The 57,671-nt window shown below is 70.4% G+C and carries 35 protein-coding genes and 8 pseudogenes (1 of these 43 running past the window's edge); 24 read left to right on the top strand and 19 right to left on the bottom strand.

The window, feature by feature from the left end; genetic code table 11:
• Window positions 1-45: 45 nt before the first annotated feature.
• The 8 genes from ACIBJB_RS07105 to ACIBJB_RS07140 all read left to right on the top strand — a co-directional run bounded on the left by ACIBJB_RS07105 (window position 46) and on the right by ACIBJB_RS07140 (window position 8,749).
• Window positions 46-249, top strand: a complete 204-nt coding sequence (locus ACIBJB_RS07105) for a ferredoxin (protein WP_398927361.1) — start codon at window positions 46-48, stop codon at window positions 247-249.
• A complete protein-coding gene (locus ACIBJB_RS07110; RefSeq protein WP_398927364.1) occupies window positions 246-1,604 on the top strand; it encodes a cytochrome P450 in 1,359 nt (452 codons plus the stop codon). Before ACIBJB_RS07105 ends, ACIBJB_RS07110 begins: the two co-directional genes overlap by 4 nt.
• Before the next feature lie 5 nt (window positions 1,605-1,609).
• A complete protein-coding gene (locus tag ACIBJB_RS07115) occupies window positions 1,610-3,292 on the top strand; it encodes a thiolase C-terminal domain-containing protein (protein ID WP_398928403.1) in 1,683 nt (560 codons plus the stop codon).
• The gene (locus ACIBJB_RS07120; protein WP_398927366.1) at window positions 3,289-4,197 is read left to right on the top strand and encodes an alpha/beta hydrolase; all 909 of its coding nucleotides are present in this window, start codon (window positions 3,289-3,291) and stop codon (window positions 4,195-4,197) included. Before ACIBJB_RS07115 ends, ACIBJB_RS07120 begins: the two co-directional genes overlap by 4 nt.
• Entirely contained in the window at window positions 4,194-4,856 is a 663-nt protein-coding gene (locus tag ACIBJB_RS07125; RefSeq protein WP_398927368.1) for a DoxX family membrane protein, read from the top strand. The genes ACIBJB_RS07120 and ACIBJB_RS07125 overlap by 4 nt, the downstream gene beginning before the upstream one ends.
• Before the next feature lie 38 nt (window positions 4,857-4,894).
• The gene (locus tag ACIBJB_RS07130) at window positions 4,895-5,707 is read left to right on the top strand and encodes an NAD(P)-dependent oxidoreductase (protein ID WP_398927370.1); all 813 of its coding nucleotides are present in this window, start codon (window positions 4,895-4,897) and stop codon (window positions 5,705-5,707) included.
• A gap of 328 nt (window positions 5,708-6,035) precedes the next feature.
• Window positions 6,036-7,538 (top strand): aldehyde dehydrogenase family protein, encoded by a 1,503-nt coding sequence (locus tag ACIBJB_RS07135; RefSeq protein WP_398927372.1) that lies wholly within the window; start codon window positions 6,036-6,038, stop codon window positions 7,536-7,538.
• The gene (locus ACIBJB_RS07140) at window positions 7,535-8,749 is read left to right on the top strand and encodes a CaiB/BaiF CoA transferase family protein (RefSeq protein WP_398927374.1); all 1,215 of its coding nucleotides are present in this window, start codon (window positions 7,535-7,537) and stop codon (window positions 8,747-8,749) included. Before ACIBJB_RS07135 ends, ACIBJB_RS07140 begins: the two co-directional genes overlap by 4 nt.
• On the opposite strand, the gene ACIBJB_RS07145 is transcribed toward ACIBJB_RS07140, so the two are convergent.
• Window positions 8,742-8,924 (bottom strand): hypothetical protein, encoded by a 183-nt coding sequence (locus ACIBJB_RS07145; protein WP_398927376.1) that lies wholly within the window; start codon window positions 8,922-8,924, stop codon window positions 8,742-8,744. The genes ACIBJB_RS07140 and ACIBJB_RS07145 overlap by 8 nt on opposite strands.
• Before the next feature lie 89 nt (window positions 8,925-9,013).
• Between ACIBJB_RS07145 and ACIBJB_RS07150 the strand changes: the two are divergent.
• Window positions 9,014-9,259, top strand: a pseudogene (locus tag ACIBJB_RS07150) (ISAzo13 family transposase); the annotation flags it as partial.
• Between the two features lie 128 nt (window positions 9,260-9,387).
• Here the strand turns inward: ACIBJB_RS07150 and ACIBJB_RS07155 are convergent.
• Window positions 9,388-9,471: pseudogene (locus ACIBJB_RS07155) on the bottom strand (IS5/IS1182 family transposase); the annotation flags it as partial.
• A gap of 140 nt (window positions 9,472-9,611) precedes the next feature.
• On the opposite strand from ACIBJB_RS07155, the gene ACIBJB_RS07160 reads away from it, so the two are divergent.
• Complete coding sequence (locus ACIBJB_RS07160; RefSeq protein WP_398928456.1) at window positions 9,612-9,794, top strand: hypothetical protein; 183 nt, start codon at window positions 9,612-9,614, stop codon at window positions 9,792-9,794.
• A 349-nt stretch (window positions 9,795-10,143) separates the two neighbouring features.
• Window positions 10,144-11,634 carry an RICIN domain-containing protein gene (locus ACIBJB_RS07165; RefSeq protein ID WP_398927378.1) on the top strand — a complete coding sequence of 497 codons (1,491 nt, stop codon included), beginning with the start codon at window positions 10,144-10,146 and terminating at the stop codon, window positions 11,632-11,634.
• A gap of 334 nt (window positions 11,635-11,968) precedes the next feature.
• Here the strand turns inward: ACIBJB_RS07165 and ACIBJB_RS07170 are convergent, their stop codons facing one another.
• Together ACIBJB_RS07170 and ACIBJB_RS07175 are read right to left on the bottom strand one after the other, a co-directional pair.
• Window positions 11,969-13,642 (bottom strand): molybdopterin-dependent oxidoreductase, encoded by a 1,674-nt coding sequence (locus ACIBJB_RS07170; RefSeq protein WP_398927380.1) that lies wholly within the window; start codon window positions 13,640-13,642, stop codon window positions 11,969-11,971.
• A 26-nt stretch (window positions 13,643-13,668) separates the two neighbouring features.
• Window positions 13,669-13,872, bottom strand: coding sequence for a hypothetical protein (locus ACIBJB_RS07175; RefSeq protein WP_398927382.1), 204 nt, complete (start codon window positions 13,870-13,872; stop codon window positions 13,669-13,671).
• Between the two features lie 213 nt (window positions 13,873-14,085).
• On the opposite strand from ACIBJB_RS07175, the gene ACIBJB_RS07180 reads away from it, so the two are divergent.
• The 7 genes and pseudogenes from ACIBJB_RS07180 (at window position 14,086) to ACIBJB_RS07210 (ending at window position 24,749) form a co-directional block, all read left to right on the top strand.
• A complete protein-coding gene (locus tag ACIBJB_RS07180; protein ID WP_398927384.1) occupies window positions 14,086-15,333 on the top strand; it encodes a sensor histidine kinase in 1,248 nt (415 codons plus the stop codon).
• 18 nt (window positions 15,334-15,351) lie between these two features.
• Window positions 15,352-15,987 carry a response regulator gene (locus ACIBJB_RS07185; RefSeq protein ID WP_398927386.1) on the top strand — a complete coding sequence of 212 codons (636 nt, stop codon included), beginning with the start codon at window positions 15,352-15,354 and terminating at the stop codon, window positions 15,985-15,987.
• Window positions 15,988-16,572: 585 nt separating this feature from the next.
• A complete protein-coding gene (locus ACIBJB_RS07190; RefSeq protein ID WP_398927388.1) occupies window positions 16,573-17,187 on the top strand; it encodes an MMPL family transporter in 615 nt (204 codons plus the stop codon).
• Between the two features lie 225 nt (window positions 17,188-17,412).
• Window positions 17,413-19,431 (top strand): FxSxx-COOH system tetratricopeptide repeat protein, encoded by a 2,019-nt coding sequence (fxsT, locus tag ACIBJB_RS07195; protein WP_398927390.1) that lies wholly within the window; start codon window positions 17,413-17,415, stop codon window positions 19,429-19,431.
• 737 nt (window positions 19,432-20,168) lie between these two features.
• Window positions 20,169-20,288 (top strand): annotated as a pseudogene (locus ACIBJB_RS07200) (IS5/IS1182 family transposase); the annotation flags it as partial.
• A gap of 204 nt (window positions 20,289-20,492) precedes the next feature.
• The gene (locus ACIBJB_RS07205; protein ID WP_398927392.1) at window positions 20,493-20,720 is read left to right on the top strand and encodes a hypothetical protein; all 228 of its coding nucleotides are present in this window, start codon (window positions 20,493-20,495) and stop codon (window positions 20,718-20,720) included.
• A gap of 420 nt (window positions 20,721-21,140) precedes the next feature.
• Window positions 21,141-24,749: a tetratricopeptide repeat protein gene (locus tag ACIBJB_RS07210; RefSeq protein WP_398927394.1), complete on the top strand. Its 3,609-nt coding sequence runs from the start codon at window positions 21,141-21,143 to the stop codon at window positions 24,747-24,749.
• Window positions 24,750-24,993: 244 nt separating this feature from the next.
• On the opposite strand, the pseudogene ACIBJB_RS07215 reads toward ACIBJB_RS07210, so the two are convergent.
• Window positions 24,994-25,122 (bottom strand): annotated as a pseudogene (locus tag ACIBJB_RS07215) (IS3 family transposase); the annotation flags it as partial.
• Between the two features lie 69 nt (window positions 25,123-25,191).
• Between ACIBJB_RS07215 and ACIBJB_RS07220 the strand changes: the two are divergent.
• A pseudogene (locus tag ACIBJB_RS07220) lies at window positions 25,192-25,570 on the top strand (helix-turn-helix domain-containing protein); the annotation flags it as partial.
• A gap of 128 nt (window positions 25,571-25,698) precedes the next feature.
• Here ACIBJB_RS07220 and ACIBJB_RS07225 read toward each other — a convergent pair.
• Window positions 25,699-26,151: pseudogene (locus ACIBJB_RS07225) on the bottom strand (AAA family ATPase); the annotation flags it as partial.
• A gap of 54 nt (window positions 26,152-26,205) precedes the next feature.
• On the opposite strand from ACIBJB_RS07225, the gene ACIBJB_RS07230 reads away from it, so the two are divergent.
• Both ACIBJB_RS07230 and ACIBJB_RS07235 read left to right on the top strand, forming a co-directional pair.
• On the top strand, window positions 26,206-27,036 hold the full coding sequence (locus ACIBJB_RS07230; RefSeq protein WP_398927396.1) for a pirin-like C-terminal cupin domain-containing protein: 831 nt from the start codon (window positions 26,206-26,208) through the stop codon (window positions 27,034-27,036).
• Window positions 27,037-27,099: 63 nt separating this feature from the next.
• Window positions 27,100-27,455, top strand: a pseudogene (locus ACIBJB_RS07235) (hypothetical protein).
• Window positions 27,456-27,468: 13 nt separating this feature from the next.
• On the opposite strand, the pseudogene ACIBJB_RS07240 reads toward ACIBJB_RS07235, so the two are convergent.
• From ACIBJB_RS07240 to ACIBJB_RS07255, 4 genes and pseudogenes are all read right to left on the bottom strand, one after another.
• A pseudogene (locus ACIBJB_RS07240) lies at window positions 27,469-27,639 on the bottom strand (IMP dehydrogenase); the annotation flags it as partial.
• 316 nt (window positions 27,640-27,955) lie between these two features.
• Window positions 27,956-28,756, bottom strand: a complete 801-nt coding sequence (locus tag ACIBJB_RS07245) for a mannose-binding protein (RefSeq protein WP_398927398.1) — start codon at window positions 28,754-28,756, stop codon at window positions 27,956-27,958.
• Window positions 28,757-28,779: 23 nt separating this feature from the next.
• The gene (locus tag ACIBJB_RS07250) at window positions 28,780-31,386 is read right to left on the bottom strand and encodes a right-handed parallel beta-helix repeat-containing protein (RefSeq protein WP_398927400.1); all 2,607 of its coding nucleotides are present in this window, start codon (window positions 31,384-31,386) and stop codon (window positions 28,780-28,782) included.
• Window positions 31,383-39,473: a hypothetical protein gene (locus ACIBJB_RS07255; RefSeq protein ID WP_398927402.1), complete on the bottom strand. Its 8,091-nt coding sequence runs from the start codon at window positions 39,471-39,473 to the stop codon at window positions 31,383-31,385. The genes ACIBJB_RS07250 and ACIBJB_RS07255 overlap by 4 nt, the downstream gene beginning before the upstream one ends.
• Window positions 39,474-39,656: 183 nt before the next feature.
• On the opposite strand from ACIBJB_RS07255, the gene ACIBJB_RS07260 reads away from it, so the two are divergent.
• The 3 genes from ACIBJB_RS07260 to ACIBJB_RS07270 are packed head-to-tail and all read left to right on the top strand — an operon-like array spanning window position 39,657 to window position 41,304.
• Entirely contained in the window at window positions 39,657-40,586 is a 930-nt protein-coding gene (locus ACIBJB_RS07260) for a serine/arginine repetitive matrix protein 2 (RefSeq protein ID WP_398927405.1), read from the top strand.
• A gap of 49 nt (window positions 40,587-40,635) precedes the next feature.
• Complete coding sequence (locus ACIBJB_RS07265) at window positions 40,636-40,944, top strand: hypothetical protein (protein WP_069766306.1); 309 nt, start codon at window positions 40,636-40,638, stop codon at window positions 40,942-40,944.
• Between the two features lie 30 nt (window positions 40,945-40,974).
• Window positions 40,975-41,304: a hypothetical protein gene (locus ACIBJB_RS07270; RefSeq protein WP_398927407.1), complete on the top strand. Its 330-nt coding sequence runs from the start codon at window positions 40,975-40,977 to the stop codon at window positions 41,302-41,304.
• Window positions 41,305-41,369: 65 nt separating this feature from the next.
• Here ACIBJB_RS07270 and ACIBJB_RS07275 read toward each other — a convergent pair whose 3' ends face one another.
• From ACIBJB_RS07275 to ACIBJB_RS07315, 9 genes are all read right to left on the bottom strand, one after another.
• A complete protein-coding gene (locus tag ACIBJB_RS07275; RefSeq protein ID WP_398927409.1) occupies window positions 41,370-45,944 on the bottom strand; it encodes an FtsK/SpoIIIE domain-containing protein in 4,575 nt (1,524 codons plus the stop codon).
• Window positions 45,941-47,083 (bottom strand): hypothetical protein, encoded by a 1,143-nt coding sequence (locus ACIBJB_RS07280; protein ID WP_398927411.1) that lies wholly within the window; start codon window positions 47,081-47,083, stop codon window positions 45,941-45,943. Before ACIBJB_RS07280 ends, ACIBJB_RS07275 begins: the two co-directional genes overlap by 4 nt.
• Before the next feature lie 62 nt (window positions 47,084-47,145).
• Window positions 47,146-47,655 carry a sigma-70 family RNA polymerase sigma factor gene (locus tag ACIBJB_RS07285; protein WP_398927413.1) on the bottom strand — a complete coding sequence of 170 codons (510 nt, stop codon included), beginning with the start codon at window positions 47,653-47,655 and terminating at the stop codon, window positions 47,146-47,148.
• A gap of 548 nt (window positions 47,656-48,203) precedes the next feature.
• Window positions 48,204-49,325: a PP2C family protein-serine/threonine phosphatase gene (locus ACIBJB_RS07290; RefSeq protein ID WP_398927414.1), complete on the bottom strand. Its 1,122-nt coding sequence runs from the start codon at window positions 49,323-49,325 to the stop codon at window positions 48,204-48,206.
• A gap of 338 nt (window positions 49,326-49,663) precedes the next feature.
• Window positions 49,664-50,428, bottom strand: a complete 765-nt coding sequence (pstB, locus tag ACIBJB_RS07295) for a phosphate ABC transporter ATP-binding protein PstB (RefSeq protein WP_398928405.1) — start codon at window positions 50,426-50,428, stop codon at window positions 49,664-49,666.
• Window positions 50,429-50,526: 98 nt separating this feature from the next.
• Window positions 50,527-51,417 carry a sortase gene (locus ACIBJB_RS07300; protein ID WP_398927416.1) on the bottom strand — a complete coding sequence of 297 codons (891 nt, stop codon included), beginning with the start codon at window positions 51,415-51,417 and terminating at the stop codon, window positions 50,527-50,529.
• Between the two features lie 124 nt (window positions 51,418-51,541).
• Window positions 51,542-53,527 carry an Ig-like domain repeat protein gene (locus ACIBJB_RS07305; RefSeq protein ID WP_398927418.1) on the bottom strand — a complete coding sequence of 662 codons (1,986 nt, stop codon included), beginning with the start codon at window positions 53,525-53,527 and terminating at the stop codon, window positions 51,542-51,544.
• Between the two features lie 133 nt (window positions 53,528-53,660).
• Complete coding sequence (locus ACIBJB_RS07310; RefSeq protein ID WP_398927420.1) at window positions 53,661-56,288, bottom strand: hypothetical protein; 2,628 nt, start codon at window positions 56,286-56,288, stop codon at window positions 53,661-53,663.
• On the bottom strand, window positions 56,285-57,671 hold the 3' portion of the coding sequence (locus ACIBJB_RS07315) for a phosphate ABC transporter substrate-binding protein PstS (RefSeq protein WP_398927422.1). The gene runs 299 nt beyond the window's last position; only the last 1,387 of its 1,686 coding nucleotides appear in the window; the start codon falls outside the window, past its right edge; the stop codon is at window positions 56,285-56,287. Before ACIBJB_RS07315 ends, ACIBJB_RS07310 begins: the two co-directional genes overlap by 4 nt.

Below are 57,671 nucleotides of genomic sequence, written 5' to 3' on the forward strand. Positions count from 1 at the left end.
CGAACCCGTACGACACCCATGTACCCGTAGGAAAGGAGAGAGGCCGTGAAGGTGCGCGTGGATCCCGAGCGCTGCCAGGGCCACACCCTGTGCGCCATGGTCGCGCCCAAGGTGTTCCGGCTCGACGAGGTGGACGGCCACTCGTCGGCCGTACACGAGGACGTACCGGCCGACCAGGAGGAGACGGCGAGCGAGGCCGCGCACTCCTGCCCCGAGCGCGCCATCACGGTATGGGGGGACCCCCGATGAGCGACGAACGCGAGGAACGGAAGAAGCCCGTCTACGCCTTCGACCGCCACGCCCCGGGCTACCGCGAGCGGTTCGAGGCGATCACCGAGGAGATGCAGAGCCGCTGTCCGGTGGCCTGGTCCGACACCCACGGCGGGCACTGGGTGGTCAGCGGCAACAACGAACTGTTCGAGATCGCACGGGCGGCCGAGCATCTCTCCAACGACCATGACGTCACGGGCGACGGCACCGGCTACCAGGGGATCAGCATTCCCGCCCCGACACGCGCCCGGGGGTTTCGCGGCGGCTTCCTGGAGATGGACCCGCCCGAGCAGCGCCACTACCGCCAGGCCCTCAACCCGTACCTCTCCCCCGCCGCCGTCCAGCGCTGGATCCCCTTCCTCGACGAGGTGGTGCGGGCCTGCCTGGACGAGCGGATCGAGCAGGGCCGAATCGACCTGATCGACGACCTGGCCAACGTCGTGCCGGCGGTGCTCACGCTCGCCATGCTGGGCATTCCGCTCACACACTGGACCATCTACAACGAGCCCGCCCACGCCGGCGTCTACACGCCGCCCGACTCCCCGGACATGCCGCGGGTCATCGAACTGCACATGGCGATGATGCGGGACATCGCGCAGCAGATCGCGTCCGTACGCGTGCAGCCGCGACCGGGCCTGATCGACGCCCTGGTGAAGGCGGAGATCAACGGCAAGAAACCCGACGAGATGGAACTCATCGGCGTGGTTGCCCTGTTGATCGGCGGCGGCTTCGACACGACGACCGCACTGACCGCCCACGCGCTGGAGTGGCTGTCACAGAACCCGAAGGAACGCGAGCGGCTCAGCGCTGAGCGCGCGAGGCTGCTCGACCCGGCGACCGAGGAATTCCTGCGCTTCTACACACCGGCGGTCGGGGACGGCCGCACCGTCTCGCAGGACTGTGCGCTCGCGGGCACCGAGTTCAAGGAGGGCGACCGGGTGTGGCTGTCCTGGTCGATGGCCAACCGCGACCCGGCCCAGTTCCCCGACCCGCACCACATCGACCTGGCCCGCAAGCACAACCGGCACAACAGCTTCGGCCTCGGCATCCACCGCTGCATCGGATCGAACGTGGCACGGACGGCGTTCAAACGGATGCTGCTCGCCGTGCTCGACCGCATGCCCGACTACGTATGCGACCCGGACGGCACCGTGCACTACGAGACGATCGGGGTCATCAACGGGATGCGGCATCTGCCCGCCACCTTCGCACCGGGCGAGCGGCTCGGTCCGGGGCTCGACGAGACACTGGAACGGCTGCAGAAGGCGTGCGACGAGCAGCGGCTCGCGGAGCCGGTCACCGTACGCAAGTCCCGTGCGGAACTGGGCGGTTGAGTCCCGTGCCCGGGGAGAACGGCGAGGGCGTGCGTCCGCTGCCCTCACTCACCGACGACTCCGCGTTCTTCTGGACGTCCGGAGCGGACGGGCAGCTGCGCTTCCAGGAGTGCGGCGCGTGCGCCGCACTCATCCATCCGCCGCAGCCCGTGTGCTCGTACTGCCGCAGTCATGACACCCGCGTCACGGCGGTCTCGGGGTACGGCACGCTGGTCGGCTTCACGGTCAACCAGCGCTTCGGCCTGCCGGGCCTGCCCGCCCCGTACGTCGTGGCGCAGGTGGCGATCGAGGAGGACCCGCGGGTACGTCTGACCACGAACGCGGTCCAGTGCGATCCGCAGGACCTGACGCTCGGGATGCGGATGGAGGTCGTCTTCGAGCAGGTCGAAGATGTGTGGCTGCCGCTGTTCCGGCCTGTTCGCGAGCAGGGCGAGCCGGCTGAACTGCCTGCCGACGAGACGGGCCCCGCCGAGATCGCCCGGCTGATCCGGCCGCCGGTCCGGACCGCGCGCAAGTTCGAGGAACAGGCGGCGCTCACCGGGGCCGGTGCCTCGCGGATCGGGCGCCGCCTCATGGTGCCGCCGCTGGCCCTGACCGTCGAGGCCTGCGAACAGGCGGTCGCGGACGCCGGGTTGACGCTCGACGACATCGACGGGCTCGCCACCTACCCTGGCGCAGGACCGTTCGGCGGCTTCGGCGAAGGCGGGATCACGGCCCTCGAATCGGCGCTGCGGATCCGCCCCACCTGGCACAACGGCGGTGGTGAGACCTTCGGCCCGGGCGGTTCGCTGATCGCGGCGATGCTGGCGGTGGCGGGCGGTCTCGCCCGGCATGTGCTGTGCTTCCGTACGGTGTGGGAGGCCACGCACGGCGCACTCGTGCGCCAGGGCCGTCTCACGGCGGCGCTTCCCGCCAGGGTGGAGGGAACGGCCGCGTGGCGGATGCCGTTCGGCGCCACCTCCGCCGCGCACCTGCTCGCGCAGAACGCCCAGCGCCATATGCACCGTTACGGCACGACCCGGGAAACGCTCGGCTGGATCGCCCTCAACCAGCGCGCGAACGCCGCGCTCAACCCTACGGCGGTCTACCGCGAACCGATGACCATGGACGACTACCTCACCGCCCGTCCCGTCACCAGCCCGTTCGGTCTCTACGACTGCGACGTGCCGTGCGACGGCGCGGTCGCCGTCGTGGTCTCCGCCCTCGACGCGGCCCGCGAGCTGCCCAAGCCGCCCGTCCTCGTCGAGGCGGTCGGTACGCAGATCGTCGAGCGCCTCGACTGGGACCAGTCCACCTCCACCCACGAGCCGCAGGTCCTGGGGCAGGCGGCCCATCTCTGGACCCGTACGGACCTGCGTCCCGAGGACGTGGACGTGGCGCTGCTCTACGACGGCTTCACCTTCAACTGCCTGTCCTGGATCGAGGCTCTCGGCTTCTGCGGCATCGGCGAGGCGAAGGACTTCCTCGACGGCGGCAAGAACATCGCCCGCGACGGGATCCTGCCGCTCAACATGCACGGCGGCCAGCTCTCGCACGGCCGCACCCACGGCATGGGCCTCGTCCACGAGGCGGTCACCCAACTGCGCGGCGACGGCGGAGCGCGGCAGGTCGCGAACGCCCGGGTGGCCGTGGTCAGTTCGGGTGGCCTCACCCCCAGCGGCGTACTTCTGTTGAGGACGGACACGTGACCCCTTGCGACACCGAGTCCCCCGCGCAGCCTCACGGGGACGTCGTCGACGCCGACGGCGTCCCCCTGTCGGCGCTGGTGTGCGAGGTGCCCCGGCCGCGGGCCGTGGTGCTCGCCCTGCACGGCGGCGGCACCACCGCGACGTACTTCGACTGCCCCGGCCGTCCCGACCTGTCCTTGCTGCGCCTGGGCGCCGCGCTCGGGTTCACGGTCATCGCGCTCGACCGGCCCGGATACGGAGCTTCGGAGGCGTACGCCGAGAAGGTCCGCGATCCGGCGCGCCGCGTGGACCTGGGCTTCGCGGCCCTCGACGCGCTCCTCGCGCACCGACCCGGCGGCGCCGGGGTCTTCCTGCTCGCGCATTCGGCCGGCTGCGAACTGGCCATGCGGATGGCGGCGGACGAGCGCGGCCGTGACCTCATCGGCCTGGAGATCGCGGGTACCGGGCTCGAACACAACCGGTCCGCCGTCGACACGCTCGACACGGCCGAGCGCGACGCCTGCGGACGGCGTCTGCGCCCGCGCGGATTGCGCGAGGTGCTGTGGGGTCCCAGCCGGCTGTACGCCCCCGAGGTGTACGACGGCGCGGCGATTGCGGGACCGTCCCCGCTGTACGAGGCGGAAGCGCGCCACTGGGTGGACGAGTTCCCTCAGCTGGCTGCCCTGGTCGGGGCGCCGGTCCAGGTGAGCCTCGGTGACCACGAGACGGTGTGGCGCTCGGGGCCCGCCGAACTCGACCGCCTCGCGGCCCTGTTCACCGGTTCGCCTCGCGCCCGCGGGCACGAACAGGCTGGCGCGGGCCACAACTTGAGCCTTGGGCACACCGCTCGCGCCTACCACCTGCGGGTGTTGTCGTTCGCGGAGGAGTGCGCGGTGCTGCGCGAGTCGGAAGAAGGACGCCGATGACCGGGGCCGAGTCGACGGCGGTGCTGCTGCTGCGTGTGGTCCTCGGCGTGACGATGATCGTCCATGGCCTCAACCACTGGCGGGGCGGCGGGAGGATCGCCGGGACGGCCCGGTGGTTCACCGGGCTCGGGCTGCGGCACGGACGGTTGCAGGCCTGGCTGAGCGTGGTCACCGAGGTGGGCGCGGGGGCCCTGCTCGTGCTCGGGTTGCTCACGCCGCTGGCCGGCGCGGCCGTGATATCGGTGATGCTCGTCGCCGGGTTGCTCGCGCACCGCCGCAACGGCTTCTTCGTGTTCAAGGACGGATACGAGTATGTACTCGTGCTCGCCGTGGCCTGCGTGGCGCTGGCGATGCTCGGCCCCGGAGACGTGTCGCTGGACGCCGCGGCCGGGATCGACATCGACGGCTGGGCGGGCGGGGGGCTCGCGGCGGGGGTCGGAGCGGCGGGGACGGCGGGGCTGCTCGCGGCCTTCTGGCGGCCGGGCGCACAGCTGCCGGAGGCGACAGTCGGCGAGGCAGCTGATGGGCCACTCGACGTGGCACCCGATGGGCCACGCGCCAAGACACCCCATGCCTCTCCCGCCGAGACACCCGATACGCCGCCCGCCGAGACACCCGATACGCCGCCCGCCAAGGCACCTGATGCGCCCCGGGCCTAGACACCGCAAGAGTCACCCGACGAAGGGCAGGAACCATCGTGACGCACGTCGGATTCATCGGTCTGGGCAGCCAGGGCGCCCCCATGGCCCGCCGCATCATCGACGCCGGTTTTCCCACGACGTTGTGGGCGCGCCGCTCGGCGACGCTCGCACCGTTCGCGGACACCCCGGCGAAACGGGCCGCATCGCCCGTCGAACTCGCCGCCGACTGCGACCTGGTGTGCGTGTGCGTCGTCGACGACGCCGACGTGGAACACGTGATCCTCGGCGAGCACGGGGTACTGGCCGGACTCCGCAAGGGCGGGGTGATCGCGGTGCACAGCACGGTCCATCCCGACACCTGCCGCCGCCTGGCGGAACAGGCGCGTACGCACGGTGTCGAGGTGATCGACGCACCGGTCAGCGGCGGCGGACCGGCCGCCGAGGCAGGCAGGCTCCTGGTCATGGTGGGCGGGGAGAATCCGACGTTCGCGTTCTGCCGCCCGGTGTTCGAGACCTTCGGCGATCCGGTGGTCCATGTCGGTCCGCTGGGTTCGGGACAAACGGCGAAACTGCTCAACAACGTACTGTTCACGGCCCACTTGGCCACGGCCGCCGACACGCTCGCGCTCGGGAACGAGCTGGGCCTGGACGCGGGCCGGCTCGCGGAGGTGCTCGGCCATGGCAGCGGCGCGAGCTTCGCGCTGGGACGGGTGGCCGCAGCGGGCGGCACCCTGACGGCGCTGGCGGGCCGCGCCGGCCCGTTGCTGCGCAAGGATGTCCGGCTCCTGGCACAGCTCGTCGGGCGAGTCGAAAGCGCCACGCTCACGGCCGCCGACGACGCCTTGGGCCGCATGGAACATCCTCGTTGACGTCGATGCACCAACCCTCGTCGGCCTCGACGAGTTGAGGTATCAACGCCACCGGCTCGGTCCGCACCCTCCGCCTGTCCGGCCGGGCGACACCCGTGCCTGCCCCATCGGGCGATCGACGCGGCGCTCGAGTCCGCCGATGCCGATCCTGAAGTGCGTGCCCTGCTGCTGACCGGAGGCGGCCCGGCGCGAGGCCTGGCGGCAGCGTGGGGCCGCTCCTGAGCCGGGCCCCGATTCACGTCGGGACTCTGGAGTTCCAACCAGGCGGGTATTAGATTTCCTATTTAGAGAATCGCATTTTCATCGAGTACACGACGCAGGAGGCGGGATGCCTGTCCACGGAAACGATCCAGGCGAACCGGGCCGCGCACGGCGACGCCTGTTGATCGACGGACGACTCGTCGACACCAAGGAGCACTTCGAGAGCCTCAACCCGGCCACCGGCGCCGTACTCGGCCATGCGCCCGACGCCACCCCCGCCGACGCCGAGGCCGCGATATCCGCCGCACACCGCGCGTTCGACACCACCGACTGGGCCACGGACCGGGACCTGCGCATCCGCTGCCTCGACCAGCTGCACCAGGCTCTGCTCGACCAGGTGGAGGAACTGCGCGAGCTGACCATCGCCGAGGCCGGTGCCACGCGCATGCTTACCCATGGCGCTCAACTCGAGGATCCCATCGGCATCGTGCGCTACTACGCGGACCTGTTGCGCACCTACTCCTTCACCGAGGACCTGGGCGAGGTCGAGAAGCACGGTCAGCGCCACCACCGCTGGCTGGAGAAGGAGGCGGTGGGCGTGGTGGCGGCGATCCTGCCGTACAACTACCCCAACCAGCTGGCCCTCGCCAAGCTCGCCCCCGCCCTCGCGGCCGGCTGCACGATCGTCCTCAAGGCCGCGCCCGACACCCCGCTGATCACCCTGGCGCTCGGCGAGTTGATCGCCGAGCACACCGACATCCCGCCCGGCGTGGTCAACGTCCTGTCCTCGTCCCGCGCGGATGTCGGCGAGGTGCTCACCACGCACCCGGACGTCGACGCGGTCAGCTTCACCGGATCCACCGCGACCGGCCGCCGCATCATGGCCGCGGCGAGCGAGACGGTGAAGAAGGTCTTCCTCGAGCTCGGCGGCAAGTCCGCGATGGTGGTCCTGGACGACGCCGACCTTGCGGTGAGCGCCCAGTTCGCCGCGTACATGATCTGCGTGAACGCGGGCCAGGGCTGCGCGCTGACCTCCCGTCTCCTTGTTCCGCGCTCCCGCCACGACGAGATCGTCGAGCTGATCGCGGGCCACTTCGCCCGTATCCGCCCCGGCGATCCGTCGCATCCGAAGACGTATCTGGGCCCGCTGATCAGTGCCAAACAGCGCGACAAGGTGGACGGCATGGTGCAGCGGGCCGTCGCCGACGGCGCGAAGCTCATCACCGGCGGGGAACGCGTCGACCCCGGCTTCTTCTACGCGCCGACGCTGCTCGCCGGGGTCGACCCGGACAGCGAGATCGCGCAGGAGGAGGTGTTCGGACCGGTGCTCGCCGTCATCCCGTACGACGATGCCGAGGGCGACGACGACGCCGTACGGATCGCGAACAACTCGGTGTACGGCCTGTCGGGCGCCGTGCACAGCCGCGATCAGGAGCGGGCGGTGCGGGTGGCGCGCCGGATCCGCAGCGGCACGTTCAGCATCAACGGCGGCAACTACTTCCACCCGGACGTGCCCTTCGGCGGCTACCGGCAGTCCGGCATCGGCCGCGAGAGCGGAGTGGCGGGCATGGAGGAGTTCCTGGAGACCAAGGCGTTCGGCGCGCCCGTGGTCGCGGCGGTGAAGGCATGAGCGCCACCGGCCCGCTGGCAGGGATCCGAGTCGTCGAGGTCGCCATGTACGGCTTCGTTCCGTCCGCAGGGGCGGTGCTCTCCGACTGGGGCGCCGATGTCGTCAAGGTCGAGCACGCGGTGACCGGCGACCCGCAGCGCGGACTGCGCCAGACCGGCGCGATGCGCGTCGAGGGCGACCCGAACCCGAACATCGAGCACGCCAACCGCGGCAAGCGCAGCATCGGCCTCGACATCGCGCGCCCCGAAGGCATGGAGGTGCTGCGCCAACTCATCGCACGCGCCGACGTGTTCCTCACGAGTCTGCTGCCCGCCGCCCGCCGCAGGCTCGGCATCGAGGTGGCCGACGTACGCGCGATCAATCCGGAGATCGTGTACGCGCGGGGCAGCGCACTGGGCCCGCGCGGCGCGGAGGCCGAGCGCGGCGGCTACGACATGACGGCCTTCTGGGCCCGCGCGTCCACGGCGGCGAGCATCACCCCGGCCGGCATGGAGGGCATCGTCTCCGCGCCGGTGCCCGCGTACGGGGACACCATCTCGGGCACGAACCTGGCCGGCGGCATCGCGGCGGCGCTGCTCAAGCGTGAGCGAACGGGCGAACCCTCGGTCGTGGACGTGTCGTTGCTCGGCAGCGGGGTGTGGGCGATGGGCCACGGCATCGCGCTGTCCCTGCACCTCAAGCAGGCATGGGAGATGGCACCGCCGGGCGTGCACAGCTCACCGGTCAACCCGCTGACCGGCCTGTACCGCACGGCCGACGACCGCTACCTGTCCCTGGTGATGCTGCAGCCCGCGAAGTACTGGGCCGATGTGTGCCGCCATATCGACCGTCCCGAGCTGGCCGACGATCCGCGCTTCGCCACGTCCCAGGCCATCGCCGAGCACACGGCCGAGGCAGTGGCACTGCTGCGGGAGGTCATCGCGACGCGCACCCTGGCCGAGTGGTCCGAACGGTTCGCCACCCTGACCGGGCCCTGGGCGCCGGTCCAGGACTCACTCCAGGTCGGCGACGACGCACAAGTGCGTGCGAACGAGTACCTCGTACAGGCCGGCGAGCTCCAACTCGCCTCGAGTCCCGTGCAGTTCGATGTCGCGGCCCCCGCACTGCGCCCGGCCCCGGAGTTCGCCGCACAGACGGAGGAGATCCTGCTCGAACTGGGCCTGGACTGGGAGCGGATCGCCGCGCTCAAGGAGGCTTCGGCGGTCACGTGAGACCGCGCAGGGCCGCGCTCCCGACCAAAAATCCGGGAGCGCGTCCAGCCTGTTCCTGCAGACCCGAACCATCCAGGGTGATCGACCGCGGCAGGCGGTCCGCGTACTGGCGCAGCCGGCCCGTCATGTCGTACGCGTCCGGGCCGAGAGCCCACTGGCGCTGCAAGCCGTCCATGACGGCGGCGAGGGTCGAGGCATCCCCGGCCTGCGACGTTCCAGGTGTTGTTGCCGCATCTGGACGGGCGTCAACGGCGGCTGGTGGCCATAGGAACGGAAGCGCGACCGCTGGGGCATGGCGGGATCAGGCTCGTCCCCGCTGCGGCTGGAGTCCGGGAGGGCACGGTCTCGCGCGGGGTGGCTGAACTGGGATCCGGTCAGGCCCTGTTGGGGCGGATCCGGCGTCCCGGTGGAGGCCGGAAGAAGGTGACCGAGCTGGATGCGGGGCTGCGGCCGGCGCTGCCGGTGTTGGTCGAGCCTGCCGAGCGGCGCGATCCGAGGTCCAGCGCCCGTCGTGCACGCGAACGCGACCCCTGTGTCCCTCTGGCGGGCCTTCGTAGTCGTCCGGGCCGGTGAGCACGGGACCGTCTGTTCCAAGGGAGTTGCCCCAGGCTCTCCGCGTCCTCCAGCAACCAGGGCTCCTGGGAGTCCAGCACGCAGGCCGACGGCTCCGGGCCTCGGCCCTCGGCTTCGCGGACCAGGCGCCGCAGCTGCTCGAACACGCCCGGCGCCGCGGGATCGGCCGGCGTGTCCAGCATGAGCTGGCACCAAGTCAGCCGAGCATTCGCTGCCAACCGAGCAGGGTGTGGTTCCCCTTGAGGGATGTCCCTGATCACGCGGTTGAGTCAGCGGTGCGAGACTTCCTGTGCTGCTCGTCCGCAGCGGATTTTTTGTGCTGACCGAAGGCGCCTGCCGCCACTTGATCGGCGACCGTCTCGACATCACCGGCAGCCGCTGGGGCCTGGGTGCGACCGAAGCCGTCCTCAAGCTCCGCGGCCAAGCCACCTCAGGGGCCGGTTTCAACAAACCCGACCAGGAAGTGACATAGCCTGGCCGCCATAGAAGTTGTCGGGCTTGCCGACTTGGAAGGCCAACAGGCGGCCAGTGCTTCCTTCGAAGGAATCCGCACGAATTGGCGGCAAGATTTGCCTCCTTCTGCGTCTGCCAACGGCGAGCCGGCCGGCCAGATCGGCCACCTCCGGCCCGGCTTGATCGGTCAAGAACAAACAAAACCGATCGCAATCCTTGACTGCCGCCCGGCCTGCCCTTCACATTGATCTTCGCCGGGCGACGGAGACTCACGGCGTCCGGACCAGCCGTGTACGGGGCGAAACGTCCATTCCCTCACATCGACGCGAACGACCCGGCGACCGGCGCCTCAAAGGAGAGGGAAGACCATGCTCAAGCAAGTACGCCACCGGCCGGTCGGCGGATGGCACAGAGTCGCCATCGCCCTTCTGACACTGCTGGGAGGCATTGCGGCGCTCCTGATCCCGGCGACCGCGGCGCAGGCGGCCACGGTGTCGTTCAGCACGGGTGCCGCCCGGACCGACCAGAACGGCAACGCGCTGCAACTGCACGGCCTCGGCATCATCAAGGTGGGAAGCACGTGGTACGGGTTCGGAGAGGACAAGACCGGCGAGACCTCGGCGGACACGTCGTTCCAGAACATCACGTGCTACACCTCGACCGACCTCGCCAACTGGACGTACCAGTCTCAGGCGTTGTCCCGGCAGAGCAGCGGCGATCTGGGCCCCGGTCGGGTCGTGGAGCGGCCCAAGGTCATCTACAACGCGTCGACCGGCACGTACGTGATGTACATGCACATCGACAGCACGAACTACTCCGAGGCCAAGGTCGGTGTGGCCACCAGCAGCACTCCCTGCGGCCCCTACACCTACCGGGGCAGCTTCCGGCCGCTGGGCAACCTCAGCCGTGACCTCGGCCTGTTCCAGGACACCGACGGAACCGGTTACCTGCTGAGCGAGGACCGCAACAACGGCCTGCGCATCGACAAGCTCTCCGCCGACTACCTGTCCGTGGACAGCGCGGTCACGGTCCTGGGCGGCAGTGGCAGCAGCAGCGTCGAGGCGCCCGCCATGGTGAAGGTCAACGGGGTGTACTACGTGTTCGGTTCCCACCTGACGGGCTGGAGCCTGAACGACAACATCTACGCCACCGCCACGTCACTGGGCGGTCCCTGGTCGTCGTTCCGGAACTTCGCGGCGCCCGGCACCCACACCTACGGCAGCCAGACGGCGAACGTCATCACCGTCCAGGGCTCCTCCGGCACTTCCTACGTCTACGCCGGTGACCGCTGGAACACCTCAGACCTCGGCTCCTCGCAGCTGATCTGGCTGCCGATGACCATCAGGGGAACGACGGTGAACGTCGGCCAGTACCCCACCTGGTCCCTCGATGCCGCCGCCGGCACCTGGACGGCCGGCAGCGGGCTGCCCACCGCGGGGATCCACACACTGACCAACCCCAACAGCTCCATGGTCATGGACGTCGCGAGCGGCTCCACGGCGAGCGGCGCCAAGATCATCCAGTGGCCGTCCAACGGCGGTGCCAATCAGCAGTGGACCCTCACCAAGATGGCGGACAACATCTACACGCTGAAGAGCGTGAAGAGCGGCCTGTGTCTGGACGTGCCGAACCAATCGGCCACCACCGGCGTGCAGTTGCAGCAGTGGACCTGCAACGGCGGGACCAACCAGCAATGGTTCCTCGACCTGGTCGGCAGCTACAGCGGCAGCACGTACATGCTCGCCGGCGTGGGCAGCGACCTCAACCTCGGCATCAACGGCGCCTCGACCACCCAGGGCGCGGCGGTGGTCCAGGAGACGGGCACCGGCGCGACGAGCCAGCAGTGGAGTCTGTCGTGACCCCAGGTGGGTGAGCCGTCACCTCAGGCCACCCGCTGCAGCGGCATCCACGCCCCGCGCGCGTCCCTCCACGCGCACGGGGCGCCGGCCCAAGCACGACCGCCTCGCTGGTCAGCCACCCGGTGCACCGGCGGGACGCGCCGACGGAAACAATTCAGCGGGTGATCTTGGCTCGTGAGTGGTCGGTTGAGGCCGCTCGCGGGCAGGAAGGCTGAGCCCGCTCCGGGACGGTCCGGAGCCTCCATCAGGCCCGGCGCGGTGCACCGCGCCAGGGCCGCAGCTTCGCCACGATTCGTGTCTCTTCAGGTGGAAACCCTCGCCTGGCGGGAAATGCTCAGGTAACCGTGACCTTGATCGTGTGCCAGCCGGTTGCCCCGTCGGGCAACGGCTTGTGCGCCTTTCCTGTCTGCACCTGGCCGGTGCTGTCGGTGGCGCGTACTTGCAGCCGATGCTTGCCGGGCGTCGCCTGCCAGGGCCAGCTCCACTGCCGCCAGGTGTCCACCGACGGCACCGCCGAGAGCTGTGCCTGCTGCCATGGGCCGTCATCCACCCGGACCTCCACGGCGGACACGCCGCGATGTTGCGCCCACGCCACCCCGGCCACCATCACCCGGCCTTGCTCCAGACGCTTGCCCGCGGCCGGCGTATCGATCCGCGACTGCGTCTTCACCGGGGCCAGCGCCGCATAGTCTCGCCGTACCCAATACGCGCTGAAGTCCGAGAAGCGACTCAGCTCCAGCTCCGTCAGCCACTTCGTCGCCGATACGTATCCGTACAGCCCGGGCACCACCATCCGGACCGGAAACCCGTGCTCGACCGGCAGTGGCTCCCCGTTCATCCCGACCGCCAGCAACGCGTCCCGCCCATCGCGCAGCGCCGCCGTCGGCGTACCGGCCGTGTAGCCGTCCACGGAACGGCTCACCACCTGATCCGCCCGGTCATCCGGCTCGACTTCATCCAGCAGATCTTTGATCGGTACCCCCAACCACCGCGCGTTACCGACCAACTCGCCACCGACCTCATTGGACACACACGACAGCGTGATGTACCGCTCCACCATCGGCCGTGCCAGCAATTGTTCGTACGTCAGCGTCAGCGGCCGTTCCACCCGGCCATGAATCCTCAAACGCCAGCCCTGCGGCTCCATCTGTGGCACCGTCAAAGCGGTGTCGATCCGGTAGAAGTCCGCAGTCCTGGTCACGAACGGCTCCACTCCGGGGACCTGGGCGGAGACCTTGGCGGGCAAGGGCGGTGCCGGGCTCGACGGCGGCGGAAGAACAACTGCGGCCCGTGCCGCGGCCACACGCTGTGCCCACAGCCGACGTCCACCCGGTACGGCCACCACGGCCGCACCGATCGCCCCGCCCGCCAGCACGAGAAACCGCCGCCGGCCCGGTGGCTGTCGCGCGCCGTCCACCACCGGGACGCCGACATCCGACGACGGCGAACGGGCGCCCGGCACCGGCGTAGGGCCTTCCTGCACCGCCATGTCCGTATCCGGGCCGGTGTCGTCCCGCGGGTCCGGCGCCGATGCCGCCGCACGGCGCGGCAGGGTGCGACGCAGCAGCACCAAAAGGCCCGCCGCGGTCAGTGCACCGGCCACCGTCGGCAGGGGGTACGCCCAGGTGGCGCTCGCCCGGGTGGCTGACGCAAGGACGCCGATCACCCCGAACACAGCGACGCCGGCCAGCCCGTAGCTGAGCCGGCGCATGGCCAGTACGCCGATGACCGCGGCGAAGAGGGCCAGCACCAGCACGATTCCCGCCTGCAACGCCAGCTTGTCGTACGTGTAGAACACCGTGACCGCGAACTCCTTGACCGGAGTCGGCGCGGCGTCCACGGCAACACCCCCCACCGCCACGAGGGGCGCTGAGGGCCCGCCCGTCGCGGCTGCCACCAGCTCACCAACGCCCAGGGCGAGCGCGGTGGCCGCGACGCCGGCAAGCTCGCCGTACCACTGCTCGGGCGGCTTCTCCGGTGCCGGCCGACCTGCCATCTGAGTCTCCACGTCGCTATCGGAAAGTGGGCAGGCGCTTATCGGCTGACCCGGCGCAGCCGGGCGAATCCGACACCCAGCAGAACCAGACCGACGATCGCCACGACCGGACCGACGACCGCCCACAACGTCACGCCGCTCATCGCCGAGCCCCGCATGACATCGAGTCCCTGCAAGGTCCAGGTCACACCGCCAAAGATCAGCAATGCGCCGAAGGCGAGGACGAGCCAGTTCTTCTTCAAGGGGTACCTCCAGGTGGGAACCAGGTTCTCGACAACGAGCGTGGCGGTTGCGTGGCGCGGCGGCGACAACGGTTGAGTGGACTCCGTCGTCCACCGATCGACGTACCCACGGCTCCACCGGTGCGTGGACGTTCCCCGGCGTCGGGCGCGGCACCCTGGACATGGGCGCCCGTACACTGGCGGCCAGATCTCGGCGGGCGAAGGTGGGCAGGCGTGGCAGTACGCAGCACCGTCGACTTCGGATACCGCTACCGCGCCGGATGGCATGTCCTCGTCGGAGCCGTCGCGATACCCCTTGCCGTTGCCATAGCGGCCGACGTCACCGTGGCGCTCGGACAACGCCTGCTTGCCCTCACTACGCTCGTCGTCATCGTCGCCTGGTACGCCTTTGTCGCACCGCAGGCCATGGAAAACCGCGACGAGCGTTGGGGGGTGGCCTACTTCGCCGCCCTGGCGTTCGCGTTCCCGCTTCTGCTCGCCATCGCCCCGATGGGTGGCGCACTGCTGTTCGCGCTCTGCCCACAGCTGTTCGTCATGGTCGCGAGGTGGCGGGTACGTATACCGCTGCTGTTGATCCTCTACGCCGAACTCGCCTGGGCCATGTTGGCGCGGGTCGGAGTGAGCCGCTACACGCTGGCGATGGTCGGCGTGAGCGTTCTGGTACCCATGACCGTGACGGTCCTGGTGGGCGCCTATCTGACCGGCATCCGCGAACAGAACCGCAAACGGGCCGCGCTGATCGAGGAACTGACCCGGACACGGGCCGCACTGGAACGCGCTGGCCACGAGGCAGGCGTCCATGCCGAACGGGAACGCCTGGCCGCCGAGATCCACGACACCCTGGCGCAGGGCTTCACCAGCATCCTCATGCTCGCCCAGGCAGCACGGACGACCCTGCCCCGTGATCCGACGACCGCCGACGGCCAGCTCGACATCCTGGAAAAGACCGCACGCGAGAACCTCGCGGAGGCACGCTCACTGATCGCCGCACTTGCGCCGGTCGACCTGACCGGCCGCAGCCTCGCGGATGCGCTGGACCGTCTCGCCGCCCGGCATACCCGCGACACGGGTACGCGCGTCGAGGTGTCCATCGTCGGCGAACGGTCCAGCGCACCCACCGGCACCGACATCGCCCTGCTGCGCACCGCGCAGGAGGCCCTGGCCAACGTCGGCAAGCACGCCGACGCCACGACAGTGCGGATCGAACTCGGCCATAAAAACGGCCTCATGACACTGAACGTGACCGATGACGGCCAGGGCTTCGACCCCGCCACCATCCGAGGTGGATACGGCCTGCTCGGCATTCGCAGCCGCGCCAACACGCTGGGAGGAACCTGCACCGTGCGATCGACTCCCGGCCAGGGCAGCACGGTACGGGTAGAACTGCCGATGGCCCCGACCGAGCAGGCGGCGCGTAGCCTACGGCCTGTGCGTGATCTCAGCTCCACACCCGACCACTGAGCAGGCGGAACCGGCTCGATGACCGTCAACATCCTGATCGTCGATGACCACCCCGTCGTACGCTTCGGCCTCCGCGGCATGCTCGAGGCCTACGACGATTTGCGGGTCGTGGGCGAGGCCGGCTCCGGCGACGAGGCGATCGTCCTCGCCTCCGCGACGCACCCGGACGTCGTCCTGATGGACCTGCGGATGCCGGGCACCGATGGCGCCACCGCCACGGCGCGCATCCGCCAGGAGCACCCCGGCATCCGCGTGCTCGTGCTGACCACCTACGAAGGTGACGCCGACATCCTGCCGGCGATCGAGGCCGGCGCCACCGGTTACCTCCTCAAGGACACCCCGATCGGTACCCTGACCGACGCGATCCGGGCGGCGGCCCGCGGCGAAACCGTCCTCGCTCCGCCGGTGGCCGCCCGGCTGGTGACTCATATGCAGGCGCCGGCCGAGGAGCAGTTGACCCCCCGCGAGGTTCAGGTACTCGGCCTCGTCGCGCGCGGCCTCTCCAACAGCGAGATCGGCCGGCAGCTCTACATCGGCGAAGCGACAGTGAAGACGCACCTACTGCGAACGTTCGTCAAGCTGGGTGTCAACGACCGCACCGCAGCCGTCACCGTCGCTCTCTCGCGCGGCATCCTCACCTCACCACACCCGTGACGCTCGGCATTCGGCCAAGCAGCGTCTGCGGTTCGCAGGCCCGGTGATCACGTCGACGGCGTTCCGACGATGGGCGGCGAAGGTGGACGCCGGTGTCGGCGTCGCGGGAGTGCGGGGCCGCCAGGAGTTCGCGGTGCTCCTCCAGGATGCGGGTCAGGTAGCCCTCGGTGCGGTAGCCAATCCGGGTCGCACGATGTTCGGGCGGACCATCTCACGCTTGTCGGCAAAGGGGCTTGGCGATCCTGCGTGACACGGTCGTCCTCTGAGGTGAGCGCTCGTCGGTCCGGGCACCTGCCGGGGTACGCAGAGTTGCATTGTTCCGGACGGGATGTCGGAGATGCCGATCCCACCGCAAGGTTTGCGACCGCACGGCGGAGGGCCGCGTTCCAGGCCGGTGATGACGCTCTCGACGGCGGGCACAGAACCGCACCGACGCCGGTCCTCGTGGCCACCCGGGACTGCGGATGACGCTCCTGTCAAAGTCCCCGCGTTCCCCGGGCCGAGCCCTTCCGAGATCGCGTCGCCGACCCGATCTCGGGATGTCAGCCCTGGAGCTGCGTGCTCACCGTGTCACGCAGGGGCGTGGTGGGACGCCTACCCACGACCTCGACGAACCGCCAGGCCAACGACATGATCGCCGACGGTTTCGGCCCCGGCTTCAACGGCCCGCTCGTCCTCGCCGTCCAGGCCCCCACCGCGGCCGACAAGGCGGCCGAGGCGAAGCTGGTGACCGCTCTCGAACAGGTCGACGGCGTCGCCAGTGCCGCTGCGGCTCCCATTAAGGAGGGACAGACGGTCGGTGTCGTCTCCGTCGTCCCGGCGACCTCTCCGCAGTCGGCGGCCACCTCAGACCTGATCCACCACCTGCGGGTCAAGGTGATACCGCCGGCCGAGCAGGGCACGTCGATGAAGGTCTACGTGGGCGGTGTCACCGCGAGCAACGACGATCTCGCGTCGGTCCTGATGGGCAAGCTCCCGCTGTTCGTCCTGGTGATCGCCGCGATCGGCTTCCTGCTGCTGACCGTCGCCTTCCGCAGCCTGCTCATCCCCGCCGTGGGGGCAGCGGCTGGGCATCGCCATCACCGCAGATCTCGCCGTCCTCTGCGTCGCTCTCTAGGCGGCTGCCTCCCTGCTGGTCCCGTCCACCACCACAGTCGACGGCCTCGACGCAGACAAGCCATCAGCCCCGGCGCCTTCTGAAGGCTCATCAGTCGATTGCTGTGACCTGCCAAGCGCTCGCAGCCCCGCTGAACCGAGCGCCGGACAACCTGCTCGTTCGAATCCGGGTGCCGAAGATCAGCAATGATCCCGGGGCACTTCACTGTCTCTTCGGCAGGCCCTTTCATCGGTTTCGTCAGCGGCTCCTGGGATAACATCACGCAGGCTGTTGATCGTCGCGGCAGCCCTGATACCGAAGAGGGAGCCATGTGGCGCACGCTGGCCGGTGTGGTGTCCGGTCTGCTCGTGCTGTTCGTCGGCAGTCTCGCCTTCAACGCGGCGTCCGGGCAAAGCCATTGGCCAGGACCGCTCGACCTCGTGCGGGTCCACCCGTGGCTGGTGCTCCTCCTCCTGATACCTGTGTCGCTGATCGGGCTGTGGCAGGCGCCGCGCCGCGACCGCGGGCAGCACTCGCCCGCGCCCATGACGTACCAACTGCCGCCGCGCAACACCGACTTCACTGCCCGCGACGCCACGCTGCGGGATCTGCGGCAGCGCCTCACCTCGGCGAACGGTGTCGCGATGCTGGTCGTGCGCGGGATGGGCGGTGTCGGCAAGACCCAACTCGCGGTCGAATACGCCTACCGACACATCGAGAAGTACCGGTTCGTCGCGTTCGTGCATGCCGGGGACGCCGATCGGGTGGCGTCGCAGTTCGTGTCCCTGGCCGGGGAGCTGGGGCTGGCGGAAGCAACCTTCGACCAGGTCATCCCGCGGGTGTACGGCAAGTTGGCGGACCGCAGGCCCTGGCTGATCATCTTCGACAACGGGGAGGAACAGAACACTCTCACGCACGCGCTGCCGTCGGGTGGCCTGGCGGCCAACGGCCATGTCATCGTCACCACCAGGGTGAGGAACTGGTCGGGCAGTGGCGGTGTGATCGGCTTGGACGTGTTCGCCAGGCAGGAGTCGGTGAGCCTGCTGACGCGTCGGGTGCCCGGCATGACCGCGGCGGTGGCGGACCGGATCGCCGAGGAACTGGGGGATCTGCCGCTGGCGTTGGAGCAGGCAGCCGGGTACATGGAGTACAACCAGACTGCGCCCGACGACTACCTGATGCTGCTGACGTCCCGGCTGGAGGAGATGATCTCGCTGGGCGCGCCGGGCGACCGGTCGGCGGTCGCGGTCGGGGCCCTGTGGCAGCTCAGTGTGCGAAGGCTGGAGGCGGAGCGGCCGCAGGCAGTGCGGATGCTGAGGCTGTGTGCCCTACTGGCGCCGGAGCCGATCCCGCTGGACCTGTTCACCCGTAGTCCCGAGATCCTGAACGTGGGCGCCGCCGATCCGCTGGAGTGGGACAGGACGGTCGGTGCCCTGGCCGGTCTGGGACTCGCGCGGCGCGGGAACGCGTCCCTGGTGGTGCACCGGCTGGTGCAGGCCGCCGTTCGGGCCGATATGCCGGAGGAGGCGCACGCCGACGCCCGGGTCCAGTTGTGCCGGGCGCTGGTCGCGGCCGTGCCGCACGATGTCCACGGTGACCCGGACGCGCGGCCGCGCTGGCAGGGGTTGCTCTCGCATGTCCTTGCGGTGACCAAGGACGATCCACCGGCCGAGTGCGCTGCGGAGACGGCGGTCCTGCTCAGGCTGGCGTCGGAATTCCTCATCCAGATCGGGGACTACCAGATGGCGCTGCCTCTGTGTGAGCGTGCCCTCGCGATCGACGAGTCGATCGGGGGCCGGGATGCGGAGACCGGCTTCGATCTGATCACTCTGGCGCAGATCCACCGGGAGCTCCACGCGCCGGAGAGGGCCCGCCCACTGGTGGAACGCGCGCTGCGGCTGCACGAGTCCTGCCTGCCGGCGAACGATCCCGCCATCGCAACGGACCTGGCCACGCTCGCGCGCACGCTGTGCCTCCTCGGTGAGCACCATGCGGCGCTGCCACTGGCCGAGCGGGCGCTGCGGATCGACGAGGCGGCGCTCGGGCCGAACGACCCGTACGTGAGCTTCGACCTGGTTGCACTGGCGAACGTCCATGTCGACCTCGGCGACCACGAGGCGGCCCTGCCGCTGATCTCACGGGCGCTGGAGATCCGCGAGGCCGTCTATGCGCCGGACCACCTGTACATCGGCTACGTCCTCATCTTCCAGGCCCAGGTCCTGCACGCGATGAACAACCCGACCGCCGTGGATTTCGCGCGCCGGGGTGCACAGATCCTGCAGACCCGGCTGGGCCGGACCCACCCCAAGACCGAGGATGCCTTCGCTCTGGTCGACCGGCTGCCGTGACTGACGTGACAAGTGACACCGAGGCCGCCCGGGCTCAGGCCGGTGGGGTCAAGCTCACCGGGGAGGGCGGCCTCCCTGCAGCAGCTGACAGGCGGGTGCTGGAGTCCGCGCTGGAGGGCGAAGCTCACTGATCACCGGGCTCGTGCCCCAGGTGATCAGTGAGTTTGCCGCATTTCATCGACTCCACCTACTACGTCTACCTGCCCGGCTTCGAGAACTGCGATCTGGAGACCGCTACGTCCCTGACACCCTGAGCCCCTGACGCGAGACCCGGCACCTCTCCTGGTGCCGGGCCCCGCCTACGTCACCGGCCGCCGACCGGCACTGCTCACTCTGCCAACCGGGCGGCGAGAAGCGGCCCCTCCAGCACCTCGGCCCGCGGCAGGTCCAGTCCGAACACCGATCTGGAGTTCGTTGCCGAGCGTGTCCGCATCTGGCATGCGGTCCGCAACTCGGCCCACCGGGACCTGGAAGAGCGCGATGATCACGACTGGGCGATCAGCAGCCGATGGTGGACAGCACTGACGCGAGCGTCACTACTTCTTGGGCGCGGTCTGCCGCAGGAATCATCCGGGTGTGCCGTCGTCAGGCGTACCGTGCCAGGGCCTGGTCAACCTGGTCCGCGCTCGCCTCGACCCGATATTCCTCCAGGGTCAAGATGCGCAGCCCGCCGTGGAGCCGTTGTACAACAGCCACGAGGGCCCTGGTATGCGTGTGCCCGGGCGTGGCCACAGCAGGAGGGCGCCATCGCACGACTGAAGTCCTGGCAACTGCTACGGCGAGCACGCTGCTCGAGCAACCGCATCAGCAGGCTCGTGGCAGCCGTACCCACCCTCTTGACCTGCCAATACACAGGAGGCTCAGTGACTCCCAGGCACCCGCGTCCTCAACCACAACCAGTTGAGGGGAACCCCGACGGCCGAGCTGCCTCCAGAACCTGCCGCGTGGTCCAAGCTCCACCCGCCGTGTGGGACCTGCCACCAGCCCGGCTGGCCATGGAATAGATCACGCGCCACGACCTTCCCACCCCACCTCCTACTCAACCGACACGGAGCAGCTCCATGACGAGCACAACTCCCGCCGTACGTACGGCCGGCACAGATGTGTCCGCGCTGCTGGTCGAGGCGCGGCGGGAGGGGGACAGCATCGCGAACCGGGGCATCGTCTCCGCCCCACGTGCCGTCGCCGACATTCTCACCACACCGAAGGAGCTGGCCCCCACCATGAGCACGCCCGCACCCTCGCCGCAGCGCTCGACGACAGGGAACACTCCGAGCTCCACGAGCTGATTGAGCGGACCGAGGCCCGCTCCGACTCCCGGCCGCGGGCGGACCTGGCGTACGAACACCTGCTGGTACTGGTCAGCCAGTTGCAGGAGCTGCTGCGCTGGCTGGAGCGAGCGCACGGCATCTCGTCTCGACCCACACAGGCAGCCGCCGCCAGGCGCCGCGGCCGCAAAGAACCTCACCCGGACCAACTGGGGTAACGGTCTGTATATGGTGCCAATCGGCACCCCAACGCAACGAAGGGGATCACACGCACCTGATGACGGATACACGTCTCAGACACGCACATAATTGGCTACAGTCGGAAATCACCTGATCCTTCCGCGGTGTCATGCTTCGATGTTTCGGTGGGTGAGCATGCGATCGACACGCCTCCCCAGGACCGTGCTGGCCTCCTGGAGCACACGGGTCCTGCTGTGGTCGATGACCGTCTTCTTCATCACGGCTCCCCTCTGGATCTATTTCGCCATCTTTCGCGGGCACCCTGACGATCAGTCCGCCAAGAACTTCGAAGCCATCGTCAGCTGGTCCAACATTCTGGCCTGCAGCGGGGGCTTTATCGGCATCACCGTGTCCGTCTTTCTTGCCCGCGCTTCATCCGTGGACTGGAAGATGAAGCTGGCCAAAGCCGTTCGCAGTCAGGAAGGGGAGGTCGAAGGGCATCGGCTTGGCCTCAGCCAAGTCCGGTCAGATGCGGCCAGGTCCGCCTACACCGTTGAACACGAGGTGCGATTTCGTGATGCCGGCGGCCCCGTCCGCATCGACATCTGCGACTTCTTCGAGAACGAAGCCGGGGGTCGGTTGGTCATCCTCGGTCCCGCGGGAGCGGGCAAGACGGTCCTCGCGGTCAAACTGACCCTGGCACTCCTGGGCAAATCCCAGCCCGGTGACGCGGTGCCGGTCCGATTCGACCTCTCCGGCTGGCACCCCGACCGCGACATTGGCGAATGGCTCGTCACGCAGCTCACCATCCACTACGGGGTGCCGCCCAATCAGGCAGAGACCCTCATCGACGACTTCGAGGTCATGCCGATCCTCGACGGCCTCGACGAAATCTCCGTCGAGAAGGAGGTCCTCGCCAAGGCCGTGGGAGCCATCAATGCTTACCTCGCGGTCAGGAGCTACCAACACTTCGTGGTCACCTGTCGGAACAATGTCTTCTCCGACATCGGCCAGCACATCGAAACGAGTCACGAGATCACAATTCTGCCGCTCGTAGCGGAGGAGATAGTTGGCTTCATTCGGGGGACCACGCGCGAAGAATGGAAAATCCGGGCGTGGCAACCTGTCCTGGACGCGGTGACCGCTGGTGTTCCGGCCGTGCTCCATGCCTTCGGCACTCCGTGGCGGCTGACCCTGGCCGTCACCTACTTCCTTGACACCATGGAGACCCGCGACCTCGTGCCCGGCGAGGGCGAAGACCACGACGACTACTCCCGCCGGGTAGGCGCCCTGTTGATCGAGACCTTCGCCCCGGCGCGAGCGCGGATCCATGCCATCGAGACCAGGGAGAAGGCTGAAACCTGGTGCCGGTTCATCGCCGAAGACCTCGATCTCCAGGTCGACAGGGGCGGTCCTCGGCAGGACATCATCGCGCATTATGCGGCGGATCAAGCCGCCGGTTCCGAGCTTCTCCACCGCTCCTTGGCGTTCGCCTTCCTCTGGCTGGCCGGCATCTTCGGGAGCGGCGTACTGATGCTCCTGGCCTGGGGCCTTGATGCCGTCAGCGGCACCGCGATCGTCCCGAGCGCCCGGTCAGGACTTGCCGCTCTGGCACGTCCGCACCTTGCTGGCCCCGCCGTCGCGATCCTTCTGGGTGTGGGAGTCTCCCTCGCTCTGATCCCCGGTGTGCCCAGAGCGCGCAAGACGACGCGCCGACTGCTTCGCAGGCCCGCCCGAGCGCTCCGGGCCGTGATCTTCGAGAACCTCCAGGCAGCCTGGATTGCCTCCATCGGATTCGTCATGTGGTGTCTGCTGGTTCCCGTCCTCTACTGGCCCTTCGCCTATCTGATGGCATGGCCCATTGCAGGGGCCACTCCCGCGGTCCGGATCGCTCTGATCGCCGGGTTGATCCCCGCCGCCGCCCTCGGCTCCTCAGGCGCCCTGGCGACTTTCAGGAAGTACGTCTTCGGGGCGTGGTACGGCGATTTCCTGACCACAGACGTTGAGCGGACCCTCCAGTCGACCGGGTCCCAGCCTCTCTCAGCGAACTGGACGTTCCCCAGTCCGGAGATCGATCAGATCCTCGGGACGCCCCTCACCCGCCGCAATTGGCCCGCGGCCATCGAGACCTTCCTCATCGACGGATACGAGGCCGGGATCTTCCGCCGGTCAGGAGGGGTGTACCAATTCCGTCACCGGCAATTACAGGACTGGTACTCACACCAGGTCGACCCGCTGCTGGCCTGGGACACCGAACTACCGCTGCCCCGCAATGAAAATGCCACCATGCAACTCACCCACCGAGTGAACATGCTCTACGCGGGGGAAGGCAGCTCAGCGGCCCAGCGCCTGCTCCTGGGCGGACATCAGAGGCAGGCGCGGGACGAGAGCCGCCGCGCCAACGCTGCAGACGTGAGCAGGCTCATCAAACCTCCCGGAGTACTGCCTCAATGCGATGCGAACGCCATCAACGCGCTCTTCGCAGCTCAAGACGAAGCCAGGGCGACCGGATCGGCCGCCATCCAGCCATGGCACCTGCTCGTCGCTCTACTCTCCGACATCCAGACCCGCCATCCCGACTGCCCGGCCGACATCGACCAGATCCGCGGCGCTCTGCGGCCCAACCGGACGATATCCCCGGACGAATCACCCAGCCATATCCCCCTCGCCCAGGGCCTCAGAAATATCCTCATTGCCGCTCCGCGCCGATGGAACAAGCGGATCAGGCCGGAGTTCCTGGTCAATGACCTCCTGAACCCCGACAACGCCTCCGCCCGCCAGGCGATCCTGGCGCTCCGGTTCCCGGTCGATACCGAACCACGCATCCGCGCTTGGCTCGCCGATTCCATTCCCCGGCTCCTCTCAGGCGATCCCGGCGACGAACCTGGCCCGCTCACTGACCTCGCCGAACTGATGCTCCGGATCGATCGCCCCGAAGACGCTGAACGTGCGGCCCGTGAGGCCATCGCCCTCGATCCCAGTGGCGCAAGAGCCCACTACGTCCGGGGGAACGCCTTCGAGGAATTGGGCCAGTATGACGAGGCCGAGGCAGCCTTCCGCCAATCCATCCGACTCGACGCCCAAGACCCGGCCCCCTGCCGCGCCTTAGGCAACCTGATGAACCGTCTGGACCGGTTCGACGAGGCTGCAGCCGCCTATTTTGGGGTCATCAGACTCGACCCCGGCGATGCCCTCACCCACCGGGATCTCGGGCATGCCATGATGCAGCAGCACCAATTCGATGCGGCTGTGGGCGCCTACCTCAGAGCCATCGACCTCGACACCCGCGCCCCAGGACTCGACCATGCCCTCGGAAATGCGTTCTGCCATCTCGGCCGGTTCGACGATGCCGAGGTCGCCTACCGCAATGCACTCTGGGTTCGTTCCAATGACGTGATGGCCCATCGGCGGCTGGGTGAACTAATGCTGTTCACTGGCCGAGTGGACGAGGCGCGACAGCACTTGGAACAGGCTGGCCCGACGGCGGATGTCGAACTGTTGCGCTGGCTCGCGGATAGGACGGACCGCCCGGACGAAGGCTCACTCCACACCCCGGCCACGGTCTTGGCCGCTCTGGAGCAGCCCTGGCCACCTGGTCATCCCCGCCCGTCCTCCTTCGCCCTGGCGGAGATCCGCGCCCTGGCGCTCGCTGGTCGCGGGCAGGGGATAAGGGCGGCATGGGCCCTGAACACGGCGACCGACTCCCGCAAACCCGACGACCGGTTCTGCCGGCCGCTCTACGACCTGCTCGCCCGACCTCGTCCGGTGTCCGGGCTGGAACGGCTCCTGTCGGTGTGGCGGGAAATCCTCGCTGAGGACTCGACGGCGGCAGGCCCGTGGGGTGGCCCGGCACCCTCGCACAACGGATGACTTCGAAGAACACACGCGCTTCAGGTCGGTGGCAGACCAGGGCTCCGGCGTTGTCGCGTGACGCCCAGTTCGTGACGATCTGTCAACTCAGCGGTGCCCCGAACGTGGACAGGCACGGCTTCCAAGATCATGGAGTTCTCTACGCCCTACGTCATCTGGGGCCAGCGAGCACTTCACGCAGGTCAGGCCGTGTGGACCGTCGTCAGGCACGTAAGAGGAGGTGTCGGGGCCGACGGGGCTTGGTCAACTCTGTTTTGTAGAAGTCGATCTTGGATTCCATGAGCGCGCTGTCCAGGGCGTCGCCGACGGTGCCGATCGAGTCATCGATACCGGCCTCGATAAGGTGCGCGGTGAACGCGAAAGACGTGTACTGACCGGGTTCAACCGGTCGTAGCAACACTCTTGCTCAGAGGGGCGTGTTGTGGGACGACCAGCGGGTTGGATGACGGAGTTGACCGGTCGGTCACCGATGAAGTGGCCGGGGCGGCCCTCGACTCGGCGTGAGATCGAGCGGCTGTTCTGGGGCGAGATCGCCAAGGGTCTGACCAGTGGGGACGCGGCGGTCGCTGTCGGAGCCGCGCCAGCGGTGGGAACGCGGTGGTTCCGACACGCTGGCGGAATGCCTCAGATCAACCTGACCGTCTCGGGCCGCTCGCTCGTTCGCCGAACGGGAGGAGATCGCTCTGCTGTGCGTGCAGGGCGCCGGGGTACAGGAGATCGCTGGACGGCTGGGCCGGTCACCATCAACGATCTCCCGCGAGCTGCGGCGCAACGCGGCCACACGCGGTGGCAGTCTCGAGTACCGGGCCTCGGTGGCTCGACCATGAGTTGCGGCGGATCCGCGAGGTCCCGGCTCGGCCGCCGGGTGGCGAAGACGAGTCCGACCAACTCTTTCCAGGCGGCGGGCGACGAACGCGAGTACCTGCGCCGAGGCGCGATCGAGCCACTGCTCGTCGTCGATGACGCAGATCAACGGCTGTTCCTCGGCAGCAGCGGCAAGCAGGCCCAGGACGTCCAGGCCTCCGAAGAAGCGATTCGGCGCCCTGCCCGGGCTGAGGCCGAAGAACGTGCGCAGGGTGTCGCGCTGCGGGGCCGGCAGCCGGTCCAGCATGGGTGCCAATAGCTGGTGCAGCGCGGCGAACGGCAGATCCATCTCCGCCTGCACACCGGTGGCGCGCACGAGGCGAACACCCGATGTGTCGTCGACCAGCCAGTCCAACAGCGCCGTCTTGCCCACGCCCGGCTCACCACTGACGACGAGAGCCCGGCTCTTCCCGGCGCGAACGGCGTCCACAAGGGCTCTGAAGGCCTTGCGCTCACGGCGTCGACCTATCAGCCGCGTACCACTGCGTCCCAGAACCGGACGGTAGTCCTGGCCCAAGGTATGACGCCGGATGCCCATCACTCATGACCTGCCAGGCCTGTCCACGCAAGTCAGGGCAGAACGGTGTGCCCAGTGAAGCCGCGTTCCGCGCCTGCACGCAGGCACCTGGCCCTGGCGGCGCCGAGTCGCCTCCCATCGGGTCACGCAGCACAGATCGCGAAAGTTGATGCATCACCCAAGGAGGTGCTTGACTTGAATCACACGTCAACGTCACGGGTTCCGCGGAGGCACATGATGCAGGCACAGCAGCAGATCTCGCGCCGAACCGTCGCACGGATCGAGGACAGGATCCATCTCGGCCCGGACGCTCAGGTCGACGACAAAAGCTTGATGTTCTCTGCGCAGGACCCGGCACTGACCGACCCTTTCCTGGTGCTGGTCGAGGACCTGTTCTCTGAGCCCGGCTTCGAGTGGCACCCGCACCGGGGCCTTGAGACGGTGACGCTGGTGCGGGACGGTGTGCTGGAGCACGGCGACAGCATCGGGAACAGCGGCACACTGACCACGACCAGCTCGGCGCTCACCCATTGGCCGATCTCCGGCTCACTGATCACCATGGAGCCCGGCCGGAGCCTCGACCACTTCCTGCCCGGTCAGGACCGAGCGTTCTTCACCGTGCTCGCCGGCGCCGTGAGCGTCGCCGATCGCACCGTGACCGCGGGGCAGACGGCCTGGTCCGATCCTCTGTCGGACGCCGACCTGTCCGTCATCGGCCTGCGAACCGGTGACGGAGACGCCCCCAGCGAGGTCCTGACGTTCAGCGGCCCACCCATCCGACAGCCCGTCGCGATGGGCGGGCCCATGGTCATGAACACCCGGGCCGAGATCGAGCAGGCGTTCCGCGACTTCCACGCCGGCAGTTTTGGCGCCGTTCCGCGCCAAGCCCGGCTGCAGTATCGATGAATTCAGGAATCGCGCGCCCGTGGATCGGCTTCCTCCACTTGCCGCGCCCCGTCTGTTCGCCGACTGGAAGAGCAGGTCCGCACCTGTGTCGGCCGTATGCGCGCGCTCGCGGGCACCGAACCGGGCACACCCGGCCTTGCCGAGCCCATCGGGGAACTCAAGCGAGAGAGCCCGGAGTTCGTGCGCTGGTGGCACGACTACGACGTGCAGCCCCACCTCCGCGGTGACAAGACCTTCCATCATCCGAAGTCGGCGAGCTCACTTTGGGCTACCAGTCGATGCAGCTTGACGGAACCCCTGGCCACCGCCTCGTCATTTTCTTCGCTGAGACCGGCACACCTGAGCACGACCAGCTGATCCTCCTTGATGGTGCGACCGGCGAATTCGCCTGGAAGGCCACCGAGGAGGAGCGGAGCTGACGGCGGACGGCGGTCAGGGCTTGACCAGGACCTTCAGCGACTCGCGGTCGGCCATGGCGCGGTAGGCGTCCGGGGTGTCGTCCAGGCCGACGGTGCGGTCAAAGACCCGGCCCGGCTCGATCTTCCCCTCCAGGATGTCGGGAAGCAGTTCCTCCATGCAGGCACGGGCCGGCGCGACACCGCCCAGTCCCCCGACCGGCTCCTACACCCGGAGCCGCCCCACCATCACACCGACCCGGACCACCTCAACCACATCAGAACTCACGGGGATCTCGACGTTCGCGGCCTGGGGCTCCTTGCTGGTCGGGACGGAGGGCAACACCGGGGAGGAGTGGGCGCCAGTTGGTGCCGGAACCCAGGACGTCTGGGTGGGAGGTCGGCTCACCCGGTTCCTCTCGTCACGTCCGTGCGGCGTAGCCACCGTGCTCGCGGATGGCGTGGATCCGTTGACGTACCGGGCATCGCATCGACCTGCAGGAGCACGAGCCGCGGGCCCCGGATCAGGTGCTCCACAGCACGGTGCCCCCGTCCACGATCACCACCTTGCCGTCCTTGCGGAGGACGAGCTTCGCGCCCGGGTGGCCGAAGGTGCCCGTGGCCCAGACGGGTTTGTCGTCGCCGTTGTAGACGCAGAGGTTGCCGTCGGTCTGGAAGCGGGCCGTGTGGCCCTCACCGAAGACCATGGACGCCCATGTCGGCTTGTTGTTCTCGCCGTAGACGACGAGGTTGCCGTCCCCCTGCATGACCATCCGGATGCGGTTGGTCTTCCAGGACTCGCCGGTGGAGAGGATGTTCGTGGCCGCGATGACCGTCTGCGTCCACTCCGGTGCGCTGGGCGCCTTCGTCGCCTTCTTCGTCTGCTTGGCCGCCGGCTCCTTGCTGACGGGGGCGGCCGCCGCGGTGGTCGTCACGACCACGGGCGCGGGCTCCTCGCGCTCGGTCTCCTTCTTGGAGGGGCTCGGCGAGGCGGTCTTCTTCGAGGCCTTGGGGCTCGGCGACGGGGAGGGCGTGACGGGGTCGGGCGCCGCCACCACGGTCTGGCCCGTCTCCTGCTTGTCATCGTCCTGGTCGGCCAGGAGCGGGGGCACGGTCATGAGGACGGTCACCACGGTGGCAGTCGTGACGGCCGTCCAGCCGGTGACGGCCCATACCCGGGAGCCGGGGGTCAGGCCGCGTGGCGCGCGGGCCGGCCGGCGCCGGAAGGTGTCGGCGAAACCCTTCCCGGTCCCGGTAGCGCCGGGCGGTGGCGCGGACTTCGACGGCTGCGGCTGTGGTGACTGGTGCGGGCTGGGCTCGGGCATGGCTACGGGCTCCGGGGGGTGGGTTACGGCAGGTCCTGTTCGTCCAGCTGCATCAGCTGGGCGGAGTCGGGCGCGGTGAGTTCGGACACCCGCATGGCCTGGCGTTCGGTCATGTGCTGGAAGAGCCGGCGGGCTGTGCGGCCGTTGCCGAACTGGGCGTTGCGGGGGATGCGTTCGACATACTCGGCCAGTGCCTTGCGGGCGGCGGTGGTGAGTTCGTACCGGTGGCGCTGGGCGTGGTGCTCGACGATGCTGACGAGTTCGGCCGAGCTGTAGTCGGCGAAGGTCAGGCTGCGGGTGAAGCGGGAGGACAGACCGGGGTTGGAGCCGACGAAGCGGTTCATGTCGTCGGGGTATCCGGCGGCGATGACGACGACCTCGTCGCGGTGGTCCTCCATGAGCTTGACGAGGGTGGCGATGGCCTCGGTGCCGAAGTCGCTGGCGGCCCCGGCCGGAGCGAGCGCGTAGGCCTCGTCGATGAAGAGCACGCCGCCACGGGCCCGGAGGAAGGCCTCGGTGGTCTTGGGGCCGGTGTGGCCGACGTACTCGCCGACGAGGGCGCTGCGGTCGACCTCGACCAGGTGGCCCCGGGTGAGCAGGCCGAGGGCCTTGAGGAGGCGGCCGTAGAGGCGTGCGACGGTGGTCTTGCCGGTGCCGGGGTTGCCGGCGAAGACCAGGTGACGGCTGAGCGGCGGGGCGGGCAGTCCGGCCTGCTCGCGCAGCCGTACGGTCTGCATCAGCTTGACCATGCCGCCGACATCGCGTTTGACGCTGTCGAGGCCGACCAGTTCGCCGAGTTCGGCGAGCAGGTCTTCGAGGGTTTCCGGCTCGGTTTCGGGTTCGCCCTGCTGCCACAGTTCCTCTCCGGCGGGGGCGGTGGGGTGGCCCGGGGTGCTCGGGGTGCTGGGCTCGAAGGGGGCCGTGGGCCGGGGCGGGGGCGTGCCCGGCCGGTCCGTCAGAGTCGGGAGTACGGCCGTGCGCACGCGGATCGCCGCGCAGTCCTCGAAGACCGGTTCGGCTCCGTCGGCGAGGCCCACGTCCTGCCCGCAGTCGAAGACGCGGCAACCCCGGAAGCGCACCTCGGAGCTCTTGCCGATGTGCAGCGCGGGGAAGGCGGAGCCGGTGAGGTCGCAGTGGTCGAAGGTGCCGCTCACCAAGTCGCCGACCAGGATGGCGTTCTTGCCGCTGCCGTCGACGCGCACCCCGCTGACCTCGGCCGTGGCCCCCCGGCCCAGCACCAGGCCGCTCCCGGCGGCGCCCGACACGCCGCCGCCGGTCATCATGAGGCGGCCGCCCGCGTCGACGGTGACGCCGGCGGCGCCCGCCTCGGCGATCCTGGTGCCCAGCAGTACGGCGGCGGAGTCGGTGCCGATCTCGACACCGCTGCGGCGCTGGCCGAGGGCCGTGCAGTCGCGCAGTTCTGTGGGCCGGTCGGCGGTGGAGCGGATCCGGACGCCGGTCTCGCCGCCCGTGACGCGGACCGCGTCCAGGACCGCCCGGGCCTCGCCCTCGATGTGCACTCCGCAGGTGCGGAAGCCCTCCAGGGTGCTCTGGGCCATCTCGACCTGGGCCTCCTCGACCGCGGCCATGCCGTGGTCGCCGCTCCGGCGCACCCGGCCGCCGCTGATCATCGCGACCGCGCGCTCGCCGAAGTGCAGGGACGTGCCGCCCGCGTGGTCGACGGTCGTCTCGTCCAGCAGCACGGTCGCACTGCCCACGGCCAGCACCCCATGTCCGCCCGGTGCACCGATCCGGCAGCCGCGGGCGGTGAGACGGGCGGTGTCGGTGGCCTCCAGGCCGTTGCCGCCGGGCTCGGTGACCCGGCAGTCGGTGAGTTCCGCCCGCGCCGCGTGGGAGAGGCGTACCCCGGACCGTGCGGCCGCGTCGATCCGGCTCTCGGCGATCACGGCCTCGGCATCGTCCTGGACCAGGAGGCCGTTGCGCCCGGCTCCGGTCAGGGCGCAGTCCCGGGCCAGCAGCCGTGCCTGACCGCGGACCCGCAGCGCCGAACCGGAGACGCCCCGCACCCGCAGCCGTTCGGCGAGCAGTACGGCGGTGCCGGAGAGCACCGCACCGATGCCGTCGACCTCCTCGATCAGCGTGTCCTCGACCCGCGCGCGGGCGTCGCCGGTCAGGTGCAGGGCGGTGTTGCGGGCGTCGCCGAGCGTGGTGCGGCGCAGCAGCAGGACGCCGCCGCCGTTGACGGGGTCGGCCAGTTCGGCGGCGAGGTCGGCGTCGGATGCGAGGCTCGCGTTGGCCACCGCGGAGGAGCCCGTCGCCGAGCCGACGACCTCGATACGGCCGCCGTTCAACTCGCACTCCTGAAGCGTCAGCGCCGCCGCGTCCTCGACCCGGACCAGCGGCCCCGCGGGGTCGGTGCCGCGCAGCACCAGTCCGGTGAGCACGCAGTTGGGCGCGGTGACGGTGACGGCGGGTCGGGCGGGCGGGCAGACGACCACCGAGCCGACGCCGCCCTCGGGTTCCAGGACGACCCGGCGGGCGAGCCTGAGCGGCTCCGGGTACTCGCCGGGCTCGATGGTGACGACCGCGTCGGCGGGGGCGGCGGCCAGCGCGGCCGTGATGGTCCGGTGGGCTCCCCTGCCTTTGGCGGCCACGCGTATCAACGTCATGCGGTGGTGCCTCCGTTCGAGCCGTCGACCGGGTGGGTGTAGTAGCCGGGGCCGATCGAGACAGTGAGTTCCTTCATGAGGAACAGCTGGTAGAAGGTCTTGTCGATCAGCTTGCCGGCGGCGCCGATAGCGATGGTGTCCAGGAAGCCGCCGCGGTGGAACCAGCGCCCGCCGAGGTTGTTGGTGAGGAGCGTGCGGCCCAGGCCGGTGCTGACACCGGCGATCGCGCCGCCCGCCGCGCCGATCGCGCCCGCCAACAGCGCGTCCGTGCCGTGGAGTTTGACGGTGTTGCCGTCCTTGTCCTTCACGCCGAAGACCGCCGCTGTCGCCGCGCCACCGACGAAGCCTGCCACCACGCTGCTGCTGAGGCCTACGCCGAAGTCGTAGCTGCCCAACCGCCAGCGGAGCACCTTCTCGTTGCCGCCCCACTCGTCGCCCCAGTTCTTGTCGTTGGGGCGGCGGTTGTACGGGTTGCCCTCGTCGACCTGGCCGAGCCCGGTCCGCCACGGGCCACCGCGGTAGGCGGCGAGGTGCCCGGCGGAGAAGGTGCCCTTGACGCCGGCGCTGATGGTCGCGCCGAACGCGGCCTTGGCCACGTCGGTCACCGTGAACGGGGTGCCGGTGGCGGCCGCGACGATGCCGTAGACCGCCAGGTTCATGGTGAAGTCGAGGATCCACTCCTGGACGAACTCCACGAGGAGCTGCCGCCCGGCCCGGTAGGCGAACGGCTTGACGGTGGACACGCCGTCGATGCTCGCGCCCCACTGCCAGATGTTCGCCTCCTTCCAGGTCCGGTTGAAGCCGCGGAAGTCGGCCAGGGCGCCGGTGAAGTTGGTCTCCCGGCCGGCGAGGGAGACCCGGCCGAAGGTGTCGGTGTGCCAGACGAACCCGGCGACGGTCCGCTGGTCGATCATCGTCACGCCGTCGGTGCCGTAGCGGCGCCACTGCTTGTGCCAGTCCTCGCTCTCCAGGTAGGTGCCGTCCTGGAGTTCGATCTTCCGGCCGATCTCGACGCCGTTGTCGTACTCCTTCCACACGTGCCGGTCGATGGTGTTGAGCCCCGCCGGGTTGGCGGCGTACTCGCGCACCCGGTGGGGCACGTCGGTGAGCCACGACGTGCCGGCGGGCTTGGCCAAGATCTCCTGGACGGTGTGGTTGACGCTGGTGACCTGGTCCTTCCAGACGGCGCCGGGCTGCCAGTCGGGCAGCGGATTGCCGTCGCCGTCGATCCACTGGCGGACGCGGTCGCCGGGGCCGGTGCCGAAGGTCTTGATCGTGCCGTTCGCCTCGATCTTGTTCCAGTGCCAGGTCCGGCCGCCGGCGGGATGGGGGACGGACCAGGAGTCGATCGTGGTGCCCTTGCCCAGGAGCCGGTGGTCGCGGACCAGTTGGCCCGTGCGGTCGAAGTCCTGGAAGGACTCCCGGTCCCAGCCCCAGGCCGTGACGTCACCCCGGTGGTGGTTGAGCTTGCGGACGCCGCCGTTGCCGAGGCTGTCGGTCCAGCGCACGTTCCCGTCGAGCATGCCCGTGGAGGTGACCTGGATCGGGTTGCCGGTGCCTGCCGGGTCGGGCCAGGTGTCCTGGCGGGCGACGACGAGGCCGTGGTGGTCGTAGCGGGTCCAGTCGCCGTTGTTCAGATGGGCCGGGGTCTGCTGGCCTGGGGCCGGGCGGTATTCGACGACCGTGCCGTCGTCCAGGCCGGACCGGACGACGTTCCACTGGCGGCCCGGCACGTTCGGCGTGTACCAGTCGTTGCCGGCGGGGTTCACGGCGACCCGGTCCTGCCAGACCACCCGACGGCCGTCGATGGTGGCCGAGGTGAAGTCGGCGCCGCTGTAGGTCCGATGGCCCTGCGGTTTGCCGGTGCCCTGCGACCAGGGGAGGTAGCCGTCGTGGAGGTTCACCCCGTTCGGCATCTTCACATCGCCGACGGTGAGGGTGTCTCCGTTGAGCAGCTTGCGGCTCTCGCGGACGACGATGCCGCCGCGCAGGATGTCGGTGGTGGTGTCGCCGCTGACCAGCCGCACACCGTGGACGGGGGCGCCGCCACCCGCCGGGGTCTGGGTGAAGGTGTGGACCTGAAGCTTGCCGTCCTTCTTCAGCCAGGGCACGTTGTCGAGGTTCACGGCCCGGTAGTCGCTGCTCATCAGCGAGCGCCAGGCGACCGGGGGCCGCTGCTCGGCGAAGCGGCGGATCTCCAGGAAGTCGCCGTTCTTCAGGGTCAGTCCGGCGCCGTTCTCCTTGCCGTGCGCGGACCAGGACGTGTACTCCGCCTTGGGCACGCCGTCCGCGCCGATCTTCGTCTGGTGGAAGCGGCGCACGTCGTGCGCGGACCAGGTGAAGCGGCCCCACTTCTCGTGGACGACGACGTTCGCGCCGGACTTCGGATGAACCATCGTGTCGGTGAAGCCCCGGCCGGGGCCCCAGTCGCGGGTGCCGTTGGCGATCGGCCGGTACTCGCTGTCGTAGCGCGTCCAGGTCGTCTTCGCGAAGCTCTGGGTCAGCGGCTTGTTGTCCAGTCCGGCAAGGACGTGACCGCCGTCGGGGGTCGCCTGGAAGTGCCGGACCCGGGTGTCGACGCCCAGGGTCGTCGTCACGTCGAACCAGCTGCGGCCGCTCTCGCCCCAGTGCCGGGTGCCGAAACGGACGACCGCGCCGTTCGCGTCGTACTCGGTCCAGCCGCCGCGCTGGTTGAAGCGGCCGAAGTCGCCGACTCCGGCGGGCGAGTGGTAGGAGTCGAGCACGTGCCCGTTCGGCAGGGGCCTGCGCTCGAAGACTTCGACACCGGAGTGGCTGAGGAGCTGGACACGTCCCTCGCCGAGGCCCTTCGTGTTCAGGGTTCCGCCGTCGTACCAGCCCCGGGCGCCGGTGACCGCCTGGGGGTTTCCGGTGCCGTCCAGGCGCACGCGCTCCCAGGTCGGCTTGGTGACGCCGTCCGTCGGGTGGGTGACCTTGAGGTACTCGTTGGGCTTGAGGGTGCCCTTGTCGACGATGTTGATCCGCTGCTCGGTGATCCTGCCGAGGTTGTCGTACAGCTTGTACTCCCCCGCCCGCGTGCCCGGGAAGCCGTCGACGCGGTAACCGCCGCCCGGCTGGGGCGTGACGGTGTGGCCGCCCGCGGGAACCGGGGTCAGCTCGCCGTCGAGGAGGGTGTGGGTGTCGGTGCGGATGAAGCGGGTGCCGACCGAGTCGGTGAGCTGGATGGTGTCGAACTGGTGGGCGCCCTGGCCGTCGTGGACGCGGAACACTCCCGTGCCCGCCGTGTCCACGGCGGCGAGGTCGACCCGGCCGCCCGCGTCGACGAGGAGGATCTCGCCGTCCTGGTTGATCCGGAAGCCGGCGCCTCCTGGCCTGGCGGCGACCCGTACGTCGTCCATACGGGCCAGGTTGGCGTCGAGCAGGTCGACGGCGCCCGCCGGGTGGAGCTGCAGGGTGCGGCCGACGGGGGCGCCGCCGCCGTCGACAACGCCCCGGGTGACGGTGAGGGTGCTGCCGGGACCGGCGGTGACGGAGGCGTGCGGTACCGGGGCGCCGTTCATGTCCTTCAGCACCGGGACCGGGTTGGCGCCGGTCGTCGGGGTGTGGACGAGGCCGCTGCCCTGGGCGGGGGTGGGGGTCGTGATGTCGTCGGTGTGCACGCCCTGGGCGTTGACGGCGATGTGGTGGTCGCCCTGGTGGATCCGGAAGCCGCCGCCCTGCTGCGGGACGACGACGGCGCCGTCCAGGCGGGGCGGGGTGCCGCCGAGGCCGATCCGGATCTCGCCGCCCGCCAGCGGGCCGCCCTGGAGGGTGAGCAGGTCGTGGGTGTGGGTGCCGTTGGGGCCGTAGACCGTGGTGCGGTTGTTCGGGGCCGGTACGTGGAACTCGTTGCCTACCCGCGTGATCGCGCCCTGGTCGACGCCCGTCAGGTCGGTGCGGGCCGGCGCGCCGCCCGGTGTGTTCGGTACGAGGGCCACGTGGCCGGTGCCCTGGAGCGGGACCGCGGTGTGGGTACGGGTTCCGGCGCCGTCGAGCGCGTGGCCGGGGGTGCCGGTGAGGTCGACGTGGAGGCGGCTGCCGGCGAGCGGGCCGCCTTGGATGTCCAGTAGGTCGTGGGTGTGGTTGCCGTTGCCCGCGTCGAAGACGGTGGTGCGGTTTCCGGGGGCGGGGACGTGGAACTCACCGCCGACCTGCGTGATCGCGCCCTGGTTCGAGCCGACCGCGTCCACCCGTACCGGGGGGCCCTGTCCGGCGGGGATGTGCACGAGGTCGTTCGTGCCCTGGAGGGTGAGCACGTCATGGGTGCGGACGCCGTCGAGACCGACCACGATGTGCCGGTTGCCGTCCTCGATCCGGAACGCGGACGGCGGCTGCGGGGTGGGCGGGACGGCCGGGTGCTGCGGGGTGACGGTGGCGCCGGCGATCCGGTTCCCCGCGGCGTCGACCAGGTGCGGGCCGCTCAGATAGCCGCCGCCCTCGATCCTGATCGCGTCGTGGGAGAAGGCGCCGTTGGCGGTGTGAACGCTGACGACTCCGGCCGGGGTCTGGGGCGTGCGGACGTGGTAGACGCCCTGCACCGGGGCGACCGTGGCGCCGGGGTGCGGGACGGCGAGGGCGTCGGTGAGCTGGGGACGGCCGGCGCCGGTGAGCACGTACAGGTTGTTGCCGGCGCCGCCGCCGGTCAGGTGGGTGCCGGTGCGGCCGGGCAGACCGGTCGCCAGGTCGTAGAGCTGGAAACCGCCGGGGGCCGGGAGGCTCAGCTCGCCGCCCGCGGTGTAGCGAGGCTGCCCGGGCGGCAGCGGGGGCCCGGACACGTGCCGTACGGCGTTGCTGCCCAGCAGGTCGATACCGACCGTGGTGCTTGCGTGGGGGCCGCCGGCCAGGGTGATCAGGCGCTCGTCGCGGACGGGGGTCGGGCCGCCCGCGGCGCCCAGGGTGAGGTCGAGTCGGCGGATCTCCACGGCGCTGACGGCGTGGTCGACGCGGACGAGGTCGGTGCCGTTCGGGCCTGCGCCGGACAGGTGCTGGGCGGTGACCGGGGGCGCACCCGCCGCCTGGAGCGGGGTGACGCCGGTGATCTGGCCGGGTGTGGTGCCGAAGTGGACCTGGATCTGGGCGTTGGTCACGCCGGGGACGTTCACCGTGACAGGTGGGGCCGCGGGGCCCTGGGCGGGCAGGTTGGCGGGGTTCAGGTGGGGAGGATTGACCGGGCCGTGTACGGCGGTGAGGCCGGGGTTGCCGGTCAGGCTCGCGTTCGTGGGCGGCATCGGGCCCAGGACGTGGGAGGTGGCCAGGGTTCCCGGTGGGAAGTGCTGCATGCCGCCGACCGGTGCCCAGTTGTTCGCGGCGCTGAGGGAGTAGGTCCACTGGTCGGTGCCGCCGTTGTTCGGCAGGGCGCGCTGGACGATGAGGACGTCCTGGCTGTTCTGTACGGCGTGCCAGGCGGTGACGCCCTGGACGCCGCCCGTGTTGACGTGGATGTTCGTGCCGTGGGGGCCCGTACCGGGGGTGACCCGGACGCTGACGCCGGGCAGCGAGAGGTCGATGTTGGTGAACGTGTGCTGGAAGTTCAGCCGCACGCCGGTCATCATCCGGACCTCGATGGTCCGGGAGGCCAGCGCGGACAGGTCCACCTGGCCGAGCTGCGGCAGGTCCACGATGTGGGCGCCGGGCGGGTTCAGGCCGCCCGTGTTGGCCGGGGTGGGTGTCGGGGTCGGGCTCACGTGACTGACCTCGGCGGCCGGGGTGGTGGGGTGGCCCGTGCCCGGGGTGGCGATGTGGGCCGGGGTGGCGACGTGGGCCGGGGTGGGGGTGTCGAGGTGCGCGGCGGGGGTGGTGCCGAGGGCGGGAACGTCGACATGGGCGAGGTTCACGCCGGGGGTGCCGGCGGCGGTGACGGACGGGGCGTCCACGTGGGTGGCGTTCAGCCCGGACGGAACGTCGACGTGGGCGAGGTTCAGGTCGGCGCCGTTGGCCGCGCCGGTGCCCACGGACGGCACCTCCACGCGGCCGACGTCGACGTTGACGCCGCTCACCCCCCGCGCGTCGACCGACGGCACGTCGGCCCGGCCGATGTTCACGGACGGCAGGTCCACGCGACCGGGGTGCACCGACGGGGTGTCCAGCCGCGACAGGTTCACCGCCGGCAGGTCCAGGTGGCCGGCCGATGGCATGTCGACGTGGGCCATCGAGCCTGCTGTCGGGATGTCGGTGATCCGCGCGTCCACGCTCGGCATGTCGATGTGGATGACGTGCGAGCCGGAGGACACCGAGCCCAGGCTCGGCACGTTGATCTGTGCGACGGACGGGACGTCGACCTGCCCGGTCGCCGGGAGGTTGATGTGCCCCACCGAGGGTGTCGACACCGACGGCAGGCCCTCCAGCCGGCCGACGCCCGCCGTAGGCGGTGAGAAGCGCACGCTTCCGGTGCCGACGGAACCGAGGTTCGGCACGTTGACGGGCCCGGCGTCCAGTGCCCCGGCACCGGTGCCCATCGACGGCACGTTGATGCCGCCCGTCCCCGGCGCCGTCACCGAGGACATCGGGCCCAGCGTCGGCAGGTCGAGGTGGCCGACGCCGCCGATCGTCCCGCCTGTCGCCGGGATGTCGACGACGCGGGCGTCGATGCTGGGCATCGAGGCGGAGAGCTTGCCGCCCAGGCCGTGGAAGCCGCTGAGGTTGATCGTGCCGATGGAGCCGGACAGCTGGGTCGGCGTGAGGTTGCCGAGGCCCGAGGCGATGCCGCCGCCCGTGATGCCGGGTGTGAACTGCCCGGTGCTGATGCTGGGCAGGGAGCCGAGGCCGGCGCCGGGCCGCAGGACGTCGAGGCCGGCCGCGATGCCGCCGCTGACCTTGCTCGTCACGCCGAGGAACTGGCCGCCGGCGAAGGCGCCGTAGCGGTACATGCCGAAGAGGCCGCGGTCGATGACACCGATCTTCAGCGCGAAGGCGAGGCCGTTGCCCATCTCGTCGGCGGCCACCGGCAGGAAGAACCGCAGTCCGTTCAGGCCGCGCACGCCGTTGATCAGGCCCGCGCCGAGTGAACTGCCCAGGCCCCGGATGCCGTTGAGGCCGCCGATCACGGAGCGCAGGCCGAAGAAGGTCTTCGCGCCCATCAGGTTGATCACGGTCAGTTCGGCGGAGGCGGGGATGACGCTGAAGCCCTTGCCGAAGGAACCGCCGGTCATCGTGAAGCCCTTGATGCCCGGCATGAACGTCAGGTTCGGGACGTGCAGGCCGCCGATGCCCTTCAGCCCGTTGCTCAGCCAGATGTTGGTGGCCCGGAAGGCGTCGTCGACGCCGAGGCCGAGGCGGCCGAAGAGCCCGAGCGCGTTGGGGCCGCCGAGGAAGAGGTTCTTGCCGCCCGCCCAGGCTCCGACCCCGGCGCCCTTCAGGCCCTTCCAGACGTTGGCGAGGTTGATGCCCTTGGTGGTGGGCGCGATGACGCCGATGATCGACAGCACCAGTTCGGTGATGCTCGCCTTGCCCTGGGAGAAGTCCACCGCGGTCTTGATCAGCAGGGCCACGTTGAGCGCGATGGTGAACAGCGCGAGCGGACCGCCGACGATCATCGCCGGGATGACCAGGATCAGCGCGAGCCAGCCGAGCGCCTTCCAGAACTCCTCGCACTCGTCGATGGGCGAGGCGATGCTCTCGGCCGCGTCCCGGATGGCCGCCGCGGCTGTGCTCGCCGCGTCCTGCAGAGCGTCCTTGGCGTCCTCGGCAGTGGACTTGTGGGTCGCGCGGCCCTCCTCGTCGTCCTCGGCGAGTGCTGCCGCCGCCTCCAACGCAGCGTCCGCCCGCCGCTGTTGCTCCCGCATCACACCGGAGAACGTCCGCAGCGCGCTCTGCACGTCCACGTGCGCCTGCCGGAAGGTGGACACGTAGTTGCGCAGATCGCCGTCGATCACATCGCGCAGCGCGTCGGCGGTCTTTCCGACGAACGCCCCGTCGGTGGTGTCGAGGATGCTGTCCAGACCCGAGTCGATGGTGTCCGCCAGCTCGACCAGGTCGTCCTGGGAGGTGATCAGCTCGTCGATCCGGTCCGGGTCGCCAGGCGTCGGATCGCTGTCCATGCCGAGCGCGCTCCAGTCGGCGGGGCGGGCCATCGGGTCGAACGCTCCTTCCGATCGGGGACCTGTCGCCCTGTCCACGCACGGGGGCGGTGAAAAGGTTCAACCAAGGGGACGGCATTTTCCGTTGAAGCCGTTTGAACCATTCGGGGCCACTGGTGCGTGGAGAGACGGAAGGGATCCCGGGACCGCCCGGGGCAGGACCGAGCGGGAGGCGTGGTGCCCGACTTCTCCATCGACTACGGCGCCCTGCACAACGTGCAGGCGCAGATGCACGACCTCGCCGACGCCGCCGACTCGGGCGGCGCGAGCGGGGTGTTCAAGGAGGTCGGCGAAGCCACCAGCTCCGAGCGCAAGGCGCTGTTCGGCTCGTCCGACCTGTCGTACGCCTTCAATCTCTTCTACACGCGGTCCAGTTCGCGCACCAAGCAGGCCAAGGACGGTCTCTCGGAGCTCGCGGACACCTTCAGCGGGGTCGCGGACGCCTTCTTCAACGCAGACGCCCAACTGTCTTCCGCCGCCGGGCTGATGAGCGGCAGCATCGGCCTGGACGAGTGGAAGAACGACAAGGCGGCCTACGACGCCTGGCAGAACGACAAGACCGCCTGGGACGCCTATCTGCAGGACATCGGCGCCTCCGACTACTTCGCCGAGCACCCGGACGCCGACATCGGCACGGTCTGCAACGCGGACGACGCGCCCGGCTGGTGCGACACGTGGATCAACGACGACGACGCGCCCACCGACCCGGGCCCTGCCCCGGAGAAGCCGGCGGACACCCCGCCGACCTCGTACACCTACGAGGACGAACAGGGCAAGGTCGACGTCACCGTCGAACTGGACGACGACTACAACGTCATGAAGGAAACGTCCACCATCACCACCCCGGACGGCCAGTCCTACACGTCGGTCACCACCTACGACTCCGCGCCGCAGCTCATCACGCCGGAGAACGGCGACTCCTTCGACGCCCGCGACTACACGATGGAGACCACCTACGCGGACGGTTCGAAGACCACCACGGAGGTCGTGATCAACGACGACGGCTCCGGGACCATGACCACCACCGACGCGGACGGCAACACGACCGTCTCCACACGCCCCGGTCCGGACGACGACTGGTCCGAACCCGAGGAGGACGAGGAGTAGTCCCCCGGCCGGGCCGCCCCCAAGGACCCATGAGAAAGGTCAGTCAGGCATGGCAGCCAACATCTCCCTGTCGTACTCCGAGATCGAACGCGTCTCCAACCTCCTCGACACCAGCGTCGAGGAGACCCTGGTCCCGCGCATGGACGAGGCCAAGACGGAGGTCGACACCCTTCTGGACAACGGCCTGGTCCTCACCAAGGCCAGTCCCGCGCTCCAGGGTCAGTACGAGAAGTTCACCCAGTCCCTCAAGGACGCCACCGACAGCATCAAGGGCTTCGCGGAGCAGTTCCGCCAGATCATGCAGTCCGTCCAGGACATGGACCAGGACATCGCCGACAAGGTCAACAGCAACGGCTGAGCAGCACCCGGGCAGCAGGAGGCACACAGCATGGCAGTCACCATCAGCGGCAACCAGGACGTCGTCTTCGACTACGACGAGATCGCCCGGACCGCGACGACGATGGGCACCAAACTCACCGACATCAGCACGGAGTTGACCAACCTGGAGACCACGGTCAGCAACCTCCTCCAGGACGGCCTGGTCTTCGAGAAGGCAAGCCCGGCGCTGCAGTCGGCGTACGAGAACTTCAGCAAGCAGATGGGCGAGTCCGCCGCCAACATCAAGGCCTACGCGGACAGTTTCAACGACATCGCCGAGGCGATCGCCGAGTCGGACCAGACGATCGCGAACGACGTGGCGGCGGCGCAAGAAGGCTAGCCACGGCCCGTCCTACGAGAATGAGGGGTGACGCGGTGTCGCGTCACCCCTCGTTGTGTGTCCGGCTATCCGCCCAGGACCGTCAGCGGCACCTGGACCATGATGGGCGTGCCCGACTCGCTCGCCGTCCAGCCGCGGCCCGCCGGGAGCGGGGTGCGGACCTGTTCGGTGGCGATGCGGACGCCGATGAGGTCGCCCTCGGCGATGCTCTTGGGGCCCAGGAGGACGCCGCGCCGGGAGCGGCGGGCCATACCGACCCAGCCGAGGGAGCTCATCGACTCGGGCAGTCCGGCCAGCAGCAGGCCCTGGCGGCGGTCGCGTCCGGCGGCGGCGACCTGGCGCAGGACCTTGTCGGCCTTGCAGCTCAGGAGGAGGTCGGCGTCGTCCACGACGACCACGGTGGGTTTGCCCTCGACCGCCTTGAGTGCCTCGGTGACGGCCTCCGGCGAGGGATCGGGGTCGGTGAGGACCTGGGCGAGGTCGTGCGCGGCGAGCTGCCGGAGCTGGGACTCGCGGGGCGTGATGACGACCAGTGAGGTGCCGCCAAGCAGCAGGGAGACGCACATGGAGGCGAGCGTCGTACTGCGTCCGGTGCGCGGCGGGCCCGCGACCATGAAGGAGCCGCCGCCGGCCGCGAAGTCGTAGCCGAGCGGCTCGCCGGTGTCGCCGCCGACGCCCAGGAGCGCCCACAGGGGGCGCCGGTTGGCCTCGGGGACCTGGTCGACGGCTTCCTGGAAGCCGATGAGCGCGGGCAGTTCCGCGATGCCGAACGGCCGTCGCGCCTGGGGCACGGTCGCGTCCCGGGCCGTCGTACGGCGGCCGATCTCACGCAGCGCGTCGCCCTGGTCGGCGCCCTCCTCGGCCGGCAGGAGCGCGATCTGGGCCTCGATGCCGCTGGGCGCGAGCCAGCAGCGTCCGGCCGGAATGTGCTTCGGCACCTTGTGACGGCTCATGCCGGCGAGGTTGTAGTCGCTGGGGTCGGCCTGCCTGAGCAGCAGCCTCTGGTCGTTGTGGGCGGCGAGCCGCCCGCCGAGCAGCAGGCGTTCGGAGGTGGCGATGACATGGACACCGGCCGCCGTGCCCTCCCGGAGCAGGCGGACGATCTCGGTGTAGACGCGACCCCCGTCATAGTCGTCGAGCAGGGCGCCGAGCGCGTCCCAGCCGTCGATGAGGAGCAGCAGCCGGGCGGGGCGGCGATCCTTGGGCAACTTGGCCCGCAGGTCGTCGAGGCCGGCGCAGTCGTGCTGCGAGAGCAGTCGCTGACGTGCCGTCAACTCGCTGCTCAGGCGGGCGATGAGGCGCTCCATCCGCTCGGTGTCGTGGCGCGGGACCACAGCCCCGCAGTGCGGCAGGGACTCCAGCGCGCCGAGCCCGCCGCCGGCCGCGTCGATGCCGTAGATGTGCAGGTCGGAGCTGGGGATGGCGAGCGCGGCCGCGCCCGCGACGGTGCGCAGCACCTGGGTGCGGCCGGAGCGTGGGGAGCCGATGACGTAGAGGTGGCCGAAGGTCGCGAAGTCAATGGTGCCGAGCCGCTGTTCCTGGAGCTGCGGGATGTCGAGCAGGGCGTACGGGACGAGCGGCAGAGCGCCCGGCGGTGTCTTCGGGACCGGCGGCAGGTCCCCCACGCCGACGCTGTCGGCCATCGGGGGGAGCCAGGGGCTGGGCTGCGGCTGGTAGTCGTCGAGCAGGTCGGCGGCCCGGCCGATGGCCTCGACCAGGGCGCGCAGATCGGTGAGCGGCTCCTCCCCCGGCACCACGGCCATGGCCGGCTCGTCCTCCTCGTGGGCGGACACGTCGGCGGGACGGCCGAGCCGGGCCCAGGTCAGTTCGACGCCGCGTACGGGCCGGGCGGACACGGCGCGTTCGGCGCTCGTCCCGCCGCCGCGTTCGGCTCCGGCCCAGGCGCTCTGGAACGGCGTGGGCGGTCCGGAGCCTCGCCGGATGAGGGCCCGGCCGGGGTTGGCGGGCGAGATGCTGACCGCGTCGGGGGCGTTGATGATGTCCTGGCTCTCGGCCCGGTCCGTGACGCGCAGCGCGATCCGCAGGTTGGTGTTGGCGCGGATCTCGTTGCTGACCGAGCCGCCGGGCCGCTGGGTGGCCAGGATCAGATGCAGGCCGAGGGAACGGCCGCGCTGGGCGAGGCTGATCAGACCCGGTACGAATTCCGGGAGTTCGCGGACCAGGGTGGCGAACTCGTCGATGACGAGCAACAGCCGTGGCAGCGGCGGAAGTTCGGGGTCACGGGCCCGCTTGGCCCGGTACTCGGGGTGATCCTTCGCCTCGACCTCCGCCAGTACCCTTTCCCGGCGCCGCAGTTCGGCGTCGAGGGAGGCCAGGGCGCGCTCGACGAGGTGGCCGTCGAGGTCGGTGATCATGCCGAGGGTGTGCGGGAGTTCGGCGCATTCGCGAAAGGCGCTGCCGCCCTTGTAGTCGACGAGGACGAAGGTCAGTTCGTCGGGTCGGTTGGCGGCGGCCAGCGAAGCGATCATGGTCTGCAGCAGCTCGGACTTACCGGATCCGGTGGTGCCGCCGACGAGTCCGTGCGGCCCGTCCCTGACCAGGTCGAGACGGAGCGTGCCCTCGTAGCCAGTGCCGAGCACGAACGCGGTGGACGCCGGGCGGCGGGCCCACTGGGCGGCCAGCGCGGCCGGGTCGGGCGGCTCCTGGCCGAGCAGCGGCAGCAGCCGTACCTCGGTGGGCAGCCCGGAGTCGCTGTCGACGGTCACATCGCGTACGGGGGCGAGGGCGCGGGCGACCTCCTCGCACCAGTCGGCGTCCACGAGGTCGGCGCGGACGTCCTCGACGACGGGGGCGCCCGAAGTGCGTACGGTGAGCCGGTTGCCCTCGGTGGTGACGACGGTGGTGCACTCCTCGGGCAGCAGCCGCTCGCGTTCGTCCACGCAGAGGCTGAAGATGCGTACCGACGGCCCCTGGGTGAGGAGTTGGACCACGCCGGGCACGTCCCTGAGGCGTCGGGCACCGTCGAGCACGACCAGGATGTCGGGTTCGCTGAGCAGGGTGTGGCCGAGGGCGGAGGAGGCCTGGGCGCCGGCGCGGGCCTGGATGTCGGCGACGAGTTCGTTGACGCGGTGGGCCGTGGACTCGGGGTCGTTGCCGAGGGCGATGACGCTGCCGGGACGGCTGGGCCTGAGGTGCGGCAGCCAGCGCACCCAGCTCCAGGCGTCCGCGTGTTCGTCGCCGGTCAGGACGACGAACCTGAGGTCGCGCGGGCTGTGCAGGACGGCGGCCTGGGCGACGGCCCAGCAGGCCACCGTGCGGGGGGTGTCCCCGGGTCCGGCGATGCCGACGACGCGCAGGTCGGTGAGTTCGACGCCGAACGGGGCGTCGGCCAGGCGCCAGTGGACCTGGCGGTGGTTGGTCTCACGGGCCTGGTCGTCGATGCGCTTGAGGGAGGGACGGGTGACCGTGCCGAGCCGCAGGGTGAGGTGGTCCGGGTCGCGGCGGCGGCGCTGCCACAGCAGGCTGCCGGGGCCGGTGGCGGTGAGCAGCACGGTGGCCGGGTCGGGGAACGTCGTGTTGCGCAGGTCGCGTTCCTCGACGGTGGCGTCGCGCATCTCCCGCTCCAGGGCGGCGCGGCGCAGCCGGTACAGCCGTAGCGCATCCTCCTGTGCCTTGCGCCCTGATCGGCGGCCCATGACCCAGTTGCTCACCGCCATCATCGGCGTGAAGAAGATGAAGACGACGAAGTAGAAGGTACGGAACAGGCTCATCATGACCAGGCCCATGACCAGCGGGGCCATCATCATCATGAACGGGAAGGGCCGGCCCCGGCGCTCACCGGGCGGGCCCTGCATACGGATCGACTCGGTGTCGAGGTGCGGGGCGATGCGCGGGGGCCGGTTGTACTCGATACCGAGACCGTCGGCGGAGGCGTTGACGGCGGCATCCGGCTCGAAGGGGTCGACCCGGCGCAGGAGATGGTCGCCGAGGGAGAGGTCGGCGTAGTCGGGCCAGGGCTCGGAGCCGTCGTCCGGGGGCGGCAGTTGTCCGGCCGGGGCCGGCGCGGGCTCGGCAGGCAGGCCGTCGGGGCCGGGCGGAGCGGGGTGCGGGGTGTGGCCGCCGGGTCCGCCGTCGTACGGCCCCGCGGGTTCCTCCGCGGTGAGCGGGGTGCCGGTCTCGGGGTCGACGGGGGGCGGCGGGGTGAGGCTGCGCAGACCGTGCCGGGCCGGGTCGGCGTCCTCGGGCAGACGGAAGGTGACCTCGCCGTCACTGCCCACCGTGAGCCAGACGCCCTGCTCGGGGGCGTCACCGCCGTCCAGTCGCAGGGCGCAGCCGCGATCGGTGCCGACCTCGTGGCTGCCGGGGCCCAGCCACCAGGACCGGCCGGCCCCGGGGCCGCCCACGTGCCGGATCTCCACCAGCACCGGGTCGGTGGAGGGCGGCTCCCAGGACCGGGTGGCGCTGCGCGAGGGGACGGGGATGCCGAGGCCGAGAACCGCCCCGGTGCGGATGCCGCTGGCCGAGACGGGCACATCCGGGCTGACAGGCCGTTCACCGAGGTAGAGCCGAGGGCTCTCCAGCGCCAGGCCGAGATCGGCGACAGTGGCGTCCTCGGGGAGGTCCAGCAGATGGTCCGTCCGGCGCCCGGCGGGGTCGGCGGTGGTGAGGGTCAGTTTCACGGGGCGGTCCGTTTCACGGCCGGGCTCGGCTCGGCGGTCTGGGTCGGGCGGGCGGCGGGTGCGGTTGCCACGGCGGGACCGGCGGGCCTCGGCGGGCCGGCGCGGAACACCTGCGCCGGCTCCTCGCCCTCCTCGAACAGATCCGTCTCGCCCAGCCCGGTGGCGGCCTCGGAGGACGGGGCGGGCGGCAGGACCGGCGGGATGCCGGGCAACACCCGGGCAATGGCCCGGCCCAGCGCGTCACAGCGGGCGAGCAGCGGGCTGCCGGGGACGGCGACCCGGCCGTGCCGGTCGGTCAGCAGAGTCCGTACGTAGCCCCGCCCCGGGCCTCGGACGAGGACGCGCAGGGCAGGGGTGTCACCGGGCGGGGCAGCCAGCTCAGGGGGCAGCGGGTCCGGCAGTTCGGCGGCGATCAGGACAGGGGCGATGCCGAGCCTCGGCGGGGTCTCGCGGGCCATCCGGTAGGCGTCGCGGACCGGTTGTCCCGGGTGGTCCCGGTGCACTCCCTCGGCGACGACGACCAGCGGGCCGGGCAGCCGTACGTCGAGCTGGGCGGCGAGCGCTTGGAGCAGGGCACGGGAGGCACGGTCGTCGCCGGTCACGGAGAGCACGGGCGGGCCGACGGCCAGGTCCAGGAAGGCGCACTGCTGCTCGCCGGCGAGGTCCACGGTCCCGGCGGCCACCACGATGGGGCGGGCGTCGGCCGCCTCCGGCGTCACCGAAGGCAGCTCGGCGCGGGCCACTGTCCAGGGCTCCGGCCCGCCGCGCCCCGCCAGCAGGACGGTCACCGTGCCGACGCCCACCACCGCGGCGTACGGGCGCGCGGGCGCGGCGGCCCGGCGGGCGGCGGCCAGGGCGCGTTCGGCGTCGCGCCAGGTGGCCTGGTCGCGCAGCCGCCGGACCAGCAGCCGCAGCGCCCGCCGGTAGCCCAGCCAGGCGCGTACGGGTTGCGCGAACGCGTGGGCCGTGACGGCCAGTTCGCGCCGCAAACGCGCCCGGGCGGCCCGCCAGCCGCCCCACCGCATGGCCCACACGCGCAGGAGCAGGAAGAGGAGCAGCGCAATGCCGGCGATGCCGAGCCACCGGAAGATGGCATCACTGTTCTGACGGAACCAGACGAAGGGGTCGATGTTCCTCACTCGGTGTTCCTCACTCGGTGTTCCTCACGCCTTCCAGCCGATGGTGCCGTTTCCGCTGTGTCTCATGCCGCCGGAATCTCGCGCCGTATGGCTTCCAGCGCGTAATGGTTGCGCGACTTCACCGTGCCTTGCGGCACACCGATCAAGCGGGCGGCCTCGGCCCGGGTGCGATCGCGCAGGTGGACGTGGAAGAGCACCTCGCGGTGCTCGTGCGACAGCTGTGCCAGGGCCCGCCGGACGACCTGCCGGTTGACCACGGTGTCGGCCGGATCGCCGGCGCCGTCGGGACGGTGCAGCATGTCCTCGGGCATGGCGCCGACCGGCACGGCCCGGTCACGTCTGCGGGCATCCACGGCCAGATTGCGGGCGACCCTCATGAGCCAGGCGAGTCGGTGCTGCTCGTCGTATCCGTCGAGGTCCGTGAGCCAGGCCCGCAGCATCGTCTCCTGGACGACGTCCTCGGCGCGGTGCAGGTCACCGGAGGTGAGCCTGCTCGCGTACCGCAGCAGGCGGGCCCGGTGGCGTTCCGCGGCGGGCGGGACGGGTAAGCCGACGGGGAGGTCTTGGGACATGGGGCGCTCCAGGACGTGAGTCTCTGAGGGGAGACGCTATTTCACGTGCGGCCGCTCTTCCTCCCGCAGATTCCGTGAAAAACCTGGCAAAGATAAGCAGAAAGAGCCCAGATAAACCCTAGAATTCACCTTCCATCCAATTAAAAATACGGGCGAGTATCCCAAAGCAGCCAAACGCCACCACCGCCGGACACCGATGCGCCTTGCGGGCTGAGCGCACGACAGGACCCCGTCAACCGCCAGGCACTTTCGACGAACACTGCAGGCGACGGCAGTCGGCGGTCTCCTTGCCGCGGCGTGTGATGCGCGGCGCGATCTGCTGGCGGAGCAGCCAGATCCGTCAGTGATCGAAGTCGTAGCCCTTGTCGGCGTGGAGCTTGGCCGGACGACTGCGCCCGCGACCACCGCGCGAGCGGATCGGTGGGATGCCCCGCATCAGCGGCACCCATGCCCGGCCCGCTGGCACTGCCGACACAAACCGACGCCGGCTCGTCCGGGCAAGGCCGGATCCGTGGTCCCGAGGATGGTCGGCACAGGTGTTCCGGTGATCAGAGTGCGAGGCGGCGGATCGCGACTACCGCCGCGTCGTCGTCGAGGTGTCCGTGGACGTGGGCCAACAGGTCGTCGTGGAGAAGGCGCAGGAGTCGGTCGGGGTCGTCCTTGGTCCATTCTGGCGCGCGTTCGGTGAAGGGGTAGAAGAGTCCGTCGGCATCGCGTGCTTCGATGACACCGTCTGTGTAGAGGAGGAGCAGGTCGCCGACCTCGAACGGGAATGTCTGGACGTCGTAGGCGGCAACGCCGAAGACCCCGCCGAATCCGATCGGGAGGTGGCTCGCCTCGGGCATGAGTGGGGTGAGGTGATCTCCCCGCAGGAGGAGCGGTGGTGGGTGGCCGCAGGCGATGAGGTGGACGACCGGATCGTGGTCGGGGATGTCGAGCAGGATGGCGGTGGCGAAGTCTTCGTCGGCGTCCTGTTCTGCCTCTGGCCGCCACTGGCTGGTGTCCCAGCGGAACGCGGCGTCCAGGTGGACGGCGAGGCGGGGCAGGGTGGCCTGCCGATGGGCGGCCGCGCGAAAGGCGCCGAGGAGCAGGGCGGCGTTGTTGATCGCGGCCAGGCCGTTGCCGCGTACATCGCCGACGAGGAGCCGGGTGCTGTGGTGGTCGGTCCGTGCGGCCGCGTACAGATCTCCGCCCAGGTCGGCTTCTTCTTCGGCGGGGATGTACAGGCCGGCGATCCGCAGCGGGCCGGCGCGGGTGGGCAGTGGCCGCAGCAGCACGCTCTGCGCTGCTGCGGCCACTGAGCGCACGCGTTGCAGCTGCTGTTCACGCCGGTCCCGGACCATACAGAGGGTGACGCAGACGAGGGAGACAACGATCAAGGCAGCGATCTGGGCCTGGATGTTGGCGGTGGGAAGGACTCCTCTCAGGATGCCGATCAGTACCTGGGCCGAGACCGCGAGGCCTCCCATCAGCGCGGTCATGCGGGCGCCGGCGAACGCCACGGTGATCGCGGGTGCCGCCACCAGCAGTGGACCGAGGTGGATGTGCGGAGGGGCCAGCACATCGACCACGCAGACCGTGACGATCATCCCCAGTGGGATCACGACCAGCGCGGGCGCGTGACCCGGCTGCCAGGAACGCCACACGTCCAGCCGTGATCGAAGGGCCATGGCTCAAGCCTTCCACCTACCTCCGAGTACGGGGATGCGCCGCTCGGAGACCGTGGACGGGGGCCGGTCGCGGCGGTGAGGTGAACGCCGTGGAAACAAGGGAAATCGACCGTGTTCTTGCATGCGCCGGGCCGCGGCCGCAAGGGCCGCTGGTATCGCTGGTGACCCACCACCCGTCAGCGGCATGCCGGTGGGCTCCGGAGGCATGCGGGACCCACCGGCATGTCTGATCAGGACATCTCACAGGCGGTGTTGGACAGCCGGCCGCGCCGCAGCAGAGACCAACCGGGCACCGTCGGATCATGGCGTCCGCGAGCCGGAAGTCGGTCGTGGCGTGCTCAGCCGAAGCGACCCGCCACGTAGTCCGCTGTCCGCCGGTCCTGCGGGGAGCCGAAGATGTTGTCCGTGGGGCCCGCCTCGACGATGCCGCCGGGAGTGCCCTCTTCGGCGAGGAAGAAGGCGCACTGCTGGGAGACACGGGCGGCCTGCTGCATGTTGTGGGTGACGATCACGACCGTCACCGCCCCGGCCAGTTCCTGGATCGTCTCCTCGACCCGGCGCGTCGAGGTGGGGTCGAGCGCCGAGCACGGCTCGTCCATCAGCAGCACCCGGGGCCGTACGGCCAGCGCGCGGGCGATGCACAGGCGCTGCTGCTGGCCGCCGGAGAGCGCGCCGCCCGGCTGGCGTAGGCGGTCCCTGACCTCCTTCCACAGGCCGGCCCGGGACAGGGACTCCTCCACCAGGGCGTCCTTCTCGTGCCGGTTCGCACGCGTTCCCGTCAGGCGCAGGCCCGCGACCACGTTGTCGTAGATCGACATGGCGGGGAACGGGTTCGGCTTCTGGAAGACCATGCCGATCCGCCGCCGGGCGTCCGTCAGCCGCCACGACGGGTCGTAGACGTCCTCGCCCTCGAAGAGGACCTCGCCGCCGAACCGCGCGGCCGGGATCAGTTCGTGCATGCGGTTCAGGGTGCGCAGAAACGTCGACTTGCCGCAGCCCGAGGGGCCGATGAGGGCGGTCACCCGGCCGGCGGGCATCGTCAGCGACACCCGGCTGAGCACCTGGTGGGCGCCGAACCAGGCCGAGACGGAGCGGGCCTCCAGGGTGGCGGGGGCGGTCGCGGGAGCGACGGGCGGCAGGACGACCGTGTCGGTCAGGGGCTCGGCTACTTCGGTCACGTCGGACACCTCACGGGAAGCGGTCACAGCAGGTTGGGCAGGAGTTCGGTGGTGCGGGTGGCGACCTGGAGGCCGAGCACCGCGACGACCGGGGCGAACACGATCCAGGTCTGGTGGCGGCCCCACCGGTGCCAGGCCCAGACGGCGGCCACGGCGGTCAGGAGGAGTGCCTGGAGCCACATGACCAGCGGCCACGGCACTCCGGCGGGCCGGGCCAGCGGCTCCTCGGAGTCGGGGAGCGTGCCGGCGCGGATGACCGCCGCGGGTGTCTGGAAGGGCGCGGAGATCAGGTCGGCATCGACGCGCAGGACACCGGAGGGGACGAAGCTGGGCCCGGTGGCGGTGACCAGGACCAGCCGCCCTTGGCCGGAGGCGAGCGGCGCGGGTGCCGGGTCGCCGGCCCGTCGTACGTCGCTGACCCGGTACGTCGCCTTGCCCTGGCCGGTGGTCACGGAGAACCTGTCGCCCGCCGCGAGCGAGGCGAGCCGGCCGAAGGGGCCGCCGTAGGCGGCGGCGCGGCCCATCAGGACACTGGTGCCGGCCTGGCCTGGCAGCGGGGTGTCGCGGCGGTGGCCGGGACCGTCGGTGAGGACGGCCGAGTCGGTGCCCTCGAGTACGACCTGGCTCATCCTGAGGCTGGGCATGTCGATCAGCGCGACCGGGGTGCCTGGGGCGAGCAGCAGGCCCTCCTGGTCGGCCTGGGCCACCGGGGCGGTGCCCAGGGCGAGCCGGCCGCGCATCTCGTCGAACGCGGCGTGCTGTGCGGAGTGTTCCTGGGCGGCGCTGACCACCAGCAGCTGTGCGGTGATGCCGAGAAGCAGGGCGGCGAGGGCGAGCAGGCCGCCGCGGGCGAGGTGGCGGACGGCGGTGACGCTGCGGACGCGGGAAAGCGTCAGGGGTACGGCGACCGTCACGGCGGCCCGCCTCCTTCACAGATGGTCGTGCTTCACAGATGGTCGTGCTTCACAGATGGTCGTGGGGCCCGGTCGGCCGGGGAGACACTCCCTCAGAGGTCTCCCCGGACGCCGGGTTCGGGGGTCAGGTGGACTTGATGGTGAAGCCGGCGCCGTTCCTGGCGTTCACGGTCGAGGAGCCCGCGTAGGAGGCGTGCAGGGTGTGCCGTCCCTTGGCGAGCTTGGGCAGGGTGATGGTCACCTTGCCGCCGCTGAGGGTGCCGGTGGCGATCACTCTGGTGCCCTCGTAGATCCGTACGGTGCCGGTGGGCGTGGTGCCGGTCGCGGTGACCTTGACGGTGACCTTGGCGCGGGCGGTGTGGCTGACGGACGTCGGCGCGGTGGTCGCGACCGACGGCGTCGCCTTGGTGATCTTCAGGGAGACCTTCGCCGAGGACCCGTACAGCTTGGCGCTGCCGCCGTAGGACACGCTCAGGGCGTGCGTGGCGACCTTGAGGTGGTTCGACAGGCCGATGGTGACCTTGCCGTTGGCGTCCAGGGTGCCGGTGCCGAGGATGGTGGAGCCGTCCTTCACGGTCACCTTGCCGCCGGGGGCGACCGCGTGCGAGTCGGTGACGGTGACCGCGACCTTCGGGGTCCTGCCGTACGCGGTCGTCGCCGTCGTCGCCTTGGTGGTGCTGGTGTACTTGACCGCGCCGGTCCAGGTGGCCGCCGTGCCGGTGCCGTTGAGGTTGTCGGCGGTGACCTCGGCGGTGTAGGTGCCGAGGGCCAGTGCGGTGAAGGAGTACGTCGTGCTGGTCGCCGGGAGGTCCTTGGTGGCGACGAGGGCGCCGTCCGCGTCCTTGAGGGTGACGCGGTAGTCGGTGACGGCCTGGGCGGGGGCGGGGCTGGGCGCCGTCCAGCTCAGCTTGAGGCTCGCGTCGCCCCGGGTGGCCTTGAGGGTGGGTGCGGCGGGCGTGCTGGTGTCCAGACCCGAGATCTCCAGGCCACCGACCTTGGCGTGCTTGGCCAGGTTGACGGAACCGTTGTACGACTCGTTCAGGAAACCGAAGTCCGCGATGACCTTCTCGGCGTTGTCCGAGGCCAGGGCCGCCTCGTGGGTGCCGCTGGTGACGAAGACGTCGTAGAGGTCCTTGTCGAAGAAGATGCCGGTCGTGTCGATCGCCCGGCTCGGGACGACGTTGTAGACGTCGCGGCCGAACGTGGAGTTCTCGTAGTAGTGGGAGACCGGGGCGAGTTCGCCGTCGACGGTGGTGACCGGGCTGGTGACGCCCCCGGTGTCGCCGGGCAGCTTGACGCCGGCCAGGTGCGCGCCGGCGGCGACCGCGGTGCCGCTGAAGTCGGGGGCGATCCCGTTGTGCTGCGCGATCCAACTGCCCACGGAGAACGGGACGAGTGTGCCGTCCTGGGTGAGCGCCGCGTTCGCCTGGTTCTCCTGGACGGTCGGCAGGCTGGTGTCGACGGTGTTCTCGTTCAGGCCGATCGACGCGAGGAAGAACTTGCGGGTGCCGGAGCCGCTCTGCGGGAGGACCGGGTGCACGGTCTGGCCGTCGATCTGGTGGGTGCTGCCGGCGGCGTACACGTCGTGCAGCTGGTCGGCGTTCAGCGAGTCCAGGCCGGAGCCGCGGACCGCGATGCCGACCGCGTCCCGCGCGAACGGGATGTAGGTGAGGGCGGTGCCGGACACGCTCGGGCCGCTGGAGGAACGGGCGAAGTCGACCTGGCCGGGGATGGCCACGCCGGCGGAGTTGGGGAACTTGTCACCGGTCAGCGACATGCTGAGCGCGGCGCGGCCGTTGCCGGAACCGTTGGGGCGGGTGAAGGCCGGACCGGCCGGGCGGGTCTGGACGGTGGTGGAGCCGATCGCGTCGTACGAGGCGATGCCCGCACCGGACGTCGACTTCACGGCGGTGCCGGCGTAGCTCGTGCCGTCGACGGTGTCGCCGGCCAGGGCGTTCAGCACGTCCTGAGTGGTGTCGGAACCCACGCCGACCAGCTGGCGGAAGGTGCCCGCGGGGGTGGGGTCGGCGTACGCCGGGCTCGCGAGAGCCATGCCGCCGGCTACCACTGCGGCGGCGACCATGGCCGCCGTGGAGCGCGTTCTGCGCATCGAGAGTCTCCTGATGAGAGCGTGCGTGAGGTGGAGCGGAGAGGGATCTGGCAGGGTGGTGCGGGCCGTCCGCCCCGACTGTCCTTCGGGGCGGGCGGCCGTCTCTGGAGAGCGCCGCCGGGTGGGCCGGCGCTCAGGGCCGCAGCAGCTTCCGCAGCCGCTCCGGCAGGGCGAGGGCCGGTACGACGGTCACCGTGCGGCCGCCCGGGAGCGGTACCCGCAGGGGCAGTCGCAGCCGGCTGCCGCCCGCGAAGGGCGCGCCCGCCGCGGCCACCGCACCGAGGGCGGCGCCCACCGGGACGGCGTAGCGCAGGGCGTTCGCGGGGTCGGCGGGTGTCGTGCCCAGGGCGGTGGTGTGCACCGCGTCGCCTCCGTCGTACGACGCCGAGGCGGCGGGTGAGGCACTGGCACCCCCGGCAGCCGCGCCGGTACCGCCGACGGCCGTGTCACCGCCCGGGGAACCGCCCGTGTCGCCTCCGGTGGACGAACTGTCCGAGGAGCCGCCGGTGTCGGCACCCGCGGACGAACCCTTCGAGGAGCCGCCGTCGCCGCCGGAGTTGCCGCCCTTGTAGGCCGCCAGGGCGTGGGCGGCGGCCGTGGCGCGGGCACGCAGTTTCCTCGGCAGCGGGGCGTATCCGGCGGGCAGCCGGCCCGGGTCGGCGCCGGTGATCTGACCGTCGCCCGCCGCGTACCGCAGCAGGGTCGCGTAGTCCTTGCGGGCGGCCGCGTCGAGGTCGGCGGGACGGGCGGCCGCGTAGACCAGCTGGGCCAGCGGGTAGGCGCCCTTCGCCTTCGCCCCGGTGGGGGTGATCTCGGCGACGCCCTTGCCGGAGGCGCTCGCGGCCGCGGCGGTCAGGGAGGCGGTGCTCGGCGCGGTGAACCTGCCGGCCGCGTTACGCAGCCGGGCTGTCTGGAGGCCGTACCGGGTGGCCGAGGCCGCGTCGGTGACGGTGATGAGGAAGCGGGAGCCGACGGTCTGCGGGCCCGGGCTCTTGTACGCGGGCGGGCTGGCCAGCGGGTCCCAGGTCGATTTCCACAGGCCGTCCGCGCGGCGGGTGTGCAGGGCGCCGGAGTGCATGTCGTCGACGTACGGATGGAAGTCGATCATGCACTGCTGCTGGGTGGCGCCGGTGCCCGGCGGGATCGTGCACCAGGGGTCGCTCTTCGGGAAGTCGTCCGTGCGGGAGGGTTCGAAGGCCGCGCCGGTCGGGTTCAGGTCGGCGTTGGTGGCGTAGTCCGGGTTGACCCGCATGCCCCAGTCGTCGGACACCCCCGCGAGAAACTGCCGGGCGTCCTTGTCGGACCGGACCCACTGCCACAGCAGGCGGGCCGAGTCGGAGTGGCCCAGCGAGGTGAGCAGGTCGGTGTCGGTGGCCGGGGTCTCGGCGACCGACAGGTACGCGAACTGCGGGTTCAGCGCGATGAACTCGGGATCGGTGGCGAGACCGGCCGGGTTGTTCCTCGCCCAGCCGTAGCCATTGGCGGCGGTGCCGCTGAGCACGGCTCCCCAGGGGGAGTTACGGTAGGACTCGGTGAGCAGCTTGGCGACCAGACGTGGGGTCAGGTCGATCGACTCGACCTTCGTACCGGCAAGTCTCGCCACCGCGTCTGGTGCCCCGGCCCTAGGTCTGCGTTCGATGGTGAACCCGATGACGGTTCCCGACAGCGCGACCGGAGCGTACGACGTGCTGCCCGAGGGAGGGGTGGTGCCCTCGTCGGTGCCCAGGGCACGGGTGGTGAAGGCGAGCCCGGAGGAGCCGTCGTTGGTGAGCCGGGCGCGGGCGTCGGGCTCACCGAGTTCGGTGTAGCCGTAGACCCTGCCGGTCGGGCACAGCGCCGCCTGCCAGCTGGTCATGGCGTCGGCCGCCAACTCGCTGCCGGTGGTGGGGCGTTCGGCGGAGCCCAGGGCGCAGTTGGTGCCGACCGGGTTGAACCCCAGCGGGATCGCGATCCGGTTCGCCCAGTTGGTTGAGGAGACCGGGGAGCCCGCGTTGACCTGGCTCTGGTCCGCGTACGGCTTGCCGTCGAGGTCGAGGTGGCCCTGCGGGACGATCACCAGCCAGCAACTGCGCGGACGTGCCGTGCCGTTGGTGGTGACCGGGGTGCCGCAGCCCAGATGCGGTGCCTCGTTCGCGGTCTGTACCTCGAAGAACTCCTGGCCCTTGCCGTCGGCGCCGGTGCGGGCGAAGTCGACCTCGTTGGTGGTGTTGCGGTTGAAGTACGGGTTGTTCTGGGTGTTGGTGGTGACGGTGGCACCGCTGACTGGCTTGAAGGGGACCTCGCCGGGGGCGTTGGGGTTGGCCGCTCCGTAGCGGTTGTCCTGGCCGTAGTTGGTGGGGGCGGCGCTGTAGAAGGCGCGACGGGTGTCGTCGTAGTCGTTGCCGGGCCAGCTTCCCCGGTCGGTGGTCGGGGAGGCGCCGTACTGGCACTGGGTGCGCGAGGGGCCGGGGTTGGCCGGGACGGTGCCGTCGTCGTCGCCCCAGCACTGCATGATCTGCACGAAGTCGGTGTTGAAGAGCGTGCCCGCGAAGGTGGTCGGGGTGCCGCCGGTCCAGGAGACGGTGATCGCCTGACTGGTGAGGTGCGTGGTCTGGTCGACCGTGAACCTCATGTCCTTGAACTCTCCGCGCCCGGAGACGGTGACGGAGGAGGAACTCGCGGCGGTCGCGGGCGGTGCGGCCTGGGCGACCGCGAGACCGGCCAGAGCGCCGACGGCGGCGCCGGCGACCAGACGGGCCAGAACCCGGCGTACGGACCTCATCGCGACTCTCCGTCCGAGGAACGCCTGTCGGACAGGAGGCGGGACACCAGGGAGGGCAGCAGGATCAGCCCGAGCACCAGGAAGGCGGCGAGCAGCATCAGTGTCTGCGTACCCGTCCAGCCGGTGCGCCCCGCGACCGCGACGGGCTGGGCGAGAGCGACCGTGCCGTCGGCGGTCGTACCGCCGCCCGAGGCGCTGCCGGAAGTGCCACCCGGGCTCAGTGTCTGTCCGGTGTCGGGGTCGACGGACGGCTGGGTGCCGGAGCCGGTGCCGGATCCGCCGGTCGTCGTGCCGCCGCCGGTGGAGGTGCCCGGCGTACCGGATCCGCCGCCGGTCGAGCCGCCGGACGTGGCCCCGGAACCGCCGTTCGAGCTGGTCGAGCCGGTCGACCTGGCACCGCCGCTGCCGGTCGTGCAGGGCGCTGCGCCCTTCTTGTCGCAGGCCTTCGGGTAGGGCGCGGTCTCGGCGAGCTTGTTGCGGCCGTCGGTGGTGAAGGTCGGGTTGTTGCACTTGCTGATGTTGATGTTCTGTGCCCGCACGCCCGGGATCCGGCGGATCTGGTCGAACCCCGCCCGCACCAGGTTGATCGGCAGCGGCGAGTAGCCGAGGTCGGGGGCCTGCTGCTGGCCCTGGCACATGAAGTAGTAGGAGAACGCGCCGAGCGTCTTGCCCTTGGCCTCGGTGAAGGTGCCCTGCACCTTCAGCGGCAGCACCATGTACGAGTAGCTGGACAGCGGGTAGTTGCGCCGGTCGCTGTCGCCGTAGACGCCGTCGAGCTGCTGGGTGAGGTAGTCCGGCGAGCTCTTGTCCGTGTTGATCCGCGCCTTGAGCAGTGAGACCGCCACGTTCTGCGGGGTCGGCTCGGTGTAGTAGCCGGCGTGGTTGAGGACCTTGGCGACGGGATAGTGCGCGTTGAGGGCATAGGAGTAGTTGACGTAACCGATCGCGCCCTCGCCGTAGTTCTGGGCGACGTAACCCGCCACGCCCAGGTCTCCGGACTGGGCGATCATTCCGGACACGGTCGGGTAGTACGAGGTCTGCCCGCACGCCCCCGAGCGGCCGACCTTGGCGCAGTACGCCTGCCACAGCGACGTGTGCTGCTTGGCCATCCACATCGTGAACTGGGCGGTGGAGCCGGAGCCGTCGGAGCGGACGACGGGCACGATGGTGCGGTGCGGTAGCTGGAGCCCGGGGTTGTCGGCCTTGATGGCGGCGTCGTCCCAGGTCTTGACGGCGCCGGTGAAGATCTTGGTGACCACGTCACCGGAGAGGCGCAGGTTGGTGACCCGCTTGCCGTTGACGGTCAAGTGGTACATGAACACCGTGCCGCCGGCCACGATCGGCATGTAGGCGTACGACCCGGAGGCCGGCCGCTCCGCCGCG

The organism is Streptomyces sp. NPDC050759 (assembly GCF_044456945.1).
Taxonomy (GTDB): Bacteria; Actinomycetota; Actinomycetes; order Streptomycetales; family Streptomycetaceae; genus Streptomyces.

Coding starts and splice junctions, on each gene's coding strand:
- ACIBJB_RS07110 (WP_398927364.1), top strand. CDS start 246: ATGAGCGACGAACGCGAGGAACGGAAGAAGCCCGTCTACGCCTTCGAC.
- ACIBJB_RS07125 (WP_398927368.1), top strand. CDS start 4,194: ATGACCGGGGCCGAGTCGACGGCGGTGCTGCTGCTGCGTGTGGTCCTC.
- ACIBJB_RS07135 (WP_398927372.1), top strand. CDS start 6,036: ATGCCTGTCCACGGAAACGATCCAGGCGAACCGGGCCGCGCACGGCGA.
- ACIBJB_RS07140 (WP_398927374.1), top strand. CDS start 7,535: ATGAGCGCCACCGGCCCGCTGGCAGGGATCCGAGTCGTCGAGGTCGCC.
- ACIBJB_RS07145 (WP_398927376.1), bottom strand. CDS start 8,924: ATGGACGGCTTGCAGCGCCAGTGGGCTCTCGGCCCGGACGCGTACGAC.
- ACIBJB_RS07165 (WP_398927378.1), top strand. CDS start 10,144: ATGCTCAAGCAAGTACGCCACCGGCCGGTCGGCGGATGGCACAGAGTC.
- ACIBJB_RS07185 (WP_398927386.1), top strand. CDS start 15,352: ATGACCGTCAACATCCTGATCGTCGATGACCACCCCGTCGTACGCTTC.
- fxsT (WP_398927390.1), top strand. CDS start 17,413: ATGTGGCGCACGCTGGCCGGTGTGGTGTCCGGTCTGCTCGTGCTGTTC.
- ACIBJB_RS07205 (WP_398927392.1), top strand. CDS start 20,493: ATGACGAGCACAACTCCCGCCGTACGTACGGCCGGCACAGATGTGTCC.
- ACIBJB_RS07210 (WP_398927394.1), top strand. CDS start 21,141: ATGACCGTCTTCTTCATCACGGCTCCCCTCTGGATCTATTTCGCCATC.
- ACIBJB_RS07245 (WP_398927398.1), bottom strand. CDS start 28,756: ATGCCCGAGCCCAGCCCGCACCAGTCACCACAGCCGCAGCCGTCGAAG.
- ACIBJB_RS07250 (WP_398927400.1), bottom strand. CDS start 31,386: ATGACGTTGATACGCGTGGCCGCCAAAGGCAGGGGAGCCCACCGGACC.
- ACIBJB_RS07255 (WP_398927402.1), bottom strand. CDS start 39,473: ATGGCCCGCCCCGCCGACTGGAGCGCGCTCGGCATGGACAGCGATCCG.
- ACIBJB_RS07265 (WP_069766306.1), top strand. CDS start 40,636: ATGGCAGCCAACATCTCCCTGTCGTACTCCGAGATCGAACGCGTCTCC.
- ACIBJB_RS07270 (WP_398927407.1), top strand. CDS start 40,975: ATGGCAGTCACCATCAGCGGCAACCAGGACGTCGTCTTCGACTACGAC.
- ACIBJB_RS07285 (WP_398927413.1), bottom strand. CDS start 47,655: ATGTCCCAAGACCTCCCCGTCGGCTTACCCGTCCCGCCCGCCGCGGAA.
- ACIBJB_RS07290 (WP_398927414.1), bottom strand. CDS start 49,325: ATGGCCCTTCGATCACGGCTGGACGTGTGGCGTTCCTGGCAGCCGGGT.
- ACIBJB_RS07305 (WP_398927418.1), bottom strand. CDS start 53,527: ATGCGCAGAACGCGCTCCACGGCGGCCATGGTCGCCGCCGCAGTGGTA.
- ACIBJB_RS07310 (WP_398927420.1), bottom strand. CDS start 56,288: ATGAGGTCCGTACGCCGGGTTCTGGCCCGTCTGGTCGCCGGCGCCGCC.